Source organism: Gemmatimonadota bacterium, from assembly GCA_040388535.1.
GTDB lineage: Bacteria > Gemmatimonadota > Gemmatimonadetes > Gemmatimonadales > GWC2-71-9 > Palsa-1233.
This window is the reverse complement of record JAZKBR010000006.1, coordinates 1-47,086: the sequence shown is the minus strand read 5'-3', so window position 1 is coordinate 47,086 and position 47,086 is coordinate 1. Positions and strand designations below refer to the sequence as shown.

Genomic DNA, 47,086 nt, shown 5'->3' with positions numbered 1-47,086 from the left:
AAGCGGGAGACGGGGTGGAGCGGAACACGCTCACCCCGTCCCCTACGCAACGATCCCTGAAAAGCGGGAGACGGGGTGGAGCGGAACACGCTCACCCCGTCCCCGAAGCGACGATCCCTGAAAAGCGGGAGACGGGGTTCGAACCCGCGACCCTCAGCTTGGGAAGCTGATGCTCTACCAACTGAGCTACTCCCGCGACCTGCGGAGAAAGTAGCGCCCCGCTCTCAGGCGATCAACAGTGGTCTACTTCGACGTCACCAGCGCGAGCCGCATGATCTTCCAGTCCTTCATGCCTCGCCGCAGGACGATCAGGTAGCGCTCCACCACGGTGGGACCGCTGGCCGGGTGATAAGTCGCCGTCCCCATGTCGACCGCGGTATTGCCGAAGACCCGCATCGAATCAGACTTGATCACCAGATGCGGCCACTTGGCGGCACCGGTCGCGAGGGCCTTGCCGATGGCGACCCGTCCCATCTGCACCGTGCCGTCGGCCATCATCACGCTGGCCTCGGGGTCGAACAGGGCGGTGACGGCCGCTGCATCCTTCCGGTTGTAGTCGTCGGCATACTCGGTCCGGAAGGTGGCCAGCTCCGTCATGGCGGTGCGGAGGGGGACTCGACCCTCCTCGATCTGGGCCTGGAGGACCGCGGGTGTCGCGATGGCAAGCGCGGTCAGGAGCGAAACGGAGAGGCGGACGGGGAAGCGCATGGAGCCTCGGGGCGGTGGGAGGGAACGTTGGACCTGCCAGACGTTACCTCCCGAAACCCGACTCCGTCAGGTCACCAGCTCAATGGAAGACCCCGTCGAGGATGTCGGCGACCCAGCCGCGGTCGTCGAGCAGCACTACCCGGTTCCCCACCAGGGCGTAGCTGTATCGTGGCGCCGGCGGCGGCATCAGCACCACGACATCCCGGGCGAGAGCGCGCTTCGCGATCCCGGGCGGGAGCGGGCGCCCCACCACCACGAGTCGGGACACCTCAGGCCGGAGCGGCGTCACGGTGATATGGTGATCACGGTAGTAAGAGTAGATCACCTGCCGATCGTTGTCGCGGAACTTGTGGTATTCCTGCGGGCGGACGACCACCACTTTCTCTTTGTGCGCTTTCCCCTACCCCTTCCCGTTGCCATTCCCCTGCGCCGTGAGTGGGGCTGCAACGATTGCGACCAGCGCAGCGAGCGCGAAGCACGGCAAGACTTTTCGGGACATCTGCCCTCCCCAATGTGACGAAGCTGATCTGGAACGAAACCGACACCCTTAGGACGATTCGCTGACCGGAGGGGGACACCGTCGCAACCTTTCGGCCCGCCAGCGTGTCATACCTAATGTCACCTTATGCCTGATCCGCAACTCCCTCCGCTCTCGCACCTGCAGTTCCTGGTGCTCGGCGTCCTCCTCACCGAGGACCAGCCGGGTCGCGCCGTGCGCGACGCGGTTGCGGAGTACGGCGTGCGCCGTTCAGGGGCCGCCTTCTATCAGCTGATGGCTCGCCTCGAGCGCGACGGCGTCGTGGAAGGGTGGTATGCGTCGCTTCAGGTCGGCGACCAGTCGGTGATGGAGCGACGCTATCGGATTACCGCTCGCGGTCGACGCGCGTGGAATGCTACCCGGGCCTTCAACGACGCCGTGGCAGCCCGGCATCGGCGCGAAGAACTCTCGGATGCGTGACCTCCGCGGCAACGGCCTTCCGGACGCGGTTCGCGAGCAGGTGTATCAGCCTGCCCGGCTCGATCTCGAGATCGCTCACCTGCGTCGACTCCGTGACGCGCATTCGCCAGCCGCTCGCATGGGCCTTCGGGCTCGGCGACTGCTGAGCATCTCGGCGCTATACACCCATTGTATCTGGATCGCCCTGACTGACCGCTCGCTCTACCTCCCGCCGCCTCATTTTCCACCACCCTCGCCGGATCGCCCTGCCATGCTCCGCTATCACCTGCGCCACGCCGTGCGTCGCCTGCTCCGTGAGCCGGCCTTCACCGTCGCTGCGATCCTGACCCTCGCGCTCGGCGTCGGCGCCAATGTCGCCGTCTTCGCCGTCGTCGAGGCAGTCCTGTTGCGTCCGCTGCCCTACCCGGCCGCGAACGAACTCGTGGTGCTCAACCATCGCGATATCAACACCGGAATTTCGAAGTCGTTCATCGCCATTGGCGACTTCGTCAATCTGGCGGAGCGACAGCAGGTGTTCACGAAGCTCGCGGCATATGGTAACTCGCAGGCGACAGTCTTCGGGCGGGGCGAGCCGTACCGGGTGCAGGGATTGACGGCCGGTCCCGGGCTACTCGAACTCCTCGGCGCGCGGCCTGTTGCGGGGCGACTGCTCACGACGGAAGACTCTCGCGAGGGCGCGGCGCCGGTGGTCATGCTGGGCTACCAGCTCTGGCAGGAGCGCTTCGGCGGAGATCGCGACATCATTGGCAAGAGCATCCGCCTGGGATCGATTGATCGCCAGGTGGTCGGGATCGCTCCGCGCGAGTTGCGATTCCCCCCGACCGCAGAGAGCGAGATCATCGTTCCGCAAACGATCCCGCTGGTGGCTCCAACCGCACGCAAATCGGACTGGGTTTTTGCCGTCGGGCGGCTCCGTCCCGGCCAGACCGCTGCGACGGCCACCGCCGCGTTAACCGCGCTTTCACGCCAGCTGGCCGCCGAATTCCCGCAATCGAATCGCAGTTCCACATATTTCGCCCAGGACCTGCGCGAGTCGCTGGTTGGCTCGCTCCGCCCCGCATTGCTCCTCCTCCTGGGCGCGGTGGCGGCCGTGCTCCTGATCGCGTGTGCGAACGTCGCGAACTTGTTGCTGGTGCGCGCCCTCGGCCGGCGACGGGAGATGTCGCTGCGACTCGCGTTGGGTGCGGGCAGGGCACGGCTCGCCGCGCAGATGGCCGCCGAGAGCCTGGTGCTGGCAGCTGTCGCTGGCGTGGCAGGTCTCGCATTCGCAACGCTGGGCGTCCGGGTCGTCGTTGCGCTGATTCCCGCCTCGCTCACCGCGCCCGGGCTGTCGGACGTCAGACTGGACGGCTGGGTCCTTGCTTTCGCCCTCGGGGTCACGCTGATCGCCGCCGTCGTCTTCGGGGTGGTCTCCACCCTCACCATCCGCTCCGATGATGCTGCCGGGGCGCTGGTGACCGGGGCGCGAGCTTCCAGTGGCACGGGTGCACGCCGAGCCGCGGCGGCGCTGGTGGTGTTCGAGATGGCCTTTGCCATCGTACTGCTGATGGGCGCGGGGCTGATCGTGCGCAGCTTTGTGTCACTCGTGCGCGTCAACCCGGGATTTCTCACCGACCATGTGCTCACCGTGCCAATCACCATCCCCGGGGCCCGCTTCGATTCGGTCCCGGCGCGCGCCCAATACTATGCCAGTGCGTTCCGCGAGATCGCGGCGATTCCCGGAGTGCAGTCGGTCGGCACCGCTGCGGTGACGCCGCTGACGGGAAACAACTGGACCACCTCCTTCGAACTTCCCGAACATCCTGTGCCTGCGGGTGAGCAGGCACCCGAAGTCGGCTGGCAGGTCGCCTCCGATGGCTACTTCCGCGCGCTCCGCATCCCGTTGATCAGCGGGCGACTCTTTGATGGCACCGAACGCCCGGGCGCTCCAGGCACCGTCATCGTCAGCCAGGAAGTGCAGCGCAGCTATTTCGGCGGAGCCAATCCGGTCGGGCGCACGGTAAAGATCGGGGGCGATCCGGTCCTGGTGGTCGGTGTCGTGGGTGACATTCGTCGAGCGGGACTCCGGGACGCGCCGCGCGCCGACATCTACCTGCCGTTCGCCCGCAATTCGGCGCGCAACACGACGCTCTTCGTGCGCACCACCGACGATCCCGCCACGCTGATGCCGGCGATTCGGGAAATTCTCCGCCGGCTCGAGGCCAACACCGTACTGCAACAGGCGCAGACACTTGACGCTGTGGCCAGCGAATCGATCGGCGACCTCAGGCTGGTGCTCTGGCTGCTCGCGCTATTCGCGGTCACCGCACTGACCCTGGCAGCGGTCGGGATCTATGGGGTGATGTCCTACGTAGTCCGGCAGCGTACCCGCGAGATCGGAACCCGGATCGCTCTGGGTGCATCGCGCGGGAGCATCATTTGGCTGGTGATGCGCGAGGGAGGCGCCATCGCTGCCATCGGTGGCGCCTCGGGATTGCTCCTGGGCCTCCTCGCCACCCGGTGGCTCGGCTCACTGCTCTACGGCATCGGCAGCACTGACCCGATCGCGCTCGCCGGCGCGACCACCCTGTTGACGATTACCGCGCTGATCGCCTGCTACCTGCCGGCACGCCGCGCCGCCGGGCTCGATCCGGCGCGGACCTTGAGTTCTCAGTGACGACCCGCGATGCCCTCACTCTTCGCGGAGCGCGGCGAGGGGATCGATGCGCGCCGCGCGTGAAGCCGGCAGGAGGGCTGCGCAACCGGCGACCCCCAGCATCACCAGCGCCACTGCGCCGAACGTGACTGGATCAAGTGCCCGGACACCGTAGAGAAGTGGCTCGATGAACTTGCCAGCTACCACGGCGACGGCGCAGCCGACCACGACACCGAGCACCACGAGGCGGATGGAAGAGCCCACCACGAGGCCCACGATACGCTCCCGCGGCGCACCGAGTGCGAGCCGGATCCCGATCTCGTGTTTCCGGTCGGAGACGAAGTAGGCCACAAGGCTGTAGAGCCCGATCGACGCCACCAGCAGCGCGAGTCCGCCCAGCATCCCGAACACCGTCGCGCCAAGGCGCCAGGATCGTGATTGCGGGTCGATGATCTGTTGCAGGGTGCTGGCCTTGGCGAAGCGAAGATCCGGTGCCGCCGTGAGGACCGCGTTCCGGACTGGCGGTACCAGTCCCGCCGGGTCACCGCTCGCGCGCGCGAGCAATGCCGCGCCACCGAAGCCGCTCTCCTGCCCCAACGGGATGTAGTAGTGCATCGACGGCGACTCGATCAACGCATCACGGTGGGTGTCCGCGGCGATCCCCACGACCCGGGCGCAGGGAATCGAATCGGCACCGATCACGATGCACTCGCCGATGGGATCGGCACCGCGCCAGAGCATCTTCGCCATCAGCGCGCTGACAATCGCCACGCGTTCGCTCCCGGCGCGGTCGCCGGGGCCGAAAGGGCGCCCCCGGAGCATCGGAGTCCCCACCGTTTCGAAGTAGCCGGGCGATACCGCGCTCAGACTCGGCAGCTGCTCGATGGTAAGAGTGTCGCGACCGGGTATGCGGAGGAATACCTTGAAATCGGCACCGAATGGGAGCCCGACGGCGACGCTCGCCATCTGGACGCCAGGAATCTGTCGCACCTGGCTCGCGAGCGCCTCGCTCGCACTGAGACGCCGCGCCACTTCCGCGTCGCGGGCAGGGCCGATCGGGTACTTCCCCAGCCCGCCCCAGTTGAGCGGCATGACCACCACTCGCTCAGGTTGAATACCGAGGTCGATCGCGCGAATTCGCGCAAGACTCCGCAAGAAGAGTCCCGCACCAATCAGCAGGAGAACCGAGAGCGCCGTCTGCGCGACCGTAAGCAATGCCCTGACTCGGGTGCCGCCTTCGCCTCCCGCCCGCCCCTTTCCCTTCATCGCGCTCGCCAGATCGGCGCGGCTTGCACGCACGGCTGGGAGAAGCGAGACCAGCACGCCGAGGCCGAGCGAAAGCAGGGCGTCAAAGAGGAGCACCCGGCCGTTGAGCGGCGAAGCGGGCCAGGAGATCTCGGGAAGGAGGGTCTGGCGCACCAGCTGCGCCGACAGCGACGCGACACCCAGGGCGGCGATTCCGCCGAGTACCGCAAGCAGCGACCCTTCGACCAGGAAGAGCCGGACAAGGCGCGAACGGCCGGCGCCCAGAGCAGTCCGGATTGCAACCTCGGGCCGTCGCCGGACGATTCTGGCGAGCAACAGATTGATGACATTCGAGCAGGCAATCAGCAGTACGACGAGGGCCACAGCGGCGAGCCAGCGGGCGACCGCGACCTCGGAGGGTGCCTCGCCGTGCGCGTCGGCGCCCAACGGCACCATCGCAATGCGCCCATTCGCGATCGCCTTGCCAGGCCCGGTGTAGGCGAGACGGTGGGCGCGGGTTGCGTCCTCACTTGCCTGCTCGCGCGTGACGCCCGGAGCCAGCCGACCAACGATCTGCAGCCACTGGGCCGTCCAGGTGGTGGTCCAGCCCTTGGTCGTGCGCGCGCCGAGGAGACTCATCGGCAGCCAGAGATCGGCATGCCCGAGCGTCACACCGGTGAAGCCATGAGGTGCCACGCCGACAACGCGATACGATTCATCGTTGATGATGATCGACCGGTTCAGCACATCCGTCGTGCCCCCCAACTCTGACTGCCAGTACGTGTCACCAACGACGACCACGTGCTCGGCACCTTCGGTGGCGTCCTCGGCGCTGGTGAAGAATCTGCCCCGCAGCGGCTGCACCCCGAGTAGCGGGAAGTAGTTTGCGGTAGCGTAGCTCGCAATGGCCGGCTGCACCTCGGTTCCCGTGCCGATCACCACGCTCACATCCGCGAAGGCAGCGAGCCCGTCGAAGGACTTCGCCTCACGACGAACGCCTTCCAGCGAAGCATATCCGAAGTAGTTGCTCGCCCGCTCTTCACCGCGGGCATTCTGGCGAAGCGAGTACATCTCGACCAGACGATCCGGCGCATATACGTGCTCGGGCCCGCGGAGGAGTAGCCGATCCACCACGCCGAACATGGTGGCATTCGCACCGATGCCCAGGGCGAACACTGCCACAACAAACAGGGTGAATGCGGGCTCGCGTCGCAAGCCGCGCACGGCGAAGCGGAGATCACTCCACAAGTCGACCACCCAGCGCACCCGGCGGCCATCGTGATGCCGCTCACGGGTGAGAGCGACGCCGCCAAATGCCACCAGCGCGCGTCGCCGCGCTTCATCGGCCGGCACCCCTTCGGCGACGTGCTTCGCCGTCTCGAACTCGATGTGGAGCGCAATCTCCGCGTCCAGTTCGCGCTCGGCGCGACCAGGGTTCAACAGGGCGCCGAGTCGGCGCCGCAGCCCCGAAAACGCGCTCATGGTTACTCCTCCCTCAGGGCGACGACTGGATCGGCGCGCGACACGCGCCACGCCGGCAGCCAGGTCGCGGCGAGCGCGATCAATCCGAGCAGAAGCGGCACCGCGATGAACGTCACCGGATCGGCCGGTGTGATGTTGTAGAGCATCGACTGCAGGCTGCGCGTCCCGATGAGGGCGAGAACGGTGCCGCAGACGATGCCAAGTCCCGCAAGCGTGAGTCCGTGCCTGACCACGAGCCACCGCACCGATGCGGGGCGGGCCCCCAGTGCCAGGCGAATGCTCATCTCGCGGGTGCGTTGGCGGGCGAGTTGCGCCATCACGCCGTACACGCCCACCATCGCGAGCAACAAGCCCACTACTGCGAAGGCGAGGAGGAGGATGGTCATGAAACGAGGGCGTGCGTATGACGAGTGCCGCACCTCGTCGAGCGAGCGGATCCCACGGATCGCCAACTGCGGGTCGAGCCGCCTGATGAGTTGGCGGACGGCCGGAGCGACGGCAGCCGGGTCCCCACTCGAGCGGAGCAGCAGGGTCATCGCACTACTTGAGTTCTGGTATTGCGGGTCCAGGATTTCCGGGACAGGCTCGACATCAAGTCCGGCCTGCCGCTCGCTGCCGACAACCCCGACGATGGTCCGCCAGACGGAGGTGGAGTCGGGGACTCGATCGAAGGCGACGCGAAGGCCGATCGGATTCTGTCCCGGAAAGAATTTGGTGGCGAGTGCCTGATTGATGAGCACAACTCGTGGGGCCTGCCCGTCATCACCGACTGTGAATCCGCGACCTGACAACAATGGCACGCGCATCACAGCGAGGTACTCTGGCGAGATGGTGCGGTGTACCACCTCCGTGCCCCCACCGCTCGGCCCCTGCCCCAGCACACTGAAGTCGCTGCTCCACGAGGTCGTGGTCAACGGCAAGTGAGATGCAAATGCAGCGGACTGAACTCCCGGGAGCGTCGCCGCCTCGTTCTTCAGTTGAATGAAGAACCCACCAATGCGTTGGGGAGTCGTGTACTCCGTTTCGGGAAGCGCGAGACTGACGGCGAGCACGCCGCCGGAGTCGAAACCCGGGTCGACGTCCTGCAACCGTAGCAGCGAACGCGTCAGGAGTCCCGCGCCCACCGTGAGCAGCATCGCGAGCGCGACTTCGGCGACGATCACCAGATCGCTGAGCTTCCGGCCACGATTGCCGATGCCTCCGCCGCGTCCACCGGTTCGAAGTCCCACGGCGGGCGTTCGGTCGGCGCCCCAGAGCGCTGGCGCGAGCCCGAATAGCACTCCACTCACCGTGGCAATCCCGAGGACGAAGGCGAGTACCCGCCAGTCGAGCTGCACATCGGCAGTGGGAAGCATTCCGACTGGCTGCAGCGAGAGGAGGAGTCGCGCGCCGAGCCAGCCGAGCCCCAGGCCGACGGCGCCCCCGAGGAGCGAGAGCACGAGCGAGCCGGTGATGGCCTGACGCGCGAGTCGGAACCGGCTCGCGCCGAGCGCCACGCGGACAGCGTATTCGCGATCGCGCGAGGCGGCCTGCACCAGCAGCAGGTTGCCGACATTGGCACAGGCGATGAGCATCAGCACGGCAACGCCACCGAGCAGGACCAACAATGGTCCCCGGGCACTGCCCGTGATGAACTCGTGCAGCGGCGTGATGCCCGCGCCCATATGGATATTGGTCGCGGGGTAGTCCTGCTCCAGCCGGTGGGCGATCGTCTGCAGCTCGGCGTTTGCGCCCTGAACCGAAACCCCTGGCTGCAATCGCGCGATGACCCGCAGAAAATGAGCGCGCCGAAAGAAGACCGCCGAGCGATTCGCCGCCGGCCACGCCATCGGCGTCCAGATATCGGTGTCCTGGAATGGGTACGCGAAGCCCTCAGGCATCACGCCGACGACCTGCATCGGCTTGCGGTCGATGGTGACACTCTTGCCGATGATCGCGGGGTCGCGGTTGAAGCGATCTCGCCAGAGTCGATAGCTGATAACGCCAATGCCGGCACCGGCCTCCCACGACTCCGCCTCCACGAACCCTCGACCCAGCAGTGGTGCAACCCCGAGCACGCTGAAGAAGGAGCCCGTGACGGTGGCCCCGCTCACGAGTTGTGGCCCGTCGCTGCCCGCGAGCGTGAGTCGCTGGGAAAACGAGAGCCAGGCGGCTGCGTCCTTGAACGATTTGACCTGGCTGCGCCAGTCGAGAAAATTGGCCGGCGCCGCATCCTGCTGATGCCAGTCCCGATCCGGGTTCTCTTCCCACACGGCGACCAGCTCATCCGGATGCGGAAAGGGGAGCGGACGCAGCATCACCGCGTTGACCGTGGAGAAGATCGCCGTGTTCGCACCGATGCCGAGGGCGAGCGTGAGGACTGCTGTCAGGGTGAGCACTGGGTTGCGACGCAAGCTGCGGAGCGCGTAGCGGAGGTCGCCCCGCAGGTCGTCGAACCAGCGGGTCCCGCGACCGTCGCGATGCAGTTCGCGAGTGACCTCGATGCCACCAAATGCCACCAGGGCACGCCGACGTGCTTCAGCAGGGGTCATCCCGAGTGCGACATTTCGCGCCGTCTCGAGTTCCAGGTGCAGCGTGATTTCTTGATCGAGCTCCCCCTCGACCCGATCACGAAAGAGTGCGGTACGGAACCGGCGGAGCAAGCCGCGTGGCGCCCCCATCAGACACCTTCCTGGAGAATGAGGTCGACCACTTCGACATAGCGGCGCCAGCTTGCCGTCTCGGCCCCGAGGGCGCGGCGTCCTGCGGCTGTCAGCCGGTAGTACTTCGCCTGCCGATTGTTCTCTGTCGTGCGCCAATCGCTATCGAGCCAGCCGCGAAGTTCCAGGCGCTGCAGCGCCGGATAGAGCGAGCCCTGGTTGACCTCGAGCACGCCCCGGGAGAGCTGTTGCATCCGTTGCGAGATGCCCCAGCCGTGCATTGCCTCGAGGGTGAGGGTCTGCAGGATGAGCAGGTCCAGTGTGCCACGCAGCACATCTGAGGGAATCGGGGTCGGGACGGTGGCCATCGGGCTCTCCTGTCGAGTTCCAAGAGAAGCTCCGCGAACTTCTGTCGAAAGTCAATACAAGTGACACCGCACTGGAACCGATTCCACTCGAGTCAAGCCAAAAGGGGCCAGCGCGGTTGCGCTGACCCCTTCGAGACCGAGCCGTCCTTCCTCCGGCTACTTCTGCCGGTACCGCCAGGCGACGATCCCATCGCCCTTACCCTCGGCGCGCCATTCGTGCTTCTCGCCGGGCTGCAAGGCGGGGATGGCGACATCAGAGCCCGAGACTACCGCGCCATCGGCATTCAGGAACTCGACCACAATGGTCAGCGCGGCCGCTGGCAGGGACTTCCCGGCGTCATCCTGCGCCTGACGACCGACTGCGTGACCGGTCAGGGTGGCGCTGTCCTTCTTCCGCTGCAGCATGTCGACCTCCACCGAGGTCGGGAGCCGGATCAGCTTGGTGACCGTCTTGATAAGGTCATCCTGCTTGTTCTGCATCCGGTACCCTTCGCCGAGGTACTTCAGGTTCGACTCGTTGAGAGGCTCCATCGCGACCAGCTTGAGTGCTGCAGGTACCAGCTTGTCGCCTGCCTTCATGGCGAGGTAGGTGTTCGCGAGGTTCGCAAGCGCCACCCGGTCACCGGGAGAGGCCGCGGAGACCTTCTCGAACACGTCGGCCGCCTCGGCGTACTTCTTCTCGTTGAAGAGATTCACACCCATCGAGGTGAGATCTTCGTTGCTGAGGGTACCGGCCGTCGCGCCGGCAGAGAGCATCTGCTGCTGAAGCTGCGACGCTTCGGCCGTCGCCCCAGTGGCTCGCAGCGAGAGGATAAGCGCCTTCTTGGCCTCGACGTCATTGGGCTCCCACGTCAGGTAGCGCTTCAATTCGGCGGCCGCTTCGGCGTGCTTGTCCATCCGCTGGAGGATTGCGGCGAGATTGAAGGTCGACCCGTTGCGAATCGGATTGAACTTCTCGTCCTTGATCGCCTTCTCCTGCGCGAGCTTGAAGTACACCGCCGCGCTGTCGTCCTTGCCTGAGTTGGCATAGAGTACGGCCAGGTTGTAGAAACCCTGCGGGAAGTCACGCGAAATGATTGACGCCTGCTGGAACAGGGCGAGCGCCGAGTCCGGTGAGTTGTTGCGGACGGCTTCGGCAGCAGGAGTCATCAGAGCGGCCCACGCCGTCTGGCGGTACCCCTTGACGTCCTCGGCGCACTCGGGCTGCAGGGCGACGGCTCTCGTGAAGGCAGTATCGGCACCGCGCAGATCGCCGAGATTCAGGTCGAGGCGGCCGAGATAGTACCAGGCGGCAGCGCTCTTGTCCTGGCCCGAATTGGAAATGGCTTCGGTGATGACCTGGACGCCTTTCTTGAGCTGGCTCTCGCGCTTGATCGGATCGGGGACTTCGACGCCCGTCTTCAAGTAGGTGGCTCCGCTCGAGACGCGGAAGTCGCCGCCCTTGAGCTGGCACATTGGCCCCTGATACTTGGTCGACATGGCCATCCGGACGCGCTGGTTGTAGTCCTGGGCGCGTACCGTCATCGGTACAGCCACGACGCTTGCCAGCATCAACAGACCAATCTTTCGCATTGCTGCTCCTCGAATCGGATCGACGAAGGCGGACCGCAGTGTCCGCCTGGGGTACCACATTGACCACCTGAGTACGCCGGAAGGTCACCCGGCGTTGCTGAACCCACGCTTCCGGGGATAGGGGACGACCGGCCGTCCTTCATCTACACCGAAAGAGCTAATACAACCGTCCAATATCCCTCAGGCCGGCGGCGGGAGCAAATCCCCGGGGTCCCGATAGAGCCACCCTGCCCCGGTGTTGAAGAGGATGACCTGCTCGCCGTGAGCGAGCTGGCCGCGCCGCTGGAGCTCCACGGCGGCGGCCAGACTGGCTCCCCCTTCCGGGGCAAAATCGATCCCCTCGGCCCGGGTCCCGAGCCGCGCCATCTCGGCCATTTCGGCGTCCTCGACCGCGATCGCCCCGCCCTCGGTTTCGCGAAGAATCCGGAGCATCAGCTTGTCACCCAGAGGTCCCGGTACCCGAAGTCCGCTCGCGATGGTCCAGGGGTCGGCCCAGGGCTCGGCGCTCTCGGCGCCGCTCTCGAACGCCCGCACCACCGGCGCACACCCGGTGCTCTGGACTGAGTAAAGGCGGGGCATCGGGTCGGTGACCCAGCCCGCCGCCCGGAGTTCGTGAAAGGCCTTCCACATCCCGATCAGGCCAGTGCCGCCCCCGGTCGGGTAGATGATCGCTGCGGGGAGCTTCCACCCCAGCTGCAGCGCGATTTCGAGCCCCAAGGTCTTCTTTCCCTCGATACGGTAGGGCTCGCGTAGCGTGCTGAGATCAACAGCCCCGGTTTCGGCCGCCCACGCCCGCGCCGCTTTGCCGCAATCGCCGATGTGGCCGTCGAGCAGGATCAGCTCCCCACCAAACGCGATGATCTGGGACAGGATGGTCCCCGGCGTGGTCCGCGGCGCGAAGACACGCACGGTCGCCCCCGCACGAGCCGCGTAGGCGGCGCTGGCCACTCCAGCATTCCCCGCGGTGGGAATCACGAAACGATTGGCGCCCGCCGCGACGGCGCGGGTGATCGCGGCGCTCAGACCACGCGCCTTGAACGCGCCGGTCGGATTGGTCGATTCATCCTTGATCCAGATGTTGCCGAGCTTGAGTTCCGCCGCAAGTCGCGGGGCATGCAGCAGCGGCGTATCTCCTTCGCCGAGGGTAACCGGCGCCTCGTCCCCCACCAGCGGGAGGAACGATCGAAAGCGCCACATCCCGTGGCGCCGTCGCACCTCGGCGCGCTCGGTCGTAGGATGCATTCGATCGGGGTAACGCACCAGCCAGGGTCGACCGCAGGCCGTGCAGACCGTCGGCAATCCGTCCGCGGAAGCGGTGATTCCACAATCAGAACATTCGAGATGCCAGTCCATTCAGTTGTTCACTTTCAGATGGTCGAGGATGCGAATTGCCACCGCCTCGGAGAAGCCGGGGAGCGCAGCAATATCGGCGGGAGTCGCAGCGCGGACGCCCGCAAGAGAGCCGAAGGTGGTGAGCAGCGCCCGGCGCTTCGAGGGCCCCACACCTGGAATGTCGAGCAGCGCTGACGTGATCGTGCGCTCACTGCGCCGCTTGCGGTTGTAGGCAACCCCGAAGCGATGGGCCTCGTCGCGCGCACGCTGGAGCAGGCGGAGCGCGGGGCTGCGACGGGAGAGGCGAATGGAATCGCTCTGGCCGGGGAGGAAGATTTCCTCGTCACGCTTGGCGAGCGATGCCAGCGGCACGTGCGCGACCCCGAGTGCCGTCATCGCCTCGAGCGCGGCGGAGAGCTGCCCCTTGCCGCCGTCGATGACCACCAGATCCGGGAACGGTTCCCCGGATTCCATGCGCCGGCGAAAATAGCGAGACACCACCTCGTGAATCGCGGCGAAGTCATCCTGTTGCGCGATCCCCTTGATCTTGAACTTGCGGTATTCGGATTTCTTGGGACGCCCGGCCTCGAAGGTGATCAGCGAACCCACCGTGTCCCGGCCCTGGTTGGTCGAAATATCGATGACGATGAAGGTTCGCGGAACACTCGACAGGCCCAGCTCCCGGCCCAGTGCATAGACGGGATCTTCGGCACGTTCGTCGGTCTCGAAGCTCTCCATCCGGAGCGATTCAAGCAGATGCCGGGCGTTCTGATCCGCGAGCTCACGCCATCGCGAGGCGAGCCCACGCTGGGGAATGGTGACCCGTTGTTCCGGGAGAAGCTCTTCGAGGGCACCAACTTCGGCCGGGGGAAACGGCAGCACCAGTCGGGGAACCTTCCCTGCTACCGGCAGATACCAGCGAATCAGGAACGCGGCCAACGCGTCTTCATCGGCGGTCTCCTCGACATTTTCCAGGAAGCGATGCTCGCGACCAATCACGCGACCGTCACGCACCCGAAGCAGCACGCCGACGGCGTCGTCACCGTCCCGGGCGTAGCCGATCACGTCAGCGTCGCCGGTGCCCACCACATCGACCGTGGCAGGCGACTCGACCTGTTCGAGCCACTTGAGGGTATCGCGGAGGTCGCGTGCCCGCTCGAAGTCTTCGTGCTCGCTGGCCATTTGCATCATCCCGCGAATCCGGGCCTTGAGATCGACCGTGCGCCCCTCGAGGAATTCGATCACTTCGCCGATCATCGCGCGATAGTCGGCTTCCGATTGCCAGGCCACACACGGCGCCTTGCACCGCCCGATGTGGTAATCGAGACAGGGACGCTCGCGACGCTCCCGCGGGATATCGTCGCTGCACGACCGCACCGTGAACATCCGGCGTACGAGGCCCAGCGTGCGGCGCATGTCTCCGACATCGGTGTAGGGCCCGTAGTACCGGGCACCGGCAAGATCGCGTCGACGGGTCGCGAGTACGCGAGGAAATGGATCGCCCATCGTCACGGCGATCGAAGGATAGCTCTTGTCGTCCTTGAGCCGGACGTTGAACTTCGGCAGGTACTCCTTGATCAGGTTGTTCTCGAGGAGTAGCGACTGCGCCTCGTTCGCCACCACGATGGTTTCGACATCAGCAATGGTTCGCTGCAGCCAGCGATTCTTCGGAGCGTCAGCAAAGTCGGTCGCGAAGTACGAGCGCACCCGGCTGCGAAGGTTCTTCGCCTTGCCGACATACAGCACTTCGCCGTCCTCGCCCTTCCAGAGATAGACCCCCGGGCCGTCTGGCAGCGTGTCCAGCTTGCGCTGGAGCGCTTCGTTCACGGCCGGCTCCAGAGTCGTGCTGCCACCCTGCGGATCCGCCCGGTCAGCACGGCGGACTCCGGGATGTCCAGCCCCGTGGTGATACCGAGAAAGACCACAGCGTTCAACGGAACGGTTGCGAGCAGGACGGGAATCGGAGCAGCGCCATCGGGGAGCACGAGTCGCATCGCGGTGCTCGCTGCCCCCGAGATGACGGCCGCGGTCCAGAGCTTGGCCAGCTCGGTGCGCGGAAGCGAGAAATTGCCGAGCCGACGGCGGAGACCACGGCGGAGCAGCATGAACTCGATCCATCCGGCAATCCCGGCCGTCGCCGTGATGCCGGCTGCACCCCACTTCTGGTCTATTCCGAGCAGACCCGGCATCACGCGCGCGGCCAGCAGACCGAGGACGCCAGTGAGGACGATACGGACGAGTCCGCAGCGCAGCGGCGTCGTCGTGTCGTGCAGCGCGTAGAAGGTAGAGGCATACAGTCGGCCGAGGGTCGACGCGAGCAACCCGATTGCAGAACCCGCGAGTACGATCCAGACATACTGGCTGTCGGCGTGATTGAATTTGCCGGACTGAAAGACCGCGGCGGAAATGACCCCGCCGAGACAGATGAAACCGACTGCGGATGGGATGATGTAGTAGGCCAGCCGCTGGGTGGCCGCATCGAGTCGCACGCGCAGCGCCTGTGCGATCGCTTCGGGGTCACCCCGCTCGCGCGACATCTCGGGCAATTCGGCGGCCGAGATCGCCATCCCGAACAACGAGACCGGCAGGGTGTAGAGCACCTGGGCGTTGCCCATCGCCGTGATCGCGCCAGGAATGAATCCGGCGATCCAGACGTCGATCAGGGCACTGATCTGATTGGCGCCACGCGAAATCAGGTTCGGCAGGAAGGAGTGGACCACCTGCGGGACCCCTTCCACGCCGCGCCAGTTCTGCGGCCGGATCGCACCACCGACCTGCCGGACCACCGGCCACTGCACGGCGATCTGCAGGAACGACCCGAACACGGCGCCCCAGGCAGCGACGACGACGAATCGCATCTCGCTCTTCCCGGCCGCGCCGAGGACCACCGTCAGGATGATGGTGGCATTCCAGACAACTGGCGCGGCGTAGGAGAGCAGGAACTTGCGATGCGAGTTGAGAACGCCGAGACACCACGCGGAGAGTACGAGCAGACCAGCGGCCGGGAAGAGGATCCGGACGAGGGTGGTGGTGATGTCGCGCGATTCGGGGGTGAATCTGGGAACGATCAGGTCGACGAGCCATGGGGTGGCGAGTTCGCCGGCCAGCACGAGAATCGCCACGGTTGCGGCAAGGAGGGAGAGGACGGCGCCGGCGAGGCGGCGGGCCTCCTCGTCGCGCCCCTCGCCCAGCAGGCGCGAGTAGCTCGGAATGAACGAGGCGGAGAGCGCACCTTCGCCGAAGAGATTCTGGAGGAAGTTGGGAATCCGGAACGCCGCGTTCCAGATATCGGACGCCTCCGAGATTCCGAGGTACTTGGAGAAGATCCGTTGGCGGACCAGCCCCGCAAGCCGACTGAGGAGAATGCCGGCGGCGACGAAATAGGAACCGCGGTTGGGAGCCTTCATCGCGATTCCATCTCTTCACGAAGCTGAGTGAGCAGGCTATGGAGGATATCGACGTCGCCCTCCAGCTGATCGATCCGTCGGCGGAGCTCGGCCAGTTCCTCAGCATCGCGCGGTGCGGGGCGAAGGTCCGCTTCCCTGCCGCGCACGAACCGCCGCCCGATGGGGCCGCTCACCACGATCGAGATGATCGGGATGGCCAGCGCGACGAGAAGCGCAATCCCGATGAGGGACATGAGACGAGGCTATCTCTCGCCGGGATCGGTCTCGAGGCCAGCGGCCCAGACAGTCGCCGCTGCACGTACTCCCTCGAGCCAGCCGGTGCCGTGCCGCGCGAGCAGCGAAGGCACGCTCAAGACCCGCTCCTGCGGCGCGCCGCGCGGTCGCAGGGCGTTCCGCAGCCGGAGGTATTGGGCATACGCGATATCGCCACGCTTGCGGAGGTGTCGTTCGAGCACGCGCTCGAGGTCGTCCGCAACCTGTGATAGCCGCCGCTGACGTGAAGCGATCGCCCGATCGAGCACCGCATCGATCTTTCGTCCCGCGGAGGTCAGCGTGCTGGTGGTAGCGGCGATGGCATCGCGGAGCTGGCCCAGCGCCATCGGGATTTCGTCGGGGAGGTCGCGACGCAGGATCCCGCGTCCGACGGCGCCGTCATCATCGAGGAGCGCTTCGAGGGAGAGACCGAGTCGATCGAGGAGACGCTCGGCCCACGGTTCAACCACGGTTCCGGTCCAGCGCGGCACCGGGACCTGCGGGGCGACGTCCAGTAACGGATAGAGGGTGGCGGCCTGCCGGGTCAGGTAGCGATACTCGCCCGGGCCGGCGACGTAGGCCACAGTGGGGAGCAGCGCCGCTTCGACAACAGGGCGCAGCAGCACGTTCGCCGACCATCGCTCAGGATATGCGGCGAGTTCCGCGAGCAGCGTGTCACGGGTGAAGTGCACGCCGGTACGACGCCCGCGAAAGCCGTCGCCGTCCACCAGCAAACGGTCACGTCCCGACTCGTGTTCGTAGAAGACGAGGGTGGCTCCCTCTCCAGCCGCGATGCCGGTTCCGGCGTCCGGAAGCGCAGCGAGTGCGGCGTCGAGTTCGCTGGCGCGCTCGAGCGCGCGGGTCAGCAGCGGCACTTGCGCCCGCTTGAATGCGGTGCCGGTTGGGTCGATACAGAGAATGCCCCACGGCGCCAGCAGCTCGGCAATCGCCCCGGCGTACGCCGAATGCAGCGTGTGCCCCGGTACGTAATGGCGCCGCAGCCAGGTCAGCGTCGCATCGCGCTCCTCGCCGCCAGGAAGGCTCTGCTCAAGCGTGCGGAGGCCGCTGAGGATTTCGGCTGGCAGCGGTTCACGGGCCATCGAGCGTTGCGGCGCCGCCGCGTCGCGCGGTGCGAGATGCCACTCCTGCAATGCCCCATCGGCATCGAGCCACGACGCCGTGCTCGCCTCGGCGAAATCATGATCGTCACCGGCGAGCCAGAAGAGCGGGACGACAGGACGCTTCCAGCGTGCCGAGAGTTCGGCCGCGAGTGCCGCCGCCCCAAGTGCCTTGTGCACGGTGTACAGCGGGCCGCCGAAGAGGCCAGGCTGCTGGCCCGTGGTGACAACGAGCGCTCCCGGAGCATGGAGGGCGGCGATCGCCGCTTCGGTGCCCGGGACCTGCAGCAAGGCCGGCGTGAGCAAATCAGACCAGGTCGCGGCGCGAGGCGCGATGGCCGCGCCCGGGATTACGGGGTGAGAGAATACCCGCATCACCGATTCCCCTTGTGATACGGTTCACCGTTGAGAATGGTCGTCGCTCGATAGAGCTGCTCGGCGACCACGACGCGCGCGAGTTCGTGCGGTAGCGTCAGCGGGCCGAGGCTCCAGCTGGAAGTAGCGCGCTGGCGGAGCGTGGGCGCCACCCCGACCGCGCCACCGATCACGAGTGCGTGATCGCGACCGCGCAGCCGCCACCGTTGCAGCTGTTCGGCCACTTGCTCGCTCGACCAGGGTTCACCGTCAAGATCGAGCAGCGTCAGGTCGGTATCGTCCGGCAGCGCCTCGAGCAATCGCTTTCCCTCGTCCGTTTGCTGTTGTGCCACGCTCCCCGCCCGCCCCGCTTCGCGCACTTCGCGCTCGGTCACGGCCACGACGCGCCGGAGGCGACGGAGGTACTCGTCACACGCCTCGCGGAAGGCGGGCCGGAGCTTGCCAACCGCGAGGAGGTGCAACTGCATCAGGCATACATTCCGCGGAGGCGGTGCATAGCGGCAACCCGGTCGATCGAGAGCATGTAGGCCCCGATCCGCATCGACACCGAATGCTTCTCCGACATCTCCGAGACCTCGTCGAACGCCTTGATCATGATCTTCTCGAGGCGTTCGTTGACGGTCTCTTCATCCCAGAAATAGCCGCCGCGATCCTGGACCCATTCGAAATACGAGACCGTCACGCCGCCGGCATTCGCGAGAATATCGGGAATCACGTAGATCCCCTTCTCCTCGAGAATCGCGTCGGCCTGTGCCGTCGTGGGGCCGTTGGCGCCTTCACAGATGATCTTCGCCTGAATCTGATGCGCGTTCTTGCTGGTGATGACGTTTTCGAGCGCTGCCGGCACGAGCACGTCGCACTTCAGCGTCAGCAGCTCCTCGTTGGAGATCGGCTTCCCCTTCGGGTAGCCCTCGAGCACGCGATGCTTCTTGAGCCATTCGAGCACGTCGGCAACGTCGAGCCCCTTGGGGTTGTGCACGCCCCCGCTCTTGTCGCTCACCGCGATGATCTTCATTCCTTCGGCCTGCATCAGCCGCGCGGCCGTCGAGCCGACATTGCCGAAACCCTGCACGGCAACGGTCGCGCCCGCCACCTTCTGCTTGCGCCGCTGCAGCGCGCGCTTGGTGACAACCAGGCAACCGCGGCCGGTGGCATCGCGCCGCCCGAGCGAGCCGCCCATTGCGATCGGCTTCCCGGTCACGACGGCAGTCACCGTGTGCCGCTTGTGCATCGAGTAGGTGTCCATGATCCATGCCATGACCCGCTCGTTGGTATTCACGTCGGGTGCCGGGACGTCGGAGTCAGGGCCGAGCAGGTCAATGATCGCCGAGGTGTAACGGCGAGTGACGCGTTCGAGTTCCCCGTCGGACATCGTGGTCGGGTCACAGATCACGCCGCCCTTGGCGCCGCCGAACGGCAGGTTGACCACGGCACACTTCCAGGTCATCCACGCCGCGAGTGCCTTGACCTCGTCGAGCGTCACATTGAGGTCGAAGCGAATGCCGCCCTTCGCCGGGCCGCGCGAGGTGTTATGCAACACCCGGATGCCGGTGAAGACTTCGATCTCGCCGTTGTCCCGCTTGATCGGGACCGACACGATGAGCTGCTTCTCGGGGGCGCGAAGCACCTTGTACAGTCCGGGTTCGAGCTTCAGGTGCGTCGCGGCAATGTCGAAGCGCGACATCATCGCCTCGAACGGATTCTCCTCGGAGGCAAACCGGCGGTCCCGATCCGGCTTGATGAGTGGCTTCGCCTTCGCGCCTTTGCTGCTGGACATGGGAAAATCTCCGGTCCGTCGCGGACCCTGGGGTGTTGTGCGTCAGCGGAGGCGGGCGACCACGAGGTCGAGCGCTTCCCTGAGAGTGGCCTCGCCGGATTCGAAGGTCACGGCGAGTGTAGCAACCAGCGGCTCCGGCACACTGACAGGCCAGCGGGCCCTGAGCTTCACGGCATCCTTGGCCGTCATCACCACATGATCGGCACGCCGCGAGGCATGCGCCAGCCACGCGACGTCCTCATCGCGAAACTGATGGTGGTCTTTCCAGGTGGCGACCTGGACCTGGGCCCCGGTGCGCTTCAACTGGGTCACGAAGGCATCCGGATCGGCGATGGCACTGGCAGCCACCACGCGCTTCCCTTCGAGCGACGAGACCGGTCGCTCCGCCCCACTTACCAGCCCGCGCAATACGGCAAGATCGAGCCGGGCAATCGCAGTCGGCCCCTGCACCAGCCGGCCGAACTCCTCCGCCACCGATTGCGCCGTGGCCAGGTCGGCGCGTTTGCGGGTAACGATGAGCGCGTCGGCACGCTCGAGGGCAACGGGCGATTCGCGCCATGGTCCGGCTGGCAATGGCCAGCGCACTGCACGCCGCGTCTCGGCACTGACGACGCAGATGTTGAGGTCGCGCGCCACATCGAGTCGCTGGAACGCGTCGTCGAGGACCAGCACGTCGGCGCCCTGGGCCACGGCCTCGACTGCCCCCGCGCGACGATCGGCGTTCGGCACCACGACGGCACCCGGCAAGGCTTCGCGATGCACCAGCGTTTCATCGCCCCCCACACCGCGCAAGAGGATGCCCGGCCGGTGCCCCGCCGCGAGATAGTGCTCGGCGACCCAGCCGGCGATCGGGGTCTTCCCCGAGCCACCCACAGTGAGGTTGCCAATCGCGATGGTGGGCAGCGGCATCTCGTGGGTCGCGAGCCAGCCCCGCTGATACGCCAGTCCCCGCACGTTCATCCCGAGTCGCCACAGCCCACCGGCCGGCAGTAGTGCGGCGCGGGCAAGCCGGGCATCGAGTCGGCCGCTGGTCCAGAGCCAGCGAATCAGGCGATGACCATCACCACGACGGCGCGGCATCAGGCGTGCAACTCCGACTCAAGCGCGATCAGCGCCGACTCGCAGCGTGCAATCCCGCGCGCGAGCCCATCGGGCCCGGGATCCACGGCGAACGGTTCACCATAGCCCACTCGAACCGATGCTCCCGGCTTCGGAATCACCATCCGGTCCCATGAGCGGAGTCGCCAGGCACGATCGACCTCGGCATGCAGCGGGAGAATTCGCGCGCCCACACGTTGCGCCGCGCGCACAATGCCGGGCTTGACCTCGCGCCGGGGGCCCCGCGGACCATCGGGAGTGAACGCCACCGGCACGTTGTCGTGGAGGATGCGGACAGCTCCGCGAAGGGCGCGCAGACCGCCACGAGTCGAGGAGCCCGGCAGCAAACGGTACCCGATGCTGGTGGCGAAATCGCCCAGGTAACCACCCTCGCGCGCTTCACTGACCACGATGGCGATCCCCTGGGCACGATGCTGCCAGAGCAGCGGCAGGAGTGCCTCGTGCCATAGCAGATAAATGTAGGGGGTCCCCGACGCGCGCAGCTGATGCCATCGTTCCGCGTGGTGCTGGCGGATGTGCCAGGAGCGCGCCAGGGCGCGGACGACCGGCCCACCGACGACGCGGACCACACTCGCGGGTACTGGAATCTTCACGCGACAAGCATCTGACCGGCAAGGGCCGCGAGTCGTTCGCTCGCCCCGGGTCCGCCGAGTCGTCGGCGCACCTCGGCGAGGCCGCGTCGCTGGGTGCGCGCCGCGTCGCCGGCCGGATCGAGCAACGGGAGCACGGCGCGGGCGAGGGCTTCGGGAGTCGCGGCCCCCTGAATCAACTCCGGGACGACTTCCTGTTCGGCCACGAGATTCACCAGCGACGCCCAGCGCACGGTGATCAGTCGGCGCAGCAACACAAACGTGATCGGATTGAGCCGGTACGCCACTACCATCGGCACGTCGGCGAGGGCCGCCTCGAGCGTGGTCGTGCCCGACTTTGCCAGAACCGCATCGGCCGCCGCGAGCACCTGCTCGCCGCGATCGGCCACCAGAGTGAATTCCCCGGCGTCGGGATAGGAGCCGTCGGCGGTCGCAGCAACCAGCACGTGGGAGCATCCGCCGGCCGCCAGGACGCGGCGCGCGGCGTCGCGATACGCCGGCCAGAGTCGGCGGATCTCGCCGTGCCGTGACCCCGGAAAGAGCGCCAGCACTCTGGCCCCGGCAGGAATCCCCAGCGCGGCCCGTGATGCCTCGCGACTGGGAAGCTGTTCGCCATCCACGAGTGGGTGCCCGACGTAATCCGTGGAGATGCCGACCCGGCCAAAGAAGCTCGACTCGAAGGGGAGAATCACGGCGAGGCGATCGACCGCGTGGGAAAAGCGTTCGGCGCGCTGCGGCCGCCATGCCCAGATCTGCGGTGCGATATACCAGAGCACCTTGATCCCTTCCCGCTTCGCGGACTCGGCGACACGCAGGTGAAAGCCGGGATAGTCGATCGGGATGACGAGGTCGTAGCGTCGGTTCGCGAAATCGCGGCGCAGCGATCGGAGCAGCTGGATATGCGCGGGAAACTTGTCGAGGATTTCCACCAGGCCCATCGCGGAGAGCCCTTCGATGGAGCGGCGGATCGTGGCGCCAGCCGCCGCCATCCGCGGCCCACCAACCGCATCGATGGTGGCATCGGGAAAACGTTCTCGCAGCGCGGTGACGACGCGTCCGCCGTGGAGGTCGCCCGATGGCTCCCCCGCGAGTACCAGGATCCGCGGGTTCATCGCCCGAGTGCAGGAACCGGGGCACGCTGGACGGCCGCCGTTACGTCAAGAGCGAGGGCGAGAGCACTGCGGCCTTCGGCGGCGCTCACGATGGCCGCGCGTTCGCCGCGCACCGCCGCCACGAAGGCGGCGAGCTCCAGTCCGAGGGCATCTGCTTCGGGAGCCTCGAGGGGGACCGTTTCGACGATTTCCTCGATACTGCTCCCGGTGCCCGGCCGCCAGCCATCGCGCAGCCGCATGAAGGAGCCGGTGCCGGTTGCGAGATCGAGCGATACATAGCCCGACGGCTGAAAGATCCGCAGGCGACGCACTCGATCGCGCGCCACGCGAGAGGCCGTCATCGATGCCACGGCGCCGCCGGCGAACTCTACCCGCGCATTGACCATGTCGAGGTGCGGCGAGAGCACGGAGACGCCACTCGCGCGCACATCGACGGCGGCCACGCCACCCACGAGATGATTTGCGAGATCGAGATCGTGAATCATCAGGTCGAGCACGACCGCGACATCGGTGCCGCGAGGCTGGAACGGTGCCAGTCTGATGCCTTCGAGAAAGATCGGCCGCTCGAGGACGGTCTGTGCCGCACGCACGGCACGATTGAATCGTTCGATGTGGCCGACGGCGAACACCACGCCGTGACGATCTGCTTCGGCCAGCAGTTCGTCTGCTTCCGCGAGCGTCACGGTGATCGGCTTCTCCATCAACACCGAGACGCCACGGCCGAGACACTCGAGGCCGACGTTGCGATGATACGAAGTCGGTACGGCGACCGAGACGGCGCGGACGGCACCGAGCAGCCCGTCGATCGTCTCGAACACGCGGCAACCAACCTCGGCCGCCACCGCGGCGGCACGGGCGAGATCCGCGTCATAGACTCCCACCAGCTCGGCGCCGTGCATCGACGCGAAGTGCCGGGCGTGATGGCGCCCAAGGGCACCCACCCCGACGACGCCGACCGGCAGCCGCTCGATCACGCGGGGACGCCGCGCTGGGAGGAGGAGACGAACTCCAGGAAGCGTTTTACTTCGGGCAGATCCGGCAGATCGGTGTTGGCGCGCTCGAGCGCCTGACCGAGGTTGTAATCGGAATTGAAGAAGAGGCGGTAGGCCCGCTTCAGCGCCGCGATGGTTTCGGGTGGAAAGCCCTGTCGCTGCAGGCCGATCGAGTTGAGGCCGTAGAGCTCCACCGGGTTGCCGACCGCCTTCACGAACGGCGGAATATCCTGGCTCACACGTGTGGCCCCACCGATGAAGCAGTGAGCGCCAATGGTCACAAACTGGTGCACTGCCACGAGGCCGGAGAGGGCCGCCCGATCCTGAATGGTGACGTGACCGGCCAACTGGGTGCCATTTGCGATGATGACGCCATCGCCGATGTGGCAGTCGTGGGCCAGGTGGACATACGACATGATGAAACAGTCGCTTCCGACCGAGGTCAGCCCCGAGGCCGCGGTGCCACGATTGATGGTTGAGTATTCCCGGATGATGGTGCCATCGCCGACGGTGACCCAGGTCTCCTCATCGCGATACTTGAGATCCTGCGGTGGCCCGCCGATGATGGCGCCACTCCCCACCTGCACGCGCTCGCCGAGCCGGACGTTGCGTTCGAGCGTGGTGCGTGCCGCGAGACGACAGCCGTCGCCGACGGTGACACCGGGACCGACAATGCTGAACGGGCCGATCTCGATATCGGTGCCCAGTTCCGCGGTCGGATCGATCAGCACGCTGGGATGGATGCGCTGACTCATCGATCTCTCACCGTCGCCATCATGTTCTCGACCTCGCAGACCACACGACCTTCAACGAACGCGTGGCCGCGCATCTTGCAGGTCCGCCCGCGGAACTGCAGCAGCTCCACCTCGAATCGCAACTGGTCACCGGGAACCACCGGCCGCCGGAAGCGCACGCCATCGAGCGAGGCGAAGTAGACCACCTTCGAAGCGGGGTCGTCGAAGTTGTCCATCAACAGCATCCCGCCGGCCTGCGCCATCGCTTCGACAATCAGCACACCGGGCATGATCGGATGCCCGGGAAAGTGCCCCTGGAAGAACGGCTCATTGATCGTCACGTTCTTGGTGCCCACGATCCGCACGCCCGCTTCGATTTCGACGATGCGATCGACGAGCAGGAACGGATAGCGGTGCGGGAGCACACCCATGATCCGGGTGATGTCGACCTGAGTCGGATCAGTACGGGAGCCCTGGCGTGCGAGCGCACGCGCCAGCGCCACGTTCCCCTGATGGCTCGGCTTGTCGGCGATCACGTGTCCTTCGATGCGCGCGCCGAGCAGCGCGAGATCGCCGAGAATGTCACCGATCTTGTGGCGGACGAATTCGTCGGGCCAGCGAAGTTCGCCGGTCGCCACGGCCGTGTCGGAGAGGACGACGGCCATTTCCGGTGAGGCACCCTGCAGCAGGCCGCGCTTCTGGAGCGCCTCGACTTCATGCACGAAACCGAATGTGCGTGCGGGGGCGATGTCGCGGCGGAACGACTCGGGCGAGACATCGAAGCTCGACGACTGACGGCCGATGACCGGGTGGTCCCACTCGATGGTGGCAGTGATTCGCAGCCCGTTGCCCGGCGCAACCACATACCGTGCGTCGCCTTCTTCAACGGTGAAGGGCTCAAGGACCCGCAGAACAGCGGGGTCACCTTCGCGTTCCTGGATCCCCGCCTGTTCCATGGCGTCGAGCCAGGGCAGGAACGAGCCGTCGAGAATCGGAGGCTCCGGTCCGTCGAGCTGGATCAGGAGATCGTCGAGCTGCAGTGCGTGCGCCGCAGCGAGCAGATGCTCCACTGTCTGCACGACGGCGGTCCCGGCAGCGAGGCCCGTCCGCCGTTCGGTGGCGTCGACCTGACCACTTCGCGCGGGGATCGTGGGCGCGCCCGGCAGGTCCGTTCGGCGGAAGAGAATCCCGCTACCGGGATCACCGGCGCCGAGGCGAACGGTCGTGAGGGCGCCGGTATGCAGGCCGGTACCGGAAAGTTCTGCGACGCCTGCAAGGGTCCGCCTAGCCATCTTCGCGCTCCGAGGCGAGATCTTCGAGTGCTTCATGATGCGGGGCGAGGCGATAGAGTGCGGCCAGTGCCCGCAGGAACTCGCGGTGCGGGCGTGCCGGATAACCGGAGACCGACATCCCGCTAGCCACACTGGAGATCACCGCCGACTTGGCACCGACTTTCACATCATCTCCGAGGGTGAGGTGCCCGGCCACGCCAGACTGGCCCGCGAGCACGACCCGATTGCCGATCACGGTACTGCCTGAGACGCCGACGCCCGCCATCAGCAGGCAGTCGGATCCCATGCGCACGTTGTGCCCGACGTGCACATGATTGTCGAGTTTGGAACCACGCCCAATGACGGTATCGCCGAGCGATCCACGGTCAACACAGGAGCATGACCCCACTTCGACGTCGTCCTCCAGGATGCAACCACCGACCTGCGGCACGCGCGTGTGCCCGGTGGCATCGGAGACAAATCCGAATCCGGCACCGCCGATGATGGCGCCCGCCTTGCACCAGACCCGCGACCCCAGCTCCGCGCCAGCGTGCACCACCACCTGCGCATCAAGTCGCACGTCGTCGCCGAGCAGGGCGCCGTCCTCGATCACCACATGCGGCCCGATTCGGACCCGGGCACCGAGCGTGACACTCGCGCCGATCACGGCATACGCACCGATGTGCGCGTCGGCCGGGACCGGGGTACCGTGACCGATCTGCGCTGTGGTCGCGATCTGCGGGTCGGTAGTGGATTGCGGATGGAGGACGGTCGCGACCAGAGCCATCGCGCGGGCCGGGTCGCGCACGACGATGCGGGTTGCCGGCCCGGGCTCACCGACCAGCGCTTCCGTGACGAGGACCGCGCCCGCCTGCGTGAGCGCGAGCGCCGCCACATATCGACCACCAATCGCCATCGCAAGCGCATCAGGCTCCGCCGCCTCGAGAGATCGACAGCGCCTGAGCGCCACGTCCCCGGGACCAGACAGGCGGCCACCGACCAAGTCGGCGACCGCCTGTGCCGTCAACGCGCCCGTCGTCGCCTGACTCAGGGCTTCTTGGCGCCTGGCGCCGGAGCCGGTGCCGTGCCGCCGGTCTTCAGGCGATCCACGACACGCTGGGTGAGATCACACGCCTTGTCGGCCGTGAGAATATTCGAACTCTGCTGGCTCACGTCGAAGATCATCGTGATGTTGTTCTCGGCACGAATCCCTTCGATGATCGCCGTCACGCGCGACTCGATCGGGGCGAGCAGTTCCTGCCGGCGCGCACCGGCACGCTGGGTCAGTTCCTGCTGACGCGCGTCGAGCGCGGCCTGCTGGGCCTCGAGCTTCTTGCGGCCGGCGTCGCGATTCGTCGGCGAGAGCATGGCCGAGGACTCCTCGAACTTGGCGGCATCCTTGTTGAGCGAATCCGTCAGCTTGGCGATCTCGCTGCGATACCCCTCGAACTCCTTGGTCCAGATCGATTCGGCCGCGGCGTAGCCCGGCGTCTGCGCGAGCACAGGCTGCGCGGCAACGTAGGCCACCTTGCAGCCAGCGCCTGTCTGGGCCGAGGCGACGGCAGCAGTACCAGCTACCAGCGAGAGGAGCATCAGGGCCCGGATGGGAAGACCAACACGCGTCATTGCTTCGTCCTTGTAGAACTGCTGTGAATATGGGGCCGCACAGTGCGACCCTAGAAGAAGTTCCCGAGCCGGAAGTGCAACTTCCAGCCTGGAGCCGGGCGCCCCGTCCGGTCGGTCCGGTCGAACCCGTATCCCAGGTCCAGCCCGATCGGCCCAAGCGGGGAAATTAATGCCGCGCCCACGCCCGCGCCCCGGAAGAGGCGGGTAGGGTCGTACTGCCGAACGCTGCGGTAGACGTTGCCGGCGTCGAAGAACGTGTTCACGTACAGCGACTGGGAGAGCCGGGCGCCGAACTCGACCGTGAAGGCCGCGTAGGACTTGCCGAAGGCATCGGCGCTCGCGGCCGAACCGGCCGCGTTGGCATCGAAGCCGTTGGGCGTGATGGAAAACTCGTCGTAGCCGCGCAGTGGGATGCCGTACTGCACGCCACCGAGTGAATACAGTTCGGTAAAGAAGCCGCCCGGGTTTCCGAAAATGAATCCGGACTTGGCAGTGAACCCGAGAGTGAACTGCACACCGCCACCGAAGCTCTCCGACTTGCCACCAAGGCGGCCAAGCGGCGTGAACCAGCGCGTGTCGAAATCCATCTTCTGATAATTGCCGGTGCCACCGAGCGGACCGCCGTTCTGCTCGACGCCGACCGACACCTGCGAACCGGCCACCGGGAACGGCAAGCCGACCCGGGTATCGCGCAGGAACGAGAGCCCGACCGTGGACCTGGTGCAGGGCGAGCAGCGGAAGCGCGACTGCAGGTCGGCCGACCCATCGGTGTAGCGAATCTTCTGGAAGCCATAGCTCGCGAACACGCGGGAGTAGCGCGAGCCGAGGAACGGCAGGCCGAACTGCAACGAGCCACCTTCCTGCCGACGACGACCGAGGTCGCCGATGGTGTATTTCTGGCGCGAGTTGTAGAGCGTGACCGTGCCGGAGACGCGCGACTCGCGAATGGCCGGGTCCGTGTAGCTCAGCGAGAAGTCATTGATGTTCTTGCCGAACTGCCACTGCAACTTGCCGCGCTTCGCCCGACCGAAGAGGTTCGGTTCTTCGAGCCCGATGAAGCCGCCGAGACCGGTACCCTGCCCCACGGACGCGCCGAAGTTGATGTTGCCGGTGCGCTTCTCCTCGACGTGGAACGTGATGTCGACGTCGACGCCATTCGGCGCGGGGTCCACTCCCGGGCTCGGCATCGGCTGCTGGAAGAATCCAAGGTTGCCGATGTTCTGGTAGGAACGGAGGAGCCGGTCCTTGTTGAAAAGTTCGCCAGGGAGGAGAACAATCGCCTCGCGGATCACCCGTTCGTGCGTGACCTCGTTCCCGGTGATATAGATCTTGTTGATCGTGGCGGGGGCGCCTTCCTGGATGCGCCAGCGGAGATCGAGCACCGGCGTGCCATCGGGCTTGATCCGCCGCGCCTGTTCCGGTTCGACCTGCGCCGTGATGTAGCCGTTGTTGGTGTAGAGGTCCTTGATCTTCTCGGTGGCGGCTTCCCACGCGTTGCGATCGAAGACACCGCCGATCTCCTTCCCCGAGCCGACCTGATCGGCCGTGCCGAAGGGCAGCCCCGCCATCAGCTCTTCGGAAGAGAAGCGGTGGTTGCCGAGGACCTCGAGCGTTCCGACGTGGAAGACCTGGCCCTCGTCGACGGTGAGCTGCAACACCGCCTTGCCGGTCTTCGGATCGGGGAGCAGCGTATCCTTGGCCACCTGGAAGTCGATCAGTCCCTTGCCGCCATACCACTTGGGCAGCCGCTCGCGCTTGTCGAGATCGATTTCGCGCTCATCATAGGCGCCGGGACGGAACCACCAGAAGCCTTCGGGCTTGGAGCCGATGTTCGCGACGATCTGTTCGTCGGTGAAGTGGGTGTTGCCGACCACATCCACCCGCGAGATCGAGACGCGATTCCCTTCGTCGACCTGGAAGTTCAGCCGCACGCCACCATCGGTCGTCGCCTCTTCCTTCACCGTCACCTGCGCGGTGTAATACCCTTCCTTGCGATACATCGAGTCGATCTCGAAGCGCCCTTTCGCGACCGCGGCGCGATCGATCGGGCGGCCCTCGAGAAGCTTGATGCGCTCCTTGACGTTGCCCATCGAGATCTTGACCGGGCCTTTGAGCGTCCAGCTCCTCAGGATCGGGCGCTCCTTCACGACAATAGCCAGCACCAGCAGACTCGCCGCCTCACGCTGCTCGACCGAGACATCATCAAACTGCCCGGTGAGATAGAGCGCGGAGACCGCGCGCTGGATCTCGCGGTAGGAAATCTTGGTATGGACCAGGAGCCCCGACGCCGCGACGACCTGCTCCGCCGTGAGCCGGGCGTTGCCTTCGACCTTGATGCTGTCGACGGCCGGCAACTCCGGCGGCGCCCCCTGCCGATCCTGGGCGACCAGACGCAGCGGCAGCAGCATGACCACCAGGAGCAGCGCGCCGCGCCACCACGCACGCACTTCTCCCGCGCGACGCTTCAGCATCGGGGCGGTCAGGCCTGGGTCCCGGTCAGGGCGCGAAACGAAAGCTTGTCACCTTCCGGAGCCACATCCACCTCGATCTCCTCGCCCGGCGTCACGTCGCCGCTCAGGATGCGCTCGCTGAGCGGATCCTCGATGTATCGCTGAATCGCGCGCTTCAAGGGGCGCGCACCGTAGCTCTGGTCGTAGCCGTGGTTCACCAGAAAGTCGATCGCGGCCGGCGTGAGCCGGACCTCGTCGCCGATCCGTCGGGTGACATCCCGCAGCAGCACGGTGACGATCTTCGCGATGTGTTCCTTCGAGAGGGGGTGGAAGACGATGACGTCATCCAGCCGATTGATGAATTCCGGATTGAACACCTTGCCGATCTCTTCCTTCACGGTCTCCGACATCTTCGCGAAGCTCCGCTCGCCGTCGCCCGAGTGGAAGCCGAGCGACTTGCCCTGCATGATATCGCGTGCGCCGACATTCGATGTCATGATCACGACAGTATTCTTGAAGTCGATGACCCGACCATAGTTGTCGGTGAGGTGCCCCTCATCAAGGACCTGCAGCAGGATGTTGAAGACATCCGGGTGGGCCTTCTCGATCTCGTCGAGCAGGACGACCGAGTACGGCTTGCGGCGGACGGCCTTCGTGAGCGTTCCGGAATCCTCGTAGCCGACATATCCCGGCGGCGCACCGATGAGGCGCGAGACCGAGAACTTCTCCATGTACTCCGACATGTCGACGCGGATGAAGGCGGTCGGATCGTTGAAGAGGAACCGCGCCAGGGCGCGTGCCAGCTCCGTCTTGCCCACACCGGTCGGGCCGGAGAAGATGAATGACCCGATGGGGCGGTTGGGATCCTTGAGCCCCGCGCGCGACCGGCGGATGGCCCGCGACACGGCGTGAATCGCCTCGTCCTGGCCAATCACCGACTGATGGATTTCGTCTTCCATCCGCAGCAGACGTGACGCTTCGGCCTCCTGGATGCGCGTCACCGGAATGCCGGTCCAGCGCCCGACGATGAACGCGATCGCTTCCTCGTCGATGATCGGACGCTTGGTCTGGCGCTCCTTTTCCCATTCCTCCTGCACGCTCCGGATCTGCTGCTGCAACTCGCGATCACGGTCGCGGAGCGCGGCCGCCTTCTCGAAGTTCTGGTCGCGGATCGCCTCTTCCTTCTCGGCCGTGACCTTCTCGAGCTGGAGCTTGAGCTCGCCCACTTCGGCGGGCGGATGCTGTGACGCAAGCCGGGCGCGCGCGCCGGCCTCGTCGATCACGTCAATCGCCTTGTCCGGCAGGAACCGGTCGGTGATGTAGCGCTCCGAGAGTTCCGCCGCGGCCTTCAGCGTCAGGTCGGGAATGGTGACCCGGTGATGCTCCTCGTACTTCTTCCGCAGCCCCTTGAGAATCTCGATGGTCTCCTCGATCGACGGCGGCTCGACCATCACGGTCTGGAACCGGCGCTCGAGCGCGCCATCCTTCTCGATGTACTTGCGGTACTCGTTCAGGGTCGAGGCACCGACACACTGCAGCTCGCCGCGCGCGAGCGCCGGCTTCAGCATGTTCGAGGCATCGATTGCGCCTTCGGCAGCACCGGCGCCGACCAGCGTGTGCAGTTCGTCGATGAAGAGGATGACGTGCTTGCTCGCGGCGATCTCGTTCATGACCGCCTTGAGGCGCTCCTCGAATTGACCGCGATACTTCGTTCCCGCGATCACCGCGGCCATGTCGAGCGAGAGCACGCGATGATCACGCAGCACGTCGGGGCACTGGCCGTTCGCGATGAGGAGGGCGAGCCCTTCGACGATGGCGGTCTTGCCGACACCGGGTTCGCCGATCAGCACCGGATTGTTCTTCTTGCGGCGTGCGAGAATTTCCATCACGCGCTCGATCTCCTTCGCTCGCCCGATCGTCGGATCGAGCGCGCCCTCGGCGGCCAGCACCGTGAGGTCGCGGCAGAAATGATCGAGTGCCGGCGTCTTGGACTTCTTCTCGCTCTTGGGTGGCACGGCCTGCGGCCCGCTTGGCGCGGCGGCTGAGGTTGCTCCCGGTGCCGGGGGCAAGTCGCTCCCGAGCAGGCGGAGCGTCTCGGCGCGCGATTGTTCAAGCGTCACGCCGGCGTCGGTGAGCACCTGCGCCGCGATCCCCTTCTCCTCGCGCAGCAGCCCGAGCAGCAGGTGCTCGGTGCCGACGTAGGAATGATTGAGTTCGCGCGCTTCCATCATCGCGAGTTCGAGGACCTTCTTGGCGCGGGAGGTGTACGGCAATTCGGGGCCGGCCGCGGCGGCCGACTTCCCCTTCTTGACCGTCTCCTCGATCTTCTGCTGCACTTCCTCGAGATCGACGCCCAGATTGGTGAGCACTGCAGCGGCCACGCCCTCGCCTTCGCGAATGAGGCCGAGGAGAATGTGTTCGGTGCCCACGTATTCATGGTGCAGTCGCGCGGCTTCCTCGCGCGCCATCTGCAGCACCTTACGCACCCGGTCGGTGAAGTTGTAGCCGTTCATCGTGCCCTCCCCTCATCTGCGAACAGACGGCGCACGAGCGTCGCCCGATGCACCGCCAGCGCCTCATCCTCGAGGCCGGTCCCGGCCGCTCGTGCCACATGCGCAGACTGCGCCAGCACCAGCAACCGGTTCATTGTCCCCAGCGGCAGCGGCGGCAGGATGCCGAGGCTGACGCCGAGTCGGACGCTACTCAGTAACTCGACCAGTTCCTCGAAGGTCACCGCACGGGCGTGGCTCAGGAGCCCCCACGCGCGCCAGACCCGATCGTCGAGCACTGCGGCCGCGTCGCGCCGCAGCACGTCGCGCGCCTGGATTTCGCACTCCATCACCTGACGAACCAGCCGCCCGAGGTGATCGAGCAATTCGCTTTCCGACTTGCCAAGCGTGGTCTGATTCGAGAGCTGAAACAGGTTCCCGAGGACCTCGCTCCCTTCGCCATAGAGCCCGCGGTAGGTCAGCCCGACCTGGGCCAGACCCTGCAGCACCTTGGCGATCTCGCGGGTAAGAACAAGGCCCGGGAGGTGGATCAGCACCGAGGCGCGCAGCCCAGTGCCGACGTTGGTCGGACAGGCCGTAAGATAGCCGAATTCGGGGTGGAAGGCGAAGGAAAGTCGCGCTCCAAGCTCACCGTCGGCGCACTCTGCATCGGCAAATGCCTGATCGAGCGCGAACCCCGACCGGAGCCCCTGCACGCGCAGGTGATCCTCCTCGTTCAGCATCACCGCGACCGCCCCGGCAACCAGCACGGCCCCGCCGCCGTGGACCCGCCCCACCGGATCGACGCCGGCGAGTTCCCGCGAGACCATTTGCCGCTCCTGCAGCCAGCGGCGCCCCTCGAGCGGGAGCAGATCGAGCCGGTGGAGAGCCGCCCCGGCCAACGACGGACTGTCGGTCGCCGCCCGTCGGACACTCTCCAGCACCCCCTCACGCTCCGCCTCGCTGTTTCGCCCCCGAAAGCCGACCCCTGTCAGGTTTCGGGCGAGACGGACCCGCGTAGAGACCACCAGGTCGGCCCAGGGGCCGCTGGCGGAGAGCCAGGGCAGCTCATCATCACCCCCGGCATTCTGCGGGCCGGTCATCCCTCGAGCCCCCGCAACCGGTCGCGGAGTTCGGCCGCGAGCTCGAACTGTTCCGCCGCGACTGCCTCGCGCAACGATTCGCGCAGCCGGAGCCGCTCGCGGATCAGGTCCGAGGCCGGGTCGCCAGCATCGGTGGCCGAGCGGTACCGCCGACCAACGTGGCGCGTGCCGCCGTGCACCCGCCGCAGGAGGTCCCGCAACGGCCGTTCGAAGGCAACCCAGCAATCGGCGCATCCCAGTCGTCCCGATGCCCGGAAGTCGTCGAGCGTTGCGCCGCAGGTCGGGCACGGCTCTCCGGTCGCCGCAGCCGCCGCCAGCGGAGTGGCCCCCTGCCCCATCGCCGCGAGAAACGCTCCCAACGGCGAATCCGCCACCTGGGATTCGGCGGGAACGCCGCGCTCGGCCGCGCACTTGCCACAAAGGCGCAGGGTAGTGACTTCGTCGCCCACCACCTGCGTCAGCTCGACCTCCGCATCACGGACGTGACACGCCTGGCACGGGGTCACGGGTGCGCCTCGACCGCCTCGGCCAGGCGGAGTACCCCGCCATCGAGCGCCAGGACTCGATCCGCACGCGCCGCCAGCTCACGGTTGTGGGTCACCGCCACGACTGCTGTCCCTGCGTCGCGTGCCAGCGAAGCGAGGAGATCGTGCATCCGTGTCGCCGTTGGTGGGTCGAGGTTGCCCGTGGGTTCATCGGCGAGCAGCAATCCCGGGCCGGTGACCAGGGCCCGCGCGAGCGCGACACGCTGCTGTTCGCCGCCCGAGAGGAGAGTGACTCGCGCTGATGCCCGCGCCGAGAGTTCGACGCGATCGAGCAGCGCATCGGCCCGGCGACGAGCCTCGACCGGCTCAAGCCCAGCGATGAGCAGCGGCATCATCACATTCTCGCGCGCGGTGAAATCGCGCAGGAGATGGTGGAACTGGAAGACGAAGCCGAGACGCTGGTTGCGGAGGCCGGTGAGCCGTTCGTTGCTGAGTGAGGCATACGACACTCCCTCGAGCAGAACGTCGCCACCATCGGGGCGATCGAGTCCGCCCAGGATGTGCAGCAGGGTGCTCTTCCCCGAACCGCTCGCACCGACGATCGCGATGAACTCGCCCGCCGCGAGGGTCAACTCAGTTCCGTTGAGCACGGTGAATGCCGCGCCATCGCCGCCCACGAAGCGTCGGGTGAGTCCGGTGGCCTCCAGGAGGGCGCTCATTCGGCGCGGATGGCGTCGACCGGCACGAGCGACGAGGCGCTGCGCGCGGGCGGGATGGTCGCGAGAATTGCAACGAGAATGGACGCCACAACGACCACCACCACATCAAGCGGCTCGATCCGCACCGGGAGGTGGTCGATGAAGTACACCGACGGGTCGATCTTCACGGCGCCGGAGCGATCGACCACCACCGCAATCACCAGCCCCAGTACCAGGCCGATGGAAGTGCCGATGATGCCGATGATCGCGCCCTGGGCGAGGAAGATGCGCGCCACGCCGCTCGACGGCAGTCCCATCGCCTGCAGGATGCCGATCTCGCGTGTCTTGAACGCGACCACCATCGTGAGTGTGCCGACGATGTTGAGTGCGGCCACAATCATGATGAAGAAGATCACCAGCCCCATCGCGCGCTTCTCGAGCTCCAACGCACTGAACAGCGTCGCGTTCTGCGCCTGCCACGCCTCGGCGCGGTAGGGATAGCCGAGCTGATCGGCGAGGCCAGTGGCGATCTTCGGGGCGTCGTCGGGGTTGGCGAGCCGGAGGCCGATCTCGGTGACGGCACTGTCGAGCCCGGCAAACTCCTGGGCGAGCGCGCGCGTCATCACGACAAACTCGTTGTCGTAGATGTACATCCCGGTCTGGAAGGTGCCGGTGACCTCGAAGCGCCAGTAGACCGGTGTCGGCATGCCGAGGGCGGCGTTCACCTTCGACAGATTCGGCTCGACCATGGTCACGACATCCCCGGGGCGCACCGAGAGACGTCTTGCCAGGCCCGCCCCAAGTACAACGGCGCCCCGCACGTCCGGCGCCGTCGTGCTGAAGTTCCCGTCCCCCTCGACAATCGCGCTCTGGATGTCGGTGACCACTTTCATGCCGTCCCCGGGCTCGAGCCCGAGGACCTTGACGCCTTCAGTGTAGCGCGACGAATTGATGACCAGGCTCATCGTCGTCACTTCCGGCGCAGCCGCGATCACGCCGGGATAGCGCTGCACTTTCTTGAGCTGATTGCGCCAGTCCTGCATCTCGAGATTGGCGCCGAAGGTGAGCACGTGCACGTGGGGTGACCCAACGAGGATCTTGTCACGCAAGTCGTCGCGCAGGCCGTTCATTACGCCGAGGACCACGATGAGTGCGGTCACGCCGACGGCGATGCTGCCGATGGCAATGGTGGTCTGGAGCGACGCACTCCGGGTGCCACGCTGACCACGGAGGTAGCGAAGCGCGATCCGCCGCTCGAGGGCCGTGGGCCACCACTTCGCCATGGTGCGTTACTCGCTGTCGGCCGGGCGGCCGTCGCTCTCGGGTCGCATCGCCGGGAAGAGAATCACGTCGCGAATGGAAGCCTCATCGGCCAGGAGCATCACGAGCCGGTCGATGCCGACACCGATCCCGCCGGTGGGTGGCATCCCGAACTCGAGCGCCCGGATGTAGTCGGCATCGAACTGCTGCGCTTCCTCGTCGCCGGCTGCGCGCTGATTGACCTGGTCCTCGAAGCGGCTGCGCTGGTCGTCGGGGTCATTCAATTCGCTGAACGCGTTGGCGACCTCGCGCCCGAGCACGAAGAACTCGAAGCGCTCGGTGAGCCGTGGATCATCGCGGTGCGGCTTCGCCAGCGGGGAGAGTGCCTTGGGATAGTCGAGGACGAAGGTTGGCTGGACCAGCGTCGGCTCGAGTGAGGCCTTGAACACCTCGTCGAGCAGTCGCCCACCGGCCATCGTGGCCACGGCTTCGGCCGGCTCGCCCTGGCGACGGAGATACTCGCGCATCTCCTCCTCCGTGTTCGTCAGCACGTCGATGCCGCTGGTCGCTTTGATCCCCTCGACAAACGACACCCGGCGATAAGGTGCCGTGAAGTCGAGCGAGACACCCTGCCGCTCAAGGATCAGCGTGTCGAGGGATGAATGCACGATGCCCGCGAGAAGTTCCTCGAACATCGCCAGCACGTCGCGGTAGTCGGCATACGCCTGATACCACTCGAGCATGGTGAATTCGGGATTGTGGGTCCGGTCCATTCCTTCGTTGCGGAAGTCGTGGCCGATCTCGTACACCCGCTCGAAGCCACCCACGATCAATCGCTTGAGATAGAGCTCGTCGGCGATGCGCAGAAAGAGCGGCATGTCGAGCGCGTTGTGATGGGTCACGAACGGCCGGGCCGATGCGCCACCATAGAGCGGCTGCAGCACCGGGGTTTCCACTTCGAGGAAGCCACGCTCGTCGAGGAACCGCCGGATGTAGCCGATGACGCGGGCGCGCAGCCGGAAGGTCTCGCGGAGTTCGGGGTGCACGGCGAAGTCGGCGTAGCGCTGACGGTAGCGCACTTCCGGATCGGTCAGCCCGCCGTGAAGTACCGTACTGCCGTCGGGAAGGGTCTCGACCTTGCCACGCGGCAGGGCCCGCAGTGACTTGGAGAGCAGTTCCACGTCGCGCACGGCCACACTGATCTCGCCGGAGCGCGTGCGGAAGAGCCGGCCCGCGACGCCCACGTGATCATCGAGGTCGAGTCGCTCGATCGTGGACCAGAGCGCCTCGAGTTGATCGCGGCGGAGATAGAGCTGAATCCGACCCGACACATCCTCCAGGTGCGCGAAGATGGTCTTGCCCTGCCCGCGCCAGGCCACCAGACGGCCGGCGACACGCACCGCGGGGCCGTCCTCGCCCATCGCGTCGTCCCACAGCGCGAGCGCCTCGGCGGCAAGATGGCTGCGGGCGTAGGAGTAGCCGTACGCCGCGACACCATTGGCCTCGAGTTCCGCGCGCTTGGCGCGACGGGCCTCCTCGATATGCGTCCGTTCCAGCAGGTGCTCGCTCACGCCGCCTTTCCTCCGAACCGCTTGAGGTACGCCTCGATGAATTCGTCGAGGTCACCGTTCATCACGCCCTGCGCATCCGACAGCTTCAACTCGGTCCGGTGGTCGTTGACCATGGTGTACGGCTGGAACACGTATGACCGGATCTGGTTGCCCCAGGAGTTGTCGGTCTTGGTGGCCTCGACCAGCGCTTTCGCCGCCTCCTGCTCCTCCAGCTTGCGCTGGTAGAGCGCCGCCCGCAGCATCTTCATCGCGGTGTCCTTGTTCTTGAACTGACTCCGTTCCTGCTGGCAGGTCACCACGAGGCCGGTCGGTTCGTGGGTGAGTCGCACGGCTGACGACGTCTTGTTGACGTGCTGGCCGCCGGCACCCGATGCGCGATAGACATCCATCTTGATGTCTTCGTCGCGCAAGTCGATCTCGATCGTGTCATCGATGTCGGGATAGACGAAGACCGAGGCGAATGAGGTGTGACGCCGCGCCTGCGAATCATAGGGAGAAATCCGGACCAGCCGGTGGACGCCCTTCTCGGCCTTCAGGAAACCGTAGGCGTACTGCCCCTTGATCTCGATGGTGACCGACTTGATTCCGGCCTCTTCGCCCGGCATCAGGTCCATCACGGAAACGGAGAATCCTTTCCGCTCTGCCCAGCGACGATACATGTACATCAGCATCTCGGCCCAGTCCTGGGACTCGGTGCCGCCAGCGCCTGGGTGGATGGTGAGGATGGCATCGCGCCCGTCGTCGGGACCTTGCAGCATCGTCTGCAGGGAGAAGCTCTGGAGCTCGCGCGAGATCCGCGCGATCTCTCCTTCGAGATCCTGAGACAGGGCCGGGTCTGGTTCGAGTTCGAGCAGTTCGAGGAGCCCTTCGGCATCGCCGATCCGATTGACGAGATCCTGATAGGGAGTGATCCATCCCTTCAGGGTCTTGATCTCCTGCACCTGCTCTCGTGCGCGCGCCGCGTCGGCCCAGAAGGCCGAATCGGCCTGCTTGGCTTCGAGATCAGTGAGTCGCGCTATCCGGTGATCGAGGTCAAAGGAAGTCTCGTAGCTCGAGAACCTGCTTCTTCAACCCTGCCACGCGCTCTGCCAGATCTGCCATCAGGTGCTCCTGTCTTTCTGGTGCGGATCGGGCCGCTCACCCGCCCCACGGTGGGCGACGGCGAACGGCCCGACGTCAGACAGGAATAATAGCGGAATCACCCGAAGAGCGCGCGTCCCTCGGCCAGGATCTCGTTGAGTGCTTCCGTGAAGTACGGCGTCGTCGATGCGACGTCTTCCCCGACCTGCTCGGTGTACTCCTCCCAGCTCTTCCGGATCTCCTCGGCAAAGAGGTCCTTGAGGTTTCCCTCGGCCAGACCGCGTTGCCGCTTCTCGGGATGATAGACGACGAGATCGGAGACGAGCGCCCGAGCCAGTCGACGCGCCCTGGTGGAGGGATCCTGCTGGAGGAACGGATTGCTGAAGCGATTGCCGCTCGGCGGCGAGAGCGGCGCCACCGGCGGCGGCGGCGCGGGCGGCATGGCCGAGTCCTTCGGCAGCGTCGCGAAGGGCACCGACGGGGGCGAGAGCGGCGGGATCGGCGTTTCGTCGAACTCGATGCTCGGAAACGCAGGCGACACCGCGATCGGTGCCGGCGGCGGCGGAGTCACTGGTGCGGGCGCCGGTGCCGGTGCCGGACGTGGAGCGGGGCTCGGCATCGGGGCCGGCGGCAGTTCGAAGACCGGCGGCGGCGGTACCGCTGCGGGCGGCGGCATCGGCACGGGTGCGGCGATGGCCGGCGCGGATTCGCGCGGGAGCACCGGCGATGCCACCGGACGACGGACCGCGATCAACGCGGCACACACCGAGCAGCGGGCACGGACGCCGCGCTCCGGCACCTTCGCCGGATCAACGCGGAACACCGTCGCGCACTGCGGACAGGTCACATTCATGACATCCTCACGAGGAGCGGGCGTCACGTCCGCCGGGACCACTCCGCAATTCCTGGTCTCCACGGCGACGATCGACAACAAAGACTGATCCCGGCAGCGTCTTGGCGTAACTCTTCATTTCGGTCGCCAGCTCGCTCACCTGCGCCGGGTGGGTGAAGCGACGATGCTGATTGGTCACCACGCCGATCGACAGCGTCATCAGCGGCACCCGGTGGAGCTGACCGCGCCGGTCCTTGCCGAAGAAATAGCCGGCGCGTCGATCCTGTTCGCTGTATTGCAGCGGAATCAGTTCGTCGAACACGGCGAGAATCTCGCTGCACACCGGCGCATGGTCACCCAGCGACGTGATGAAGATGAAGTCGTCGCCGCCGATATGTCCGACGAAGCCGTCGGCACCGAGCATACCGCGCACGACGTCGTGGAGAATGCGCGAGAGGATGTAGATGACGCGATCGCCGTCGTAGTAGCTGTAGCGATCGTTGAACTCCTTGAAGTGATCGAGGTCGGCATAGCAGACTGCGAACGGCAGGCTCGCGTCGAGGCGGCGCCGCATCTCGCGTTCGATCTCGGTCGTGCCGGGGAGCCGAGTGGAGGGGTGCACCGCCACGTCTCGCTCGGTACGGGCGATCAGCGCGTCGAGTCGCGCGCGCTGTTCCTGCGGATCGAAGAGTGGCGTCAGGATTTCATCGGCACCAGCATCGTACCAGCGGCAGTTGGCCGCCGCGTCGTGGCCCCGCGTGAGCACCGTCACGGGAACGATCGCGGTGAACGAATCTGACTTCAGCCGACGGACCATCGCCTCCCGCTCGGGGGAAGTCGGGTCGTCGTCGACGAACACCAGCGCACCGCGTCCGCGCAGCACCAGGGCCTCGACCTCCGCGGGAGAGGCATAGGCCTCGATCGCGAGGTCGCGTGCCGCCGCCCACCGCCCGAGGAGCTCGGGCGGTGGCCGGTCATCGGCGCCGCAGTAGAGTAGGATGCGCCGCTGCATTCGCACGTCGGCACTCCGGGACGAGGGTCAGGACAGGCAACGTACGCGGACCGGACAGGAGCGTCAAATAAACCACGCCGCAGCCCCGATGAGGGCATAGAGCGCCAGGAGCTGGACGCCCTCGAACCAGTGCGACTCGCCATCGAGGGTGATGAACGCCGAGACAATCACCGCCATGCAGAGCCCCACGATCTCGAAGGTGGAGAAGACCAGGTTCATCCCGGCCACCCCCATGAAGGCTCCGGCAAAGACCAGTATCGGCGCAATCAGCAATGCAACTTGAGTGCTCGACCCGAGGGCGATCTGGAACGCGAGGTCGGTCTGCCCCTTCCGTGCCACCACAATGGCGGTCGCATGCTCGGCCGCATTGCCGATGATCGGGATGATGATCAGGCCCAGGAACGCCTGTGAAATGCCGAGATTCGCGGTAACCGCCCCGACCTGGTGGACGAGGATCTCGGACATGACGGCCACCCCGGCCGTGCCCAGCGCCAGGAGCCCGACCGCTTTGCCGACGCCCCACGATGGCCCGTCAAGGCCGCCGTGCCCACCGCCGCCGAAGAGCGGCTTGTGGGTCCGCAGGACGAAGAGCAAGGAGAAGCCGTAGGTCACCGCGAGCACAGTGGCCACGGCCTCGGAGAGATGCAGTTCCACACCCACCAGTGCTTCGGGATGAATGGCGTGGAAGAGCGCCGGGAAGATCAGGCCCGCCACCGCGAGCGCGAGCATCGCCGCACCCATTCCGGCATTGGTCCGGTTGAACGAGAGCAACGATCGCCGACTGCCACCCACGACGAGCGAGAGTCCGAGGATCAGCAGCAGGTTGCCGAGGATCGAGCCGGTGATCGAGGCCTTCACCAGATCGACATATCCAGCGCGCAGCGCCGCGATGGCGATGATCAGCTCGGCCGCATTGCCGAACGTCGCGTTGAGCAGTCCGCCGAGCGTCGGCCCGGTGCGCTCGGCCAGGTGTTCGGTGGCATTGCCCATCAGCCCCGCGAGCGGCAACACGCCGAGGCAGGCCGCTGCGAAGATCCAGACCGGGTCGCCGTGCGTCTGCGACAGATAGACGGCGAGGGGCACGGCCAGGAAGAGCACCGCGGACAGTGGCACCGCGCGCTTCTTCTTCTCGATAGGTGCGTCGCGCGGCGGCTTGGGCGGCGGCGTCAGCCGGGGCCGCTCAGGAGCGCGCGCAAACGGAATGTCGTCGGTCTCGGGGTCGCGGCGCGGCCGCGGCTCGGGCTTCGGGCGCGGCTCCGGCCGGGGCTTCGGGTCGCCTTTCGGCTCCTGCTTCGGGCGCGGCTCACGGGGTTCGCGTGGTTCCTTCGGCTCGCGCGGCTCTTTGGGCTCGCGTGGTTCCTTCGGTTCGCGCGGCTCTTTCGCTTCACGCGGCTCTCTCGGCTCGCGCGGTTCGCGTTCGGGCCGGGAGACTTCCGCTGATCCTGGCCGGATGATGGCGCGCAGCTTTGATGGCTTCAACTGGAATTCGCTTAACGCGCGGGCGAGTGCGCCGCGTGGCTCCCGGATCATCGCGAGGATGATGTCGTCGGCATTGCCCTCGGTGCGACCGTCGGCCGTCGCGAGTTCGGCCGCGAGTTCGAGCACGCGCTGGCCTTGCGAGGAGAGTCCACCGGGAGCAGCGACGGGCCCTGGCCCGCGACGGCGCTGTTTGCCCGACGCGAGCAGCGTGCGAAACGCTTCCGGCGTCAGGCCAGCTGCCCGCATGGTATCGGCGGCAGGTCCGGTGGCCGACTCGAGCCAGGCGAGGAAGAGGTGTTCGGTGCCGACAAAATCGGCTTCAAGCGACGCAGCGAGCGTGGCCGCGTCTGCGCGCAGTTGATCGGGTATGGTCACGGGAATCAGGTAAGAGGCTTGGCTTCGTCGATCAGCATGATCGGGATATCGTCTTCGACGGCGTACACGAGACGACAGGCGTGGCAGACGAGGACTTCCTCGGGTTCGCGACGATACTCGAGATCGCCGTGACACTTGGGACAGACGAGGATGTCGAGCAGTTCATTCGGCAGGGCCATCAGCTGTTCTCGTCGTCAGCAACTGGGAAACCGAACCGGGCGAGTGCGGTGGCCGAACGACGCCACTTCGGCAGCACCTTCACCCAGGTTTCCAGGTAAACCGCTTCGCCGAGGAGCTCCTCGAGCCGAATGCGGGCGTGGGCACCAATCTTCTTGAGCGTGGCGCCCTTGTGGCCGATGACGATGCCTTTCTGGGACTCGCGCTCGATATAGAGTGTCGCCCGAATGTACACCGGCTTGCGGTCCTCCCGGAACTCGTCGACCTCGGCCGCGAAGGAGTACGGGACCTCTTCGCCGAGTTCCTCGAAGGCTGCCTCACGGAGATACTCGCCAACGAAGAAGCGGACCGGCTGGGTGCCGATATCATCGACGTCGTGACGGAAGGCCCCCTCGGGAAGGAGCGCTCGCACCTTGGCGAGGAGCCGCTGCACGGAATTGGCATCCTGGGCCGAGGTGACGATCGCTTCCTCGCTGAGCACCTGCCGCCGGGCGAACGAGACCAGGTCACCCTTGGTATAGACGGTCATCACCTGGGCGCGGAACGGCGGCGCGTCGGGGACGAGCTCGTGGAACGGCGGCGCAGGCGCGTCGGCGGCGGGATGAAGATGGAGCACGAGATCGACCGTATTGAGTGCCTCGATGGCCATGCGCCGCATGCTTTTCTGGAGCAGGTACGCGGGGTCGAGGAGGCCGGGGAGGTCGATCAGCACGAGCTGGGTGTCTTCGTCGGTGATGACACCGCTGGTCGGAATGCGCGTCGCTTGCGCCTTGGGTGACACCATCGCGAGATGGGTACCGAGGAGGGCATTGAGGAGCGATGACTTGCCGACATTGGGCCGGCCAGCGAGGGCGACGTGACCGAAGCGAGGCATAGGAGGAAGATAGTCGTGGGTGGAAAACGACAAAGCCGGATCCCGTGAACGGAATCCGGCTTTGCGATGGGGGTGGCTGACGACGGTCTACTCTCCCACCACCTCGCGGTGGCAGTACCATCGACGCTGCAGGGCTTAACTACCGTGTTCGGAATGGGAACGGGTGTGGCCCCTGCGCGCTGGTCGCCAGCCAATATCTGTATTTGACAGATCTTGGCAACTGAAGCATGGGATGATGTGGTTGTTACACGGGAACGATCACACAAAAACTTGGGGAGAGATCAAACTTCACGGGCGATTAGTACCGCTCGACTGAAGCGCTTGCACGCCTTGCATCTGCGGCCTATCAACCAGGTAGTCTCCCTGGGCCCTTTAGAGATCTTAAGATCTAGGAGTGTTCATCTTGGGAAAAGTTTCCCACTTAGATGCTTTCAGCGGTTATCTTCGCGCGACATCGCTACCGGGCGATACCCTTGGCAGGATAGCCCGTACACGAGCGGTCGCTTCGTCCCGGTCCTCTCGTACTAAGGACGACGTCCCTCAACACTCCCACGCCCACGACGGATACAGACCGAACTGTCTCACGACGTTCTGAACCCAGCTCATGTACCACTTTAACCGGCGAACAGCCGGACCCTTGGGACCTTCTCCAGCCCCAGGATGTGATAAGCCGACATCGAGGTGCCAAACCGCGCCGTCGATGTGAACTCTCGGGCGCGATAAGCCTGTTATCCCCAGCGTACCTTTTATCCGATGAGCGATGGGCCGTCCACACGGTCCCACCGGATCACTTACACCGACTTTCGTCCCTGCTCGCGCCGTCGCGCTCGCAGTCAGGCTGGCTTCTGCGTATACACTCCTCGTGCGATTACCGACCGCACTGAGCCAACCATTGTGCGCCTCCGGTACTTTTTAGGAGGCGACCGCCCCAGTCAAACTACCCGCCTGCCACGGTCCTCGCCGGTGTTGCCGGCTGAGTGAGATTGTTAGTAAACGAAGGGTGGTATTTCACTGGTGCCTCCACCACGGCCAAAACCGCGGTTTCACTGGCTCCCACCTATGCTACGCAACGCATACCGACAATCAATGACAGGTTGTAGTAAAGGTGCATGGGGTCTTTTTGTCCTGTCGCGGGTAATCGGAATCCTCACCGATGCTTCTATTTCGCCGAGCTTACGGAAGAGACAGCTCCCAAGTCGTTACTCCATTCGTGCAGGTCGGAACTTACCCGACAAGGAATTTCGCTACCTTAGGACCGTTATAGTTACGGCCGCCGTTTACCGGGGCTTCGGTTCATTGCTTCGCCTTGCGGCTGACAACTCGCCTTAACCTTCCGGCACCGGGCAGGAGTCAGAGCGTATACGTCGGCTTGGACAATGCCTTTGCACGCTCCTGTGTTTTTGCTAAACAGTCGCTTGGGACGATTCTCTGCGGCCGGTCTCGCCTTCCCTTGATTAGGTCAGCTACTGCCGGCACCCCTTATCCCGAAGTTACGGGGTCATTTTGCCGAGTTCCTTTTCCGTAAATCACTCGAGCACCTTAGGCTGCTCGCCTCGCCTACCTGTGTCGGATTACGGTACGGTCAACTGCAGTCCTGGTTCGCGAAGCTTTTCTCGGCAGTATGCGTCAACTTCCCTTTGCGGGGCGGTGAAGCCCCTTCGGCATCGGCTCTCGACTAACCCAGTCTTTAAATCCCGGGCAACGTCTACCACCTTGCAACGGCACAACCACCCGCCGTCGGAAATCCTGCTCCTGCGTCCCTCCTCGAACTCGTAACGGCCTACAGTTGGTACGGGAATATTGACCCGTTTCCCATCAGCTACGCCTCTCGGCCTCACCTTAGGGACCGACTAACCCTGAGCTGATCGACATGGCTCAGGAAACCTTAGGCTTACGGTGACAGGGGTTTTCACCCTGTTTATCGCGTACTTAATCCGGCATTCTCACTTCCCACCGCTCCACCGCAAGGCTTCCGCCGCGGCTTCGTCGCTATGGGAACGCTCCCCTACCCCTCACGCTTAGCGTGAAGACGATGCTTCGGCGGGCGGCTTAAGTCCCGACCATTATCGGCGCGGCTACGCTGGACTGGTGAGCTATTACGCACTCTTTAAAGGAATGGCTGCTTCTAAGCCAACCTCCCAGTTGTCACAGCATACCCACATCCTTTGCTACACTGAGCCGCCACTCCGGGGCCTTAGCAGTCGTTCTGGGTTCTTTCCCTCTCGCCGCTGTACATTAGCGCACAGCGACTGCCTCCCGGCCAGCATTCCTTGGGCATTCGGAGTTTGGTTGGGGGAGGTACTGCTTACGCAGCCCGGACCCATCCAGTAGCTCTACCTCCCAGGAACTCATTTGCCGAGGCCATACCAAAATATATTTCGGGGAGAACCAGCTATCTCCGAGCTTGATTGGCCTTTCACCCCTATGCTCAAGTCATCCCAGCGGTTTTCAACCCACATGGGTTCGGTCCTCCACCGCCTGTTACGGCGGCTTCAACCTGCTCAAGCATAGATCGCCACGGCTTCGGGTCTACGCCCACGTACTTGCGCCCTATTCAGACTCGCTTTCGCTCTGGCTCCGGCCCTGAGGGCCTTAACCTGCACGTGAGCAGTAACTCGCCGGATCATAATGCAAAAGGCACGCAGTCACTCCCTTGCGGAAGCTCCTACAGCTTGTCAGCACACGGTTTCAGGATCTATTTCACTCGCCACCAGGCGTGCTTTTCACCTTTCCCTCACGGTACTAGTGCACTATCGGTCATTGAGGAGTATTTAGGCTTGGAGGGTGGTCCCCCCTGATTCGCGCAGCATTCCACGTGCGCCGCGCTACTCGGGATACCACTAGGGGTCGTACGCAACCGGTTACCGGGCTGTCACCGTCTTTGGCGGGCCTTTCCAGGCCGCTTCACCCTCGCGTCGTTCATCCCATGTCGTGGTCCCACAACCCCGGAGGAGCAAGCTCCTCTGGTTTGGCCTCTTCCCCGTTCGCTCACCGCTACTCAGGGAATCTCGGTTGATTTCTTTTCCTGCCGGTACTGAGATGTTTCAGTTCCCAGCGTTGGCTTCCTTTCGGATGACTAAGCTCGCACCTAGTCGGGTTTCCCCATTCGGGCATCCTGAGATCACAGCTCGTGTGCAGCTCCCCCAGGCTTATCGCAGCTTACCGCGCCCTTCATCGCCTCTCAATGCCAAGGCATCCACCGTGTGCATTATTGCGTTTGATCTCACTTCATTTGAAATCGGTGTGATTCCTTCCCCGTGTTCCACTCTTGCGAATAGAACACGCACATCATCCCACCTTCGGTTGTCAAAGAACTGAAAGTGAAATCAGGGAGAAAAGCCGGCTGAGTGCGGGCGACACCAGAAACCTTTCGCGGTGCGATCCGAAGATCCACCCTACTCGGTATTCCAGAAAGGAGGTGATCCAGCCGCAGGTTCCCCTACGGCTACCTTGTTACGACTTCGCCCCAGTCACTGAATTGACCTTTGGCGGCTGCCCCCTTGCGGTTAGCCCACCGACTTCAGGTCCCCCCAGCTTCCATGGCGTGACGGGCGGTGTGTACAAGGCCCGGGAACGTATTCACCGCGGCGTGGCTGATCCGCGATTACTAGCGATTCCGGCTTCATGCAGTCGAGTTGCAGACTGCAATCCGAACTTAGACCGGCTTTTAGCGATTAGCGCACCCTCGCGGGTTGGCAACGCTCTGTACCGGCCATTGTAGCACGTGTGTCGCCCTGGACGTAAGGGCCATGATGACTTGACGTCGTCCCCACCTTCCTCCGGTTTGACACCGGCAGTCTCCCTAGAGTGCCCGACTTTACTCGCTGGTAACTAGGGACGAGGGTTGCGCTCGTTGCGGGACTTAACCCAACATCTCACGACACGAGCT

At 65.5% G+C, this 47,086-nt stretch carries 36 protein-coding genes, 1 tRNA gene and 3 rRNA genes; 2 read left to right on the top strand and 38 right to left on the bottom strand.

The window, feature by feature from the left end:
- Positions 1-123 precede the first annotated feature (123 nt).
- The 3 genes from V4558_13285 to V4558_13275 all read right to left on the bottom strand — a co-directional run bounded on the left by V4558_13285 (position 124) and on the right by V4558_13275 (position 1,084).
- Positions 124-196: transfer RNA gene (locus V4558_13285), tRNA-Gly, on the bottom strand.
- Positions 197-243: 47 nt separating this feature from the next.
- The gene (locus V4558_13280; protein ID MES2306475.1) at positions 244-708 is read right to left on the bottom strand and encodes a nuclear transport factor 2 family protein; all 465 of its coding nucleotides are present in this window, start codon (positions 706-708) and stop codon (positions 244-246) included.
- 79 nt (positions 709-787) lie between these two features.
- Positions 788-1,084, bottom strand: a complete 297-nt coding sequence (locus V4558_13275) for a hypothetical protein (GenBank protein MES2306474.1) — start codon at positions 1,082-1,084, stop codon at positions 788-790.
- 249 nt (positions 1,085-1,333) lie between these two features.
- Between V4558_13275 and V4558_13270 the strand changes: the two genes are divergently transcribed.
- Together V4558_13270 and V4558_13265 are read left to right on the top strand one after the other, a co-directional pair.
- Entirely contained in the window at positions 1,334-1,666 is a 333-nt protein-coding gene (locus V4558_13270) for a hypothetical protein (GenBank protein MES2306473.1), read from the top strand.
- Entirely contained in the window at positions 1,659-4,322 is a 2,664-nt protein-coding gene (locus V4558_13265) for an ABC transporter permease (GenBank protein ID MES2306472.1), read from the top strand. Before V4558_13270 ends, V4558_13265 begins: the two co-directional genes overlap by 8 nt.
- A gap of 15 nt (positions 4,323-4,337) precedes the next feature.
- Here V4558_13265 and V4558_13260 read toward each other — a convergent pair whose 3' ends face one another.
- The 35 genes from V4558_13260 to V4558_13090 all read right to left on the bottom strand — a co-directional run.
- A complete protein-coding gene (locus V4558_13260) occupies positions 4,338-7,028 on the bottom strand; it encodes an ADOP family duplicated permease (GenBank protein ID MES2306471.1) in 2,691 nt (896 codons plus the stop codon).
- 2 nt (positions 7,029-7,030) lie between these two features.
- The gene (locus V4558_13255) at positions 7,031-9,688 is read right to left on the bottom strand and encodes an ABC transporter permease (protein MES2306470.1); all 2,658 of its coding nucleotides are present in this window, start codon (positions 9,686-9,688) and stop codon (positions 7,031-7,033) included.
- A complete protein-coding gene (locus V4558_13250) occupies positions 9,688-10,035 on the bottom strand; it encodes a PadR family transcriptional regulator (protein ID MES2306469.1) in 348 nt (115 codons plus the stop codon). Before V4558_13250 ends, V4558_13255 begins: the two co-directional genes overlap by 1 nt.
- A gap of 156 nt (positions 10,036-10,191) precedes the next feature.
- Positions 10,192-11,607 (bottom strand): tetratricopeptide repeat protein, encoded by a 1,416-nt coding sequence (locus V4558_13245; protein MES2306468.1) that lies wholly within the window; start codon positions 11,605-11,607, stop codon positions 10,192-10,194.
- 180 nt (positions 11,608-11,787) lie between these two features.
- The gene (locus tag V4558_13240) at positions 11,788-12,960 is read right to left on the bottom strand and encodes a threonine synthase (GenBank protein ID MES2306467.1); all 1,173 of its coding nucleotides are present in this window, start codon (positions 12,958-12,960) and stop codon (positions 11,788-11,790) included.
- The gene (gene uvrC / locus V4558_13235) at positions 12,961-14,766 is read right to left on the bottom strand and encodes an excinuclease ABC subunit UvrC (protein MES2306466.1); all 1,806 of its coding nucleotides are present in this window, start codon (positions 14,764-14,766) and stop codon (positions 12,961-12,963) included. It lies immediately after the preceding gene.
- Entirely contained in the window at positions 14,763-16,346 is a 1,584-nt protein-coding gene (gene murJ / locus V4558_13230) for a murein biosynthesis integral membrane protein MurJ (GenBank protein ID MES2306465.1), read from the bottom strand. Before murJ ends, uvrC begins: the two co-directional genes overlap by 4 nt.
- Positions 16,343-16,579 (bottom strand): hypothetical protein, encoded by a 237-nt coding sequence (locus tag V4558_13225; GenBank protein ID MES2306464.1) that lies wholly within the window; start codon positions 16,577-16,579, stop codon positions 16,343-16,345. The genes murJ and V4558_13225 overlap by 4 nt, the downstream gene beginning before the upstream one ends.
- A 9-nt stretch (positions 16,580-16,588) precedes the next feature.
- A complete protein-coding gene (gene bshC, locus V4558_13220; GenBank protein ID MES2306463.1) occupies positions 16,589-18,091 on the bottom strand; it encodes a bacillithiol biosynthesis cysteine-adding enzyme BshC in 1,503 nt (500 codons plus the stop codon).
- The gene (gene rlmH / locus V4558_13215; GenBank protein ID MES2306462.1) at positions 18,091-18,558 is read right to left on the bottom strand and encodes a 23S rRNA (pseudouridine(1915)-N(3))-methyltransferase RlmH; all 468 of its coding nucleotides are present in this window, start codon (positions 18,556-18,558) and stop codon (positions 18,091-18,093) included. Before rlmH ends, bshC begins: the two co-directional genes overlap by 1 nt.
- Entirely contained in the window at positions 18,558-19,868 is a 1,311-nt protein-coding gene (locus V4558_13210; GenBank protein ID MES2306461.1) for a Glu/Leu/Phe/Val dehydrogenase, read from the bottom strand. Before V4558_13210 ends, rlmH begins: the two co-directional genes overlap by 1 nt.
- A 42-nt stretch (positions 19,869-19,910) precedes the next feature.
- Complete coding sequence (gene lpxK / locus V4558_13205; GenBank protein MES2306460.1) at positions 19,911-20,948, bottom strand: tetraacyldisaccharide 4'-kinase; 1,038 nt, start codon at positions 20,946-20,948, stop codon at positions 19,911-19,913.
- Positions 20,948-21,580 carry a lysophospholipid acyltransferase family protein gene (locus V4558_13200; protein ID MES2306459.1) on the bottom strand — a complete coding sequence of 211 codons (633 nt, stop codon included), beginning with the start codon at positions 21,578-21,580 and terminating at the stop codon, positions 20,948-20,950. The genes lpxK and V4558_13200 overlap by 1 nt, the downstream gene beginning before the upstream one ends.
- On the bottom strand, positions 21,577-22,689 hold the full coding sequence (gene lpxB, locus V4558_13195) for a lipid-A-disaccharide synthase (protein ID MES2306458.1): 1,113 nt from the start codon (positions 22,687-22,689) through the stop codon (positions 21,577-21,579). The genes V4558_13200 and lpxB overlap by 4 nt, the downstream gene beginning before the upstream one ends.
- Positions 22,686-23,663 carry a Gfo/Idh/MocA family oxidoreductase gene (locus tag V4558_13190; protein MES2306457.1) on the bottom strand — a complete coding sequence of 326 codons (978 nt, stop codon included), beginning with the start codon at positions 23,661-23,663 and terminating at the stop codon, positions 22,686-22,688. The genes lpxB and V4558_13190 overlap by 4 nt, the downstream gene beginning before the upstream one ends.
- Positions 23,660-24,436, bottom strand: a complete 777-nt coding sequence (gene lpxA / locus V4558_13185) for an acyl-ACP--UDP-N-acetylglucosamine O-acyltransferase (GenBank protein ID MES2306456.1) — start codon at positions 24,434-24,436, stop codon at positions 23,660-23,662. The genes V4558_13190 and lpxA overlap by 4 nt, the downstream gene beginning before the upstream one ends.
- The gene (lpxC, locus tag V4558_13180; protein ID MES2306455.1) at positions 24,433-25,707 is read right to left on the bottom strand and encodes a UDP-3-O-acyl-N-acetylglucosamine deacetylase; all 1,275 of its coding nucleotides are present in this window, start codon (positions 25,705-25,707) and stop codon (positions 24,433-24,435) included. The genes lpxA and lpxC overlap by 4 nt, the downstream gene beginning before the upstream one ends.
- The gene (lpxD, locus tag V4558_13175; protein MES2306454.1) at positions 25,700-26,713 is read right to left on the bottom strand and encodes a UDP-3-O-(3-hydroxymyristoyl)glucosamine N-acyltransferase; all 1,014 of its coding nucleotides are present in this window, start codon (positions 26,711-26,713) and stop codon (positions 25,700-25,702) included. Before lpxD ends, lpxC begins: the two co-directional genes overlap by 8 nt.
- A gap of 20 nt (positions 26,714-26,733) precedes the next feature.
- Positions 26,734-27,312: an OmpH family outer membrane protein gene (locus tag V4558_13170; GenBank protein ID MES2306453.1), complete on the bottom strand. Its 579-nt coding sequence runs from the start codon at positions 27,310-27,312 to the stop codon at positions 26,734-26,736.
- A gap of 50 nt (positions 27,313-27,362) precedes the next feature.
- Positions 27,363-29,783: an outer membrane protein assembly factor BamA gene (gene bamA, locus V4558_13165; GenBank protein ID MES2306452.1), complete on the bottom strand. Its 2,421-nt coding sequence runs from the start codon at positions 29,781-29,783 to the stop codon at positions 27,363-27,365.
- An 8-nt stretch (positions 29,784-29,791) separates the two neighbouring features.
- Positions 29,792-32,275 (bottom strand): ATP-dependent Clp protease ATP-binding subunit, encoded by a 2,484-nt coding sequence (locus V4558_13160; protein ID MES2306451.1) that lies wholly within the window; start codon positions 32,273-32,275, stop codon positions 29,792-29,794.
- Positions 32,272-33,354, bottom strand: a complete 1,083-nt coding sequence (locus V4558_13155; protein MES2306450.1) for an ATP--guanido phosphotransferase — start codon at positions 33,352-33,354, stop codon at positions 32,272-32,274. Before V4558_13155 ends, V4558_13160 begins: the two co-directional genes overlap by 4 nt.
- Positions 33,351-33,860 (bottom strand): UvrB/UvrC motif-containing protein, encoded by a 510-nt coding sequence (locus tag V4558_13150; protein ID MES2306449.1) that lies wholly within the window; start codon positions 33,858-33,860, stop codon positions 33,351-33,353. Before V4558_13150 ends, V4558_13155 begins: the two co-directional genes overlap by 4 nt.
- Positions 33,857-34,558, bottom strand: coding sequence for an ABC transporter ATP-binding protein (locus V4558_13145; GenBank protein ID MES2306448.1), 702 nt, complete (start codon positions 34,556-34,558; stop codon positions 33,857-33,859). Before V4558_13145 ends, V4558_13150 begins: the two co-directional genes overlap by 4 nt.
- Positions 34,555-35,820, bottom strand: a complete 1,266-nt coding sequence (locus V4558_13140; GenBank protein MES2306447.1) for an FtsX-like permease family protein — start codon at positions 35,818-35,820, stop codon at positions 34,555-34,557. Before V4558_13140 ends, V4558_13145 begins: the two co-directional genes overlap by 4 nt.
- A 6-nt stretch (positions 35,821-35,826) precedes the next feature.
- Entirely contained in the window at positions 35,827-37,368 is a 1,542-nt protein-coding gene (gene lysS / locus V4558_13135) for a lysine--tRNA ligase (protein ID MES2306446.1), read from the bottom strand.
- A protein-coding gene (gene prfB, locus V4558_13130; GenBank protein MES2306445.1) for a peptide chain release factor 2 occupies positions 37,365-38,469 on the bottom strand; the annotation gives its coding sequence in 2 pieces (ribosomal slippage) (positions 37,365-38,402 and positions 38,404-38,469; 1,104 coding nt in all). The genes lysS and prfB overlap by 4 nt, the downstream gene beginning before the upstream one ends.
- A 97-nt stretch (positions 38,470-38,566) precedes the next feature.
- Positions 38,567-39,301, bottom strand: a complete 735-nt coding sequence (locus tag V4558_13125; GenBank protein ID MES2306444.1) for a zinc-ribbon domain-containing protein — start codon at positions 39,299-39,301, stop codon at positions 38,567-38,569.
- Between the two features lie 7 nt (positions 39,302-39,308).
- Positions 39,309-40,292, bottom strand: a complete 984-nt coding sequence (locus V4558_13120; protein ID MES2306443.1) for a diguanylate cyclase — start codon at positions 40,290-40,292, stop codon at positions 39,309-39,311.
- Between the two features lie 63 nt (positions 40,293-40,355).
- Entirely contained in the window at positions 40,356-42,146 is a 1,791-nt protein-coding gene (gene cax / locus V4558_13115; GenBank protein MES2306442.1) for a calcium/proton exchanger, read from the bottom strand.
- 5 nt (positions 42,147-42,151) lie between these two features.
- A complete protein-coding gene (locus V4558_13110) occupies positions 42,152-42,325 on the bottom strand; it encodes a Trm112 family protein (protein MES2306441.1) in 174 nt (57 codons plus the stop codon).
- On the bottom strand, positions 42,325-43,197 hold the full coding sequence (gene era, locus V4558_13105) for a GTPase Era (protein ID MES2306440.1): 873 nt from the start codon (positions 43,195-43,197) through the stop codon (positions 42,325-42,327). Before era ends, V4558_13110 begins: the two co-directional genes overlap by 1 nt.
- Before the next feature lie 74 nt (positions 43,198-43,271).
- Positions 43,272-43,388: ribosomal RNA gene (gene rrf, locus V4558_13100) — 5S ribosomal RNA — on the bottom strand.
- 86 nt (positions 43,389-43,474) lie between these two features.
- Positions 43,475-46,420 (bottom strand): 23S ribosomal RNA (locus tag V4558_13095).
- 188 nt (positions 46,421-46,608) lie between these two features.
- Positions 46,609-47,086 (bottom strand): 16S ribosomal RNA (locus tag V4558_13090); the annotation flags it as partial.

Coding starts and splice junctions, on each gene's coding strand:
- murJ (MES2306465.1), bottom strand. CDS start 16,346: ATGAAGGCTCCCAACCGCGGTTCCTATTTCGTCGCCGCCGGCATTCTC.
- V4558_13280 (MES2306475.1), bottom strand. CDS start 708: ATGCGCTTCCCCGTCCGCCTCTCCGTTTCGCTCCTGACCGCGCTTGCC.
- V4558_13250 (MES2306469.1), bottom strand. CDS start 10,035: ATGGCCACCGTCCCGACCCCGATTCCCTCAGATGTGCTGCGTGGCACA.
- V4558_13170 (MES2306453.1), bottom strand. CDS start 27,312: ATGACGCGTGTTGGTCTTCCCATCCGGGCCCTGATGCTCCTCTCGCTG.
- bshC (MES2306463.1), bottom strand. CDS start 18,091: ATGCGGGTATTCTCTCACCCCGTAATCCCGGGCGCGGCCATCGCGCCT.
- V4558_13210 (MES2306461.1), bottom strand. CDS start 19,868: ATGTCCAGCAGCAAAGGCGCGAAGGCGAAGCCACTCATCAAGCCGGAT.
- V4558_13260 (MES2306471.1), bottom strand. CDS start 7,028: ATGAGCGCGTTTTCGGGGCTGCGGCGCCGACTCGGCGCCCTGTTGAAC.
- lpxC (MES2306455.1), bottom strand. CDS start 25,707: ATGGCTAGGCGGACCCTTGCAGGCGTCGCAGAACTTTCCGGTACCGGC.
- V4558_13140 (MES2306447.1), bottom strand. CDS start 35,820: ATGGCGAAGTGGTGGCCCACGGCCCTCGAGCGGCGGATCGCGCTTCGC.
- V4558_13120 (MES2306443.1), bottom strand. CDS start 40,292: ATGCAGCGGCGCATCCTACTCTACTGCGGCGCCGATGACCGGCCACCG.
- V4558_13145 (MES2306448.1), bottom strand. CDS start 34,558: ATGAGCGCCCTCCTGGAGGCCACCGGACTCACCCGACGCTTCGTGGGC.
- V4558_13160 (MES2306451.1), bottom strand. CDS start 32,275: ATGAACGGCTACAACTTCACCGACCGGGTGCGTAAGGTGCTGCAGATG.
- V4558_13155 (MES2306450.1), bottom strand. CDS start 33,354: ATGACCGGCCCGCAGAATGCCGGGGGTGATGATGAGCTGCCCTGGCTC.
- V4558_13110 (MES2306441.1), bottom strand. CDS start 42,325: ATGGCCCTGCCGAATGAACTGCTCGACATCCTCGTCTGTCCCAAGTGT.
- V4558_13270 (MES2306473.1), top strand. CDS start 1,334: ATGCCTGATCCGCAACTCCCTCCGCTCTCGCACCTGCAGTTCCTGGTG.
- V4558_13265 (MES2306472.1), top strand. CDS start 1,659: ATGCGTGACCTCCGCGGCAACGGCCTTCCGGACGCGGTTCGCGAGCAG.
- era (MES2306440.1), bottom strand. CDS start 43,197: ATGCCTCGCTTCGGTCACGTCGCCCTCGCTGGCCGGCCCAATGTCGGC.
- V4558_13255 (MES2306470.1), bottom strand. CDS start 9,688: ATGGGGGCGCCACGCGGCTTGCTCCGCCGGTTCCGTACCGCACTCTTT.
- V4558_13125 (MES2306444.1), bottom strand. CDS start 39,301: ATGAATGTGACCTGTCCGCAGTGCGCGACGGTGTTCCGCGTTGATCCG.
- lpxA (MES2306456.1), bottom strand. CDS start 24,436: ATGAGTCAGCGCATCCATCCCAGCGTGCTGATCGATCCGACCGCGGAA.
- V4558_13240 (MES2306467.1), bottom strand. CDS start 12,960: ATGGACTGGCATCTCGAATGTTCTGATTGTGGAATCACCGCTTCCGCG.
- lpxB (MES2306458.1), bottom strand. CDS start 22,689: ATGAACCCGCGGATCCTGGTACTCGCGGGGGAGCCATCGGGCGACCTC.
- rlmH (MES2306462.1), bottom strand. CDS start 18,558: ATGCAGTTGCACCTCCTCGCGGTTGGCAAGCTCCGGCCCGCCTTCCGC.
- bamA (MES2306452.1), bottom strand. CDS start 29,783: ATGCTGAAGCGTCGCGCGGGAGAAGTGCGTGCGTGGTGGCGCGGCGCG.
- V4558_13245 (MES2306468.1), bottom strand. CDS start 11,607: ATGCGAAAGATTGGTCTGTTGATGCTGGCAAGCGTCGTGGCTGTACCG.
- V4558_13225 (MES2306464.1), bottom strand. CDS start 16,579: ATGTCCCTCATCGGGATTGCGCTTCTCGTCGCGCTGGCCATCCCGATC.
- lpxK (MES2306460.1), bottom strand. CDS start 20,948: ATGCCGCGCCGTCGTGGTGATGGTCATCGCCTGATTCGCTGGCTCTGG.